Genomic DNA, 54,712 nt, shown 5'->3' with positions numbered 1-54,712 from the left:
TTCGATATAGCGTTACTGCGAGTCTCTAGTGACAGTATCAAGTGAGACATCACGACGAAGAGTGTACCAAATTAACCAACAAACCCGCTGCGTTCGACGGCTAATGTTGGTTAATAGCAAGGTACCCCCGTCATCAGATCAGCAACGCAGACGCCATTTCTAATATTAAAAACGTAAACAATGTATTAACCGTTGATCATATATCCATCATAGGAAGCATTTCTAACGTCAGAAATATAAGCGATAACGGCAATGAGGCAGGCGTTCAACTCGTTTCCAACATTAGAAACGTCTCTACCATTAGTGCCATCAGAAACGCCTACAATGGACTTCTTCAAGAACACAGAAATCGCTTGAATTGAGCAATAGCGTGGTGAAGACTCTATTTCTAACGTTAGAAACGCTGGCCTGTGTCTGACGTAGATTTTTAACGTTAGAAACACCAGTACTGTCTGAGGCGTTAGCAATGTCGGACACAAACCCAGAGGTTATCGCAGTCTCGTTTCAGAAAGGAGGGACCGGAAAGACGTTTACAGCGATGAACCTCGCAGGAGGACTCGCCGCAAGAGGGTTTGAAGTTCTCCTGATCGACATGGACCCCCAGGGGACGCTTACTGCAAACCTCGGACATCGAGAATTGTTCGACGATCACGACGAACTCTCACTCGACGAGGTGCTACTCGACGTAAACAAATGGGACCAGATCACCGACCTCGTAATCGAGCACGACGAGTTCGATGTGATCCCCGCGAACTCGACATATACAGGTAACAAGACCCCGCTGGATTCTGCTGACGCTGGAGAGAAGCGACTCGGGAAGATACTCACGCGACTGGAAACTGATTATCACTACGTAGTCTGTGACTGTCCACCCGATTTCTCCGCCTTTGCAAAGAATGCCGTCACTGCCGGTGAAAACGTGGTCGTCCCGATGGTGCCACGGTCGGAGATGGTTCACTCGACGAACCTCCTGTTCGACATGTACGACACTCTCGGGATGATGCACGATCTCGACATCGAGTACCTCGCCTTCACGATGACGTACACCTCGACAAAGGAAACGAAGCAAATGCGCGAGGTACTGGACTGGTTCGACGATACCTTCGGTGAGAACGGAGTTAAAATCGACGATCGCGCCGCGTTCGATCGCGCAAAATGGGAAGCTGGCTCCATCTATGTCCACGACGAATCACTCCAAAACGACCAGTTCCCTCAATTCGATACGGTGGTCAAGCGCGTGTTAGATCAAACGTCACCGCCTGATTTCAACGGCGACGTCGAGGCGATGCGTCAGAAATCCACCGAGGAAATCCGATCACGAGAGATCGAAGCATGAGTGACCTCGAAGACGAAATGGAGCGAACAAAAGAGCGAGCAGCTGCGTTCGGCGTGAGTGGCGAGACGGACGACCAGGACGAGGAAGACGTTGATATCGAGGAAGACGCGAGCGAAAGCGTCGCCGAGCTATCCACTACCGAAGAAGGGGATGAGAGATCAGAAGCAGAGGAAGCATTAGAAACGTCAGAAACATCCTCAACAGTAGAAGGAGACCGTACGCTAGAAATAGAAGAAAGAGACGGGTCAGCGGAACCAGAGCAGACTGACGAAGATGTACCATCAGATACTGAAGGGGAGTCCGAGTCAACTGATGGCAACGCTACCACGAGTAGCGAGGAATCGTCTCGTGGTCGTCTCGTCGACGAATACGACAATGTGAACATCTACATCCCGCCTGAGCTGAAGCGGGATCTCAATGATCTCTTCAAACTCATGGACCTCGAGTACTCCCGATCGAAAAGTGATGATTTAGAGAAGCACTGGGATTTCTATCCGGCGGTCGTTCGAATAGTGCTTGAGAATGAAGAGGACCTCCGAGCTGAACTCGGAATTGACGAGTGAGTTATATTCCGACGCCTGGACTTCTCAAAATCGAAAGTCCTACTCGCTCGATTAGACAGGTCCTTTATACTCCGATTTGATCGAATCTCCTTCGCGCCACTGCCAGTAATAGTAGCGGTTGTCGTTGATCTCCTTCACTGTGATCGTGGCCTTCGAGGGGACATCGTCTGGGAGGTCCTCAGGTCGCTCCTTGACCTGGTCTTCCTCGTCCTCGTGTTCAGCAAGGCGTGCTTCGCGCTCCCGATACGCGGCAAGTTCCTCGACGTAACGTCCGATGTGCCGGAGTAGGTCGGGTGAACACTCATCTAGCGTCTCGACGACGACGTCGGGGAGTTCCTCCGGCGGGGTCGGTGGAGAGTATGACATGGAATACGGCCGTATTAACCAACACCGACGTCAATTTCCATAGTGTTGTTGGTTAAGTCAGTTGAACGGAGTCACACTCATAGGAAATCCTGCGTAAAACGGAGAATTCCTCGGCCTACATCGTGGCGAACTCTTCACCAGAATCGGGAAGATAGTCGACAATGCTCCGGTGAGCACCGAATTCACTGATTGTAGTCTGGAGAGCGTCAACGACGGTCGCGATGTCGCGGTTGATCCCGTGTTCGCGGTACGTACCGCCGTCTTGGCCACGGTGTTCCTTGTGAGAGAGTGTAAGATTCAGTATCTCGAAGTCAGAAAGGAAGCTCCGCATCCTACGGGCTGTACGGGGATCCCGAGCTTGGAACTCGCAGAGTTCCTTGTATCGCTGGTAGACGATACGTGACCTCGCCGGAGTTTCGTCCTCGGCGGCGAGCGTTGTGAGCGCGTACAGTGTGAGTTGTTCGTGTTCGGTGAGATCACGCATGATATCCATGCTCTGCTGAGCCTCAAGTTTCTCTTGGGCGCGTTCGACGAGATGGGTCGTGACTGTGGATGCGTTCTCTGTTCGGGCGAGATCGCCGGCTTTCCGAAGAAGCGTGATTGCCCGTCGAGCATCACCGCCATCCTGTCGGCCGAGTGCAGCACAGAGTGGAATTACATCTTCCTCAAGTGCGTTTTGGTGGAACGCGATTTCGGCCCGCTGTTCGAGCACCTTCTGGAGTTCTTCTGTTCCATATGGCGGGAACGAAATCTCAGTTTCACAGAGCGATGACTGAACCTTCGCATCGAGCTGCTCTCGAAATGTCGAATCGTTGCTAATGCCGATGAGACCGAGCTGGATGTTGTCGATGTATCCGTTGTTGTCGGCACGCGTGATCTGGTAGAGGAACGTATCGTCAGAGATGTGGTCGATCTCGTCGAGGACGATGATGACTGTCCCGGAGAGTTTGTTGAGTTCGTCCCAGAGAAGACGATAGACTTTGGACTGCGGGTGCCCAGTCTCGGCGATGTGGTTTTCGGGGTCACGGAGATTGTTGACAAGATTGATTGCGGCTTGGTAACTCGTGCTAAGGCCGTCACAGTTGACGGTAACGAAGGCAGTGTCGACAGCAAAGTGTTCCGCGGAGTCCCGAAGTTCATTGAGAAGGAAGTTCGTGACGGCAGTTTTTCCGACACCAGTCTTCCCGTAGATGAAAATATTGTCAGGGTACTCCCCATTGATGATTGGCTGAAGGGCGGCTTCGTACTCTTCGATCTCGTTATCCCGTCCAACGATGTCATCCGGGACGTACTCTACCTTGAGCGTGTTGCGTCGTTTATAGAGCGTATCGTCGGGTTGGAACCGAGGACCCATGATGTCCTTGATGATTCATTGTGGCATGATAATGGTTACGACCGTCGTTTCCGCTATTTCCAGTATAACCACCATGGGGGACGCGTTCCGGTATCGGATGAAGACCCCGCTGTTTCCGATAAAGAGGGATATCACTGGGTTTGGTATTGAAGGGGGAGGAGCGAAATGATCCAGATTCTGTTCTCGTGAAGAGAGACACCCCGCCGTTTCCAGTAAAGGACGAGGTCGTACTGATGGCCGCCACACCCCACCGTTTCCAGTAAATCACAGCCCCCTTGAACCACGGAACAGATCAGAATAGAGTCCACCGGGTTCCAGTATTTCCAGTAAACGATTCTTTATAAAAGGACCCCACACCACCGTTTCCACTAATCGGTTGATAGAATGTAATCGGGGGAAGGCGGATAGCAATAATACAGAGGGTATCGGAACACCCCCTCCCCACTATTTCCAGTAATAGGCGTAGAGGTATTCGACAAGGCCAGAAAGAATGCTGAACTAGTGGAAAGTTTTATCACCCTTATCTTTCAATTGGTCCGTAGCCTCGAAAACACAATAATTTACTAGAGGAGGAATCTAGTGAAATCAGCTTTAGCGGGTACCGCTTCCGCTCTGATTCTAGATTTACTGGAAACGATGGGGGGAGAGTGTTGGGCCGTAACTCTTCATCCGAATCTTGTCAGTGGATTAGTGGAAACGATGGTGTCTGACGTGCGTCTAACTCAACTCCTAACTCCCAGAAGGATTAACCAAAGTTCCCCGGATGTCCTCGCTTTCGTTGGTTAACCGCATTTCTCCGTTCCTTAGTTCGAATACTCTTCGAGAACCAGCAGTGCTGTCTGGAGCTCTCGACGTTTCGCTTCCCGCTCTTCTATCTCTCGGTCAAGATTGTGAACTGCTTCTGCGAGTTGTTCCGTCACGCCTACTCTCGCCGGAAGCCGACCATCGGGGCGTGGGACGGTTCCATCTCGAATTTCGATGTCGACCCGCCGCAGATGCTTACAGCCACCGCTCGGCTGGCGTTTCGTGAAGTCTGGACACGTACACGTCTTGCTCGCGACGTCGACTTCGTAGGTGTTCTCCGACGCCGACTGCACCTCGTACACACCACCTTTCCTGAGCAACGAGACATCCATCTCCTCTGTTCGAGCACGCTCGGTACGGGGATCACTGTCTTCCTGGGGCGCTTCATCGCTAACCGACGGTTGCTGGATATCTCCTCCAGGAGTAGTGGCCGTCGAGGTGGTGGCGACAACGCCGCCATCGGGAGCGAACTCATCTCGTTCGTTTCCGTCTTGGTCCGTCTCTTCAGTCTCGTTTTGTTCGGACATGGATTGTTCGGGTTCTGTCCGACGTGACGAACTCGGTCACGCCGCCACCCTTTGCGGCGAGAAAAACAACTCCGGAAACGCACGACAGCGGAAACCTCTCCTACTTCGTCTTCTGGATAGATACAGACTCGTTACCCGTCGACGATTTCGATGAGTTCCTCAGCGGTCGAACCGATTCGACCAAGCCGATTCTGAATTGCATCTACATCGTCGTCCTGCCACGCGGCCAGGTAGAACGCTGAGCCGCTCGTATCGAGGTCGAAATACCGGCCGACGATGTACGCGACGGCTTCAGCTTCGACCTCACGTTTCGCCCTCTCGGTATCGTCGTCGACGTCGAAATGTAGCAGCGCGTGGGCGTACTCGTGAATCAACGTGACCGCGAGATCGGCCTGATTCGGGCGAGCTTTCGCTTCGATGACGGGCTGGCACTCGTGGAGGGTCCGGTGTTTGCAGACGCCTTTCGCGTCGCCATGGTCCCACTCGGCCGCATCGACGACACGAACCTCGACATCGAGTGCATCCGCTGCATCGAGGAGTACGGGCACCAGGTCGTCGGCATCCCCCGTCGCCTCGGTCTCCAGCTCGGGTAGTGGCTCGCCCTCAGTCTGGGATACATCGAACACAGCTGTGGGTTTGAAGCCGACGAGGCCTTTCGACCAGTCCTCGGGCGCTGTCTCGTCGTAGTCACAGTCGCTTTGCTCGTGGTAGCTGGGCGAGTTCTCACACTCCGGGCACTGCTTCGCGATGATCGGGGCCCAGATCCAGATCGCCTGTTCGCCTTTCTGGACGTGCCGGTCGAACTCGTTTCGCCAGGTGTTGTAGCCCGCGACGTTGGTCGCCTCGGGACACTGGAGTTTGATGAGGAGTGTGTTTCGATGCGAGTAGTCGTGGAACCGACTCTGGATGTCGAGCCATTCCTGGAACTGCTGGCTGGCTTTCGCCTCGTCGACGTCTGCGACGAGCTCGTCGATCCAGTCTTCGATGGTACTGTGCATCTCGTCGTGTCGGGTGTCGGTCTCATCGAACGAGACCGACAGCTCACTAGCTGTCATCATGGATTGCATCACGTCGAGTACGACGACGTCTCCGTCAGGTCGGGACGCGCCGCACCCCTCGGGGGCGCACAACAAACGACGGCGCGACTGCAGGGTTTATGACGGGGATGCTGTCAGGGGATGGAATTAACAACGGGTGCGTCACTACCGCCAAATAGATGGGTCTCGTCGAAACGCTTCGCGGGGTCGTTGGCACTCGCACATCCGCCACGTCCACCCTGTATGAGTGTCGCCACTGTGGCACGGCCCTCTCGGCAGATACCGAGACGTGTCCGACCTGTGGTGGAGAAGATGTCGCCTGCTACCAGCTCTAAGTGACTCTCACTCCGTCTGCACTACTCACTGCCGTCAGCGCTTCTATCGGGTATTGTCCGGTCGAATACCCCACGGTGTGAATGGGGGAGAACCGTTTATCGGAGCGATTCCGTTTCGTCAGCGAAGCCGACCGTAACGAGGTACTCGAGGAACGCGTCGAACCGGTCGACGTCACTGGGCGTGTCGGTCGCGAGGTGTCGCACCCACTCGATCGCCCACTGGAACGCGGGGTCGGTCCCGCCCTCGCCATGGATGTACCACCAGCGAGCCGCTTTCAGGACGACGAGCGGATTCGTCGGTGGCTGTTCACCGGCGAGCCCACGCGTGATCGATTCGATCTCTTCGGGCACCTCGACAGGATCGACCTCACCTGATTGGGTGTTCGCTACGTCGACTGGAATGTTGTCGATCGAGACGTCGTTCGGACGCTGTTGTTGACTCACGGATAATCACCTGAGGACTCTCTTTTGGAGCCCTCGCCCTCTCTGGAGGGCATGACAAACCGATCGCGGCGTCACGCAGGTGGGAGGGAGACGCTCTGCTCGCCGGCGATCTCCTCGAGGTTATTTCGATGGCGGTGGGCAAAGTAGCAGACGTAACTGCAGTAGCCACAGACTGCGCCGGTATCGTACTCGGCGACGAATGGACCGCGTCGGGTCGTCCAGACGTTCGCTTCGCATTCGGTACACGCAGCACCATCGAGATCGCCCGGTGACGGGCCCTCATACTCGACCTCGAGGGAGCCGTGCTGCGGTGTCGAGTCGGGCCAAACGCCGTGGGACTGCCAGAACGCCTTGAGGCGGGCGAGACTGTGACGGACCGTATTGCGAACCGTGACGTGGTCGGCGTCGCGACCGCTGTCGTCCCAGCCGTCGGGGGTCCAAAACTCACCGAACTGCGCCCCGCGATGCAAGCCATTCCAGTCGAGACCGACGATGTCGGCCGGTGGCTCGTCTGTGAGCGTTGGTCGGGTCAGTTGCTCGATGACGTCGAGCTGTTTGGGTGGGCTGCCACCGAGGATATGAACACGGTGGCCACGCCAGTCGGTCGGATCAGAGAATTCGTGAGCCAATCGATCGGCGTAGCCTCGCGAGTAGCCGAGCACGAGGTCGTCTGGAATCATGTCGATCACCTCGCGGCACTTCGGGACGATGACGAGGTTCGAATCGGGATAGCTCGCCTGGATCTCGCGCGCTGCGGCCACGTACTCGTCGACGTCGTCGGGTTCGTACACGTCTCCAATAACGCCGACCTGGGGCTCGTGCTGGAAAAACCGGGCGACGTACCGATCTAGGTCGGGATTCCGAAAATCGTTGTCGAGCATTCCAACGGGGATGTTGAGGTCCTGATACTGGGACTGCTGATAGCTACAGTCTTCACGAAATCCCGACAGGAAGCCGAGCTTGTACGCGTCGAGCGCGAACGGCGCTCGATGGAGGAACGCCACGCTGTCGGCTTGTCTGGCAGCCGCAATTACACGCGCACTGCTGCTACTGGGACTGATTTCGAGCGACATGAGTAAGGACCGTACGAGGGCGAATCCGGCCGCCCTGCACCCTCTCGGAGGGACGAAAAACAGAGCCGCAGTCAGAGATTAACCAACACCAGCTCCGAGAGTCCAGAATTGTTGGTTAATCGTCTGAACAGCCTCGATACCCGGCTTCAGCTCCCGATCTCACTCGTCGGCCTGACGTCGCCGGCGCACCTGCTCAGGATTCGGTACCCAGGGATGGGCGTCCCAGCAGTTGAGGGCATGGTCTCGTGCCGTGTCGAACAGCGCCTCGCAGGACCCACACTCGTAGGTCGTCTCGGGCCAGCGCTCCGTGACGAACATTGCCGTCACCGTCGATCTGATCGGGTCGGGTGCGGCTGACCGCCGGACGTAGTCGTACCCGATCACCGTCCGTCGACGAAGCGCCGACTGCGCCAGCCGTTCGGGCCGGTCTGCTGGGAGATACACCCAGCGGACGTACGCCTCTTCTGAGTCTTTCGCTGAGGGTTGGAGGATGAACCACCGGTCGTGCGCGTCGCGGAAGAGATACCGTTCCATCCCTCGATTCTGGAGGGAGAGCGGATCACCGCGGCCGGGAATCACCTGCAAACCGATGGACGGGGAGATCGGGCTGAGAAGTCGTTCTTCCAATGTGAGCGAGCGGGACTCACCGGACGATGTCTCGGCATCGAAGTCGTCGAGCGTCGCTTTGCCGGTCATGATTCGTTTGGATTCGTCTCATCTCTGGCTTCCTCCGTTGTTCGCTCGTGCCGGTCGTTGTATCGCTCGAGTTCTTGGCCGATGCGCTCCAGCGCCTCAACGGCGCGTTCGATGAGCCGGTACGTGGCTCGCGAGAATCGGAAGTTCTCCATCAGGTGTCCTCCTCTGGCTCGACGAGGTCGTTACTCTCAGCGACGAGCTCCTGAACGGCAGGAGCAGGGTCGTTCTCGACCGGCAGGGTTCGATGGTCGAGCGGGGCGGGATACGCCCGGTCGCCCTGCGCGCAGAGTATGATCAACCACTCCTCGCTCCCGTCGCCGAGGACGACGTAGTGGTCGATGTCCCGGCGCTGGAAGACCGTCTGATCTGCTCGGCCCACCGCACTCCAGTTCGCCGGCAGCGACGGCGACGGCTTCCCACCATCCGGCGTGAGGCCGTGGTGGTCCTCGAGCTCGGCGAGGGCGGCCTCGATGTCGTCACCGGTGAGATGCCAGCAGTCAGCCGGGCCATCACACACCAACTGACTGATCACCTTGTTTCGGAACTGGATGTAGTGTTGCTGGGCGACGCTCTCGTCGTGGGTGTAATCGAGCAGGAGGGCACAGGCGAGTTGCGCTGGCCCGCTCCCGGTGTAGCCCCAGTCGAATCCCGCTGGGCTATGTCGCACGAGCTCGAGGCTTCGATCCGGGGTGAGGCGCTCGTGATCGGTGAGGTTCAGCACCACTGGCGTTTCATCGACGCGCACTCCAACGTACTCGACGCGGTCTGCATTCGTCTGGCATCGTTCATTCGCATCCTGTACGACTGTTCGTGGGCCGGTAGTCGAGTTCGTCTCCATCGGTTGAACGCGGGCGTTCGGATTCCCCGCACCCCTGCTGGGGGTCGAAAAACCTCCCAGACGAGCACTCTCACGAGGGGTTTTTGTCGCCCGAATTATTTCCTATGGGCCACGAGCGGCTTACTGGGTCGTGAGGCGTTCGTAGAACGCTCTGGGCTCGACAATCTCGATCCCCCGGAACAAATCGAGATCGAGCAGGTGGCGGTCGCCGGAGACGATGTAATCGACATTCCCGGCCACGGCAGCTTCGAGAAACTTGTCGTCATCGGGATCGTCGTCGACCGCCGTGATCTCTTCGTCCGGGTCGACGAACTCCGCGAAGTAGCGGATCGTTTCGACCTCCTCCTGGACGTCTTCCTCGTCCATCTGGAACTTCTCTGGGTATTTGAGCAGTGTGTCTCGAAACTCTGTGAGCGTCGCGACGGAGACGACGATCTGATACTCGCTGCTAAACCCCTTGACGACGATTTCGTGGGGGACACCCGTGGAGATGACACTCGAAATGAGGACGTTCGTGTCGAGAACGGCTCTCATTCATCGGCGCCCCGCGCTTCGTGGACCAGCTCGTTGACCTCCTCCATCGACAGGTCGACCGTTTCAGCACGCTCCTCGACACGCTGCTGGAACTCCTTGACGGAGGGGAGCTCGAGTTTCTTCAGCACGAGGCCGTAGTCCGTCGGAACGACCATCAGTTTCGTCCCCTGTTCGAGGCCGAACTGTTTGCGTAGCCGACTTGGGATGGTTATCTGTCCCTTCGAGGTCACCGTCGTGACTTCCGGGTCGTCAGTACTCATGAGTGACTCTACGTAAGAATTCCTTACGCATCGTCTTGAACCCACCGGTCAGGTCGAGTCCACTGCGTCTTCCCCTCGTCGTCTGCTTCCCTGTTGAGAATCAGCGCTCGGGACCGTAGACAAGTGCTGAGCGGCTTTCGTAGTCACACTCCCGGCACTCGAACCACCGTTGGACCTTCGCACCGTCGGCACTCTTCTGGCCGCCGACGACCTCGTCGTTCGGGCATTCTGGGCAGCGGAGCGCAGGCTGGGGGCGCTTTTCGAGTTCGTCCCGAAGCGCCGTGGCGTCCTTCGTTGCGAAGCCGCGCGACCACACCGGGTAGCTCTCGACGAGAATCGCGGCCCGCCACGTGTGGATGTACGAATCTGGTGCTCGGTGCAGGACTGCTTGAGCGTCGGTCTCTGTATGTCGGTACGCTAGGGTCGGTGTACGGCTCTCTCGCGTCCAATTGGTGAGTCGTGTCATAGTTCTACTCCTCGAAGAGACAGCGAGCGGCCGCATCGTCGCCGGCGAGCGTCTGCTGGTCCTCGGCCGTATCAGCGAAGAGCGTGGCCTGATCGCCCTCGGACGACCGTTCGACTTCGGGCCGGTCGTCGACGCCGAACTCACTCGCCTCGGGTCGGTCAAGCCGTGAGTCACGGTCACGATGATCCACGTCAGCACCGAAGTCCTCAAGTGACGTTTCGACGCTTGTTTCGGTCACTTCGAGCTGGCCATCGTCACCGAACGCGGTCTGTCGCTGAATCTCGATCTCGGGTCGATCGCTCATCTCATTCGAGCCTCCACCCACTGAGGCTCCGATAAACAGCCCCCGGCTGTCGCGTCAGTCGTTCTGTGAACGGATTTCGCTGGCCCGGTATTCGAGCCGGCGGAGGATCTGAACGCGCTGCTGATTCGCGTTCTCGTAGGCGACACAGGCTCGCAGCGTCTCCATGTCGTGAATCGTCACGATACCAGCGTTGATAAGACGCGTATTCGGGGGTTCGAACCGTTGTTCTGGTGAAAGCTCGCTTGCGTCTGTCGATTGAACGTCAGAGTTGCTCACTGATGATCGCCTCCGCCACTCCTGAGGCGACGAAAAACAGCACTCGCCGCTACTCGTCTTCTTCCTCGGGTTGGATCTGGCGAGCGTCCTTAGCGAGATCGTGGATGTACTCCCGGAGGATTTCCATATCCTCACGGGCGTCTTCGAGGGTCTTGCCTTTCGCCTTCGCGATTACCTCGTCCTGATCACGGGTATCGGTTCCCCGTTTGAGTTTCACGGTGAGGGAGACGCCGACGTCACTGCGCTCGACGTACTCCGTTTGTTTCGGCTGCTCACTGGATTCGGCCGATTCGACATCCGCACGAGATGGCTGGGTGTGTTCTGACATGGATTGCTCTCGATGATTGGTGCTTAGATGGTCGGTGCGAGCGGCTCGTCAGGCGTTTCGTGAAGCGCTGCATCGATCTCACTGGCGGTGAGTCGCCAGTACTCGTCGGACCCAGCGCAGTCCAGTTGGCTCACGACCTCAGTTTTGAACTTCTGGTAGTGGTCGAGGGCGAACGTCTCATCTTCGGTGTAGTCGAGGAGGAGCGCGAGCGCGAGTTGCGCCGGCCCACTACCACCATATCCCCATTCGAAGCCCGAAGGACTGTGATTCACCAGCTCAAGGCTCCGCTCTGGCGTGAGCCGTTCCTGTCCGGGGCGTTTCTCCACGATGGCGTCTCCTCGACGTCGGTACCCGACGTAAACGATGTCGCGGTCGCCTGTTGGACGTGTCTGTTCGATCGAGTGTGTGTCGCTTGTTCTACTCATCGGTCTGTTCGGGAGCTGCTCGTTCGAGCACCCCCGCACCCCTCGGGGGGTGAAAAACGGCCACGGTGACTGCGTTCCCCCTACGCGAGGTGGGAGATCTCCGCAGGTTCGTCGATGTCGTCGAACTCGCCACGTTCGACCGGCTCCCAGTCGTCGCCGGGTTCGGGGCTCCACCAGTCGACCTCGTAGGCGCCCGGTGCGCCGAGAATCTTCACTCGCGCCGACCCGTCGGGCAGGTCGCGTCGGAGCTTCTCCTCGATGTGGAGGTTCCACGTTGAGTGGGTGTCGAAGCAGGCGAGGATGGCCTCTTCGTAGCCGCGTGTCTCTCGGGACTCTTGGAGTTCGACCTGCGTGTTGCAGTTCCTGCAGAACACGCCCTCGTACGGAATATGACTGAACACCTCGTATCCGAAGACGGGACACCAGAGGAACTCAAACAATGCTTCGCTGTGGCGGTCGATGATTTCCAAACTCATCTGAATCTGGCCCGATCGGGGTGGGCCACCCTTCCTGGCCCAAAAATAGACTCACCGCAGTCACGCTCTCTTCCTCACCGTTCAGCGCCGTAGACGATTTTCGAACGACCTTCGTAGCCACAGTCGGGACAGTCGAACCACCGCTGTACGTTCGCGCCATCAGCTGATTTCTGGCCGACGACAACGTCGTCGTTCGGACACTCCGGACAGCTCAGCTCGGGCGCTGTCCTCTTTCGGAGCATGTCCCGGAACCTGGTCGCCTCTTTCGTCTCGCATCCACGCGACCACACCGGATAGCCGTCGACGAGAATCGCGCCACGCCATTTGTATCGGTACGAGTCCGGTGCCCGATGCAAAACGGCTCGGGCTCCAGTCTCGGTATTCCGGTACGCAAGCGTCGGAGTGCGGCTCTCGCGCCGCCAGTTTGTGATTCGGGGCATCTGTTAGAAGTGGACGTCGGCGGGCACGATCCAGAGATCGTCACTCTCGTCGAGAATTCGGTCCAACTGGCCGCGATGCCGAATGCCACTCCCGTGTTCGTCGTACAGGAACACGGAAGGGCCGTCGTACGCGCCGACCTGGTGGAAGGCGTGCCGGGCGAGATCCTCGTCGCGCATAATCTCTTCATCGCTGAGGTCACCGAGTGCCTCCTTCACCCGGTCGAGATTCCGCTGGAACTCCGCTTCGGTTGCCTCCCAACCGCGTTCAAGCAGTTCTCCGCCTTCATCGGAGTCTACAGGTGCCGCGACCGGCAGGTCACCCCATCGGGCCGAGCCGGCGACCGATGTCCCTTCTTCATCGAACGCGACGTAGTAGTCGAAGACGGCGCCGGCGTGTGGCACGGCGCCGACGAGTCGATCGAACACCGTCTTGCCGGTGGCGAGTGCGTCGTTTTCTGTCGATGCCTCTACGAGCGTGTAAATGACTATATGCATCGGTTGTCACCTCGGGCTGCCGACGCCCCTGACTGCACGCTGCCTCATTCCTGGGTGCGCCGGCACCCATCGCCGGCGCTCGATAAACGCCGCCGGAAGCAGCGCTTGCTAGTAGTTGTCTCGCTCCGATTCACTCACTTTCTTGACGATGATCGTCAGATCGCCGGTTGCGTAGTCTGCCTCGAACGCAACCGTGAACGCATCCGACTTGTAGGCGGCGTGGTAGGCGCGGTGGCGTTGGAGCGATCCGGTCGCCTTGAAGTGGAAGAACGCGGCGGCGGTGTACGGTTTACTCGCAGTCTCGATCTGTGTTTCGACCGATGCCGACAGGGCGATCTGGGGTGTGTCGGTGTCGATACACGATGCGAAGGCTCGAGCTTCGTCGACGGTGGCTTGCGAATGCTCGGGTGTCTCACCGGTCAGGACGTTCACGGGCGTCTCGGTTTCCTCGGTGAACAGGACGTCTTCGTAGGTTCGTGTTCCGAGGATCGCCTCGGGGTCTAGCTCACAGTCTTCGAACGGGTCGTCGGTAGATTGTTCGGACATGGTTTCACGACCGGCCCCCGCGAGGGGGCTCACCCCCTTCGGCCCCCGATATACTCTTCTATGCACAAGCGGCGGCTGGCCAGCAGCTACTCGGTGATCGGCTCGAGGCCGCTGAGGTCCGCGTACAGAACCTCGCCGTCGCGAACGACGTACCGTTTGGCGAGCACCGGGAATCGGCACTTGGTAAACCCGGCTGTCTGGATGTCGAGTTCTTCGTCCGGTTCGAGATACTCCGCAAGCGACCGGAGGAACTCGTGGGTGACGATGCCGCCGTCGTAGTCGGGAAGCCCGTTCTCACGGGCTTCGTACACCTCGAAGCTGTCGTAGCCCCAGATGACGAGTTCGCTGTCGTCGTCCACCTCCCAGTTGAGCGTCCCGAAGCAGTGGTTCTCACAGAGATGGCGGACGGCCTGTGGGTCCGTTACGAGCGCGCCGGTCGATGTCGTCGCTGCTTGGAGTGTTGCCATGGGTTGTCCTCGGGAGCGTTCTCGTGCCCCCGCACCTCCTCAGGGGGTAAACAACTGCTCACGCTGGGGCGGCCACAGGACGCCGCATTGCCGACGCGTCGTGCGGTCAGGACTCTTCGTGGGCGTCACCGTCCGCTGTCGCATCCGGTCGGGTGAGGAGACTCACCTGATTGAGGAGCGTCGTTGCTGTGCTGATTCGCTCTCGGTCGGCGGGCTCCAATTGGTCGCTGTCGATACTAGTGAGGTTGCTGAGCGCGCGGTGTAGCCGGTAGCCGGGGGTATCTCGTGGATCCATGTGTGCGCCTCCGCCGATTCTCGGCGCGAAAAAACACCGACAGGAAGTCAGCAGGGCAGCCGGGGTGGTCGCGAGCTGGCTTTCCGTTACCCAACGGATTCGAACTGAGATCAAGGTCTGGTGGTTAATCTGATACCGTCTCTACGGTTCTGATGGGATGAAAGCCTGCTAAGTCCCCAGCGTGCGTGAAGAGGTACTGGGGTGGTCAAAGGCCGATGATTCAACAGCGTCATAGAACGCGTGGCTCTGATTGTCGTTTGTAATGCTGTTGAAACCGTCAGGTGGTGATTGTTCCTTCCGATCAAGCTGGATGGGGTCGGAGCTCAGTCAAAGTGCCGCTAGCTTTCGCAGGGGTCCTCCATCTTGACAGCTACTCCGCTTTCTGGAGTTCCTTCAATCACAATTGAAAGCGGCGCTTTGCACGTGGGACAGACGAAGGGGATGCGGATTGGGCTGTCGTCTTCGTCCGCTGGCTGCCGAGCCTCCCTCTTTGTTGGGACAACTTCCTCGGGTTCGTCCCTGAGAAGGTGGCCGCACTGGGGGCACGCAAGTTGCCCGGGCTCGCTGAGTTCCATGAGCTGTTTTTCACCTCGTCCGGATAGCCTGTACGGTCGATACTATCTCACCTACCTAATGTGTTCGGGGGATCTTCTGGTGTTTGTTTGGAGGTAGAATCCGGTCACTCCTTGAACTGTACTGGCCGGTGAGGGAACAAAACGTATCAGCTGGTGAGGATTCGATAGATCTGCCTCTACTGTCCTGCGTCAAGTTCTGGCCCGTAGCGGGGCGTCCCGCACCGCTGACAGTCCCACATGGGCTGGCCACTCCACTCGTCGTCAGGGACGGTCTCGAATTCGTGGAATCGATGCTCGGTCTCCCGATCGCACTCCCGACACTCGAGGGGCTCTCTATTCGGGCGCTCGCGTCGTGGATGTTCAGTATTGGTCTCTGCGATGGATCGATGGAGCGCAATCGCTGGCACCAGCCAGAGGTCATCGTCTGCGTCCTCACGAAGGCTTGCAAGACGATCTTCGCCGCGAATCCCACTTCCGGTTTCGTCGTAGAGGAACGTCGCGTGCTCGTCGACGTGGCGCGACTGCGTTGTTTCTGTCCATGGTGTTCGGTTACGAGCGGTCGCGAGCAGCTGGGAACCACAGTCGGACGTGACCCGTACCGCTGAGGGGAGCGAGGGCCACTGGTCGGCAAGCTGTCGGGCAGGCGCCTCATCGAGATCGTAGATGAGCTGGCAGTCATCGACCGCGGGATCGGAATCCGAGTTCGCGAGGAGAGAGGTCGCAGCCGATCCCTTTGCAACGGCGCCGTAGAATGTTGTTGCCTCGACGAGCACCTGGACGATGTGGAGGAGTGTCTGTTCGGCATCTGATGATTCCTGGTCGTCGTCGACATCAAGATGATTCGTGAGACAGAACCGGCACTTCGACTGGCCGGCGGGGATCGACGCCTCACAAGACTCGCACTCGGCCTCCGAAGGTGTCGGGTCGTCTGGATAGCCCGCGTCACCGCTCCCAGATCGCTGCCGCCGGGGCTCGCCACCATTGGCGATCTGGTCGTCGGGAACGTGGGTCGCTTCGCCAATGGGCCGGAGGGCTTCGTAGTCGGCGTATTGGTCGCTCATAGAGTGGTCTGGCCGTATCATGCTTCGCCTTCAGGTTTAAATGGTAGTTCTCACATCAATCAGCCCACATGCATACAACCGAAAATCAACAGCGTGGGCTCTACACAGCCAGTTCGTCCAGCGCGTCGCGGTGGGTTCGCACGGTGACCGGTGAGACATCTGCGGCCTCCGCGACGTCCGACTGGGTGAGCCACCGTCCCTGTTCGCGCCCGGCTTTGTACAGGCAGGCTGCGGCAAATCCAGACGGCCGAACCCCCGTGGTGGCTCCGGTTGATTCGGACGCTTCGGCCAACCGCCGGGCCCGCTGCCGGATCTGATCGGAGACCTCGAGCTCCGATGCCAATCGCGGGACGAATGCACTGGGCGTCACGGGCTGGGCCGGCAGGGCAAGCTCCGTGTTCAGCGTCGTGTAGGCATTTGTGACTCGCGACTGCTCGAGGCGTGCCGACTCGCTAACCTCGTCCAGCGTTCGCGGCCGCCCGTTGCACCGACAGGCCCCGTAGACGCTCGCGGCGGCCATCGCCTCAATCGACCGCCCGCGGAGGAGGTCCTCGTTCTGGGCGCTCCGGAAGAGCCGACACGCCTGGTCACGGATCGTCTCGGATAGCTCGAGCGCACTACTGATCCGGCGGACTTCACCGAGTCCGTGTGCGAGGTTGCGTTCAGCTTTGGACTGAAACCGCCCACGTGTCTGTTCACGTCGCATCCGGGCGAGTCGGCGTCGCTTCTGGCTGGGGAGTTCGTTCCCGTTTGCATCGGTTCCGCGGCCGATCTCCGTCGACAACCCCCGATCGTGCCGCGCTGCCGTCAACGGAGCGCCCGTGCGCTCCCGCTCGTCGTCGAATCCTCGCCACTCTGGTCCGTGGTCGATCCGCTGCTCTTCGACGACGAGCCCACACTCCTCGCAGACGGTTTCGACTGCATTTGTGGTGACCCGACCCTCGCACTCGGGACACTGATTCGACTTCGTGTCGGTCTGGATGTCTTCGTCGAACGTCGTCTCGTAGATGTCTCTTGTTGCCATGGATACGCACGAGGGGACTCTCGTGGATCGCGTCTCTCGGAGTGCCCCTCACCCATCAGGGGGCACATACACACCCCCGCGGGACGGCGCTGACACCGATGGATTGCGGTGGCGAAAGCCCGGCCGCGCAACGGCGCCTTGGCGCCGTGAGCAGCCCGGACCGTGGAGGTGGTGGGAGGTGGCGGTGACCGCGTACACACCAGCAAAAAAGGGGCGCGTCGCCCCGGCTATTCCCACCAGCGGCCGCGCTCTGGGAATTCGATCCGACTCCAGCCCGTGATTGCGAGACTGCACCGACCCTGGTACCAATTCTTCTTCACAGCCCTGAATCTGACCGTCTGCCCTTCTCGAACTATCGTCTTCCGACTCTTCTCCCAGACCGTGAATTTCGTTCGGCCGCTCTCATCCTCGATGAGCCCGACTTGCTGAATGGCGCTACTGCTCGGCTCCCAAAGGGTCTGCACAGTTCCTTCGACCGTCACCTCCCCGACTGGGACGTCCGGCACATCCGCGATGGGCACGATTGCACCGGGGACCGCCTTCTGCTCGTCCAACGTCTCCAGCACCGCCTTTGTCACGTCCTGGCCGCGTTGCACCTTCTCGGCCAGCTGCTTGGCGACGACCGCTCTTGACCAGCCGCCCTGCACTTCGTCGCTGATCCGCATCGCCTGCTTGTTCACTTCCGCGAGTTCCTCCTGTGTCAGTTTCTCTCGGGGATCCGTGCGCTCCACCGGTTCGGGCTCGTCCCGGCCACACTGATCGACGACGACCTCCCGCGTCCGCTTCGCGCGTCCTTCCTGCTGACTGAGTTCCGCTTGGGCACTGATGTGCTCCAGCTCGGCCTCCCGTGCCTCGATGCGCTCTTCCTGTTCGAGGGTCTTCCCGAACAGGTGATCCGGGCCTTCCTCGACCCGCGCGTCTGGGTGGTTGGAATCGACTTTCGCCTGCACTTCCATGTCGACCGTCGCCCGGAACTCCGGGGTCTCGTCGACGACCTCGAACCCATCCTCGTCGACTTCCGCGTCATCGTGTTTCTCGAAAGCCTGTTCATCGACCGAAACTACATCCGTGGTGACGTTCTTACTTGACATTGGAACTCACAGGTTCCTGAAGGCGCTCAGCGCCCGACACCGCGATGCTACAACATCGCGGATTTCTCATCGACGACACCGACCGACAGACTCGTCTGCGCGCTCTCGCTCGCGCCTTCGCGAGCGCCCTTGGGCGCGAGCGAGAGCGCGCCCGAGGCGGACGACCAGCCAGCACCGCGCGCCGACCCGCCCGGAGCGAGCGGCCAGCGGGATATGCCCGCTCGTGTCCGGCCCGATGTGCGGGTTCGTGTCCAGGGCGACTGTCGCCGCGAACGCGCGCCGCGGTGTGGCGCGCGACAGCGCAGGCGGCACCAAGCGCTGGAACGCGAAAGCCCGCAAGGGGCGCAACCGACGGGGATACCCGCTGGCGTCGAGGGCACATCCATTTTAGCCCGGAACGGGCGCGGGCGGTGCGGAGAGCGCCCGCACGCCCGGAATGGTCGGTCGCGAGCGACGCGGAGGGCGGCAGCGGCGAGCGGGGCGGGCCGTATCGAACCACCTGTTTATCCGCCCTCGACGCTCGGTGACCCAGCCGACGTCCTGGTGGACTCAGAAAGGGCGAGGCCGTCTCGGTCGTCCCCCCGACCCCGCTAGCACCGGAGGCACGAGGAGCGCAGCGTGGGGCGTGGGATGTCGAGCGGCCGAGGGCGTTCGCTGTATTCGGAGCGCACCCAACAGTGCCAGCCGTCACTTCAGCCCCGATTCGCAGGCTTTCGCTGTCAAGTCCCGAGCCGACAATCCCGTTTGGCTCTGACGGCGTCAGTCGTCAAGCACACCGGTGGATTCGAGGTAATCCCGGACGGCCTGCACGAAGGCTCGATAGCGCTCGAGGTCTTGGAGCGCATTGTAAACGACGTCGTGATCGATGATGTTCCCGTAGGTGTGGGACAACACGTTCCGGAACCGTGCGCCCTGTGCCATCTCTTCGGCTAGTGATCCAGAGAGCACTCCGATCTCACCGAGTGAACGCATCGATGCCGGATTACTCGCCGGTGGCTGCCCGCGCTCGTGTTTGACGAGTTCCTCGGCAATATCGATGGCTGCTTCAGTCATCTTCACGAATCGACGCTCGACGATATCACGCGTATCTGAGTCAGCTTTGTAGTCCTCGCGACCGATCTGCTGCTTCCGTGCGAGGACCCCCAAACTCTCGTCGATGGTTTCGACAGCGGTCAGAATCCGGTTGAGGCGATCCGCTGGCAATCCCTCGTCCGTCATCCGTCGTCCTCTGCCTCGCCCGCGGCTGGCACCCCAGCATCACCGTCGCCGAGATGGTCGTCGATTCTGTCCAGCGCCGCATCGAGTCGGTCGCGAGGGGACTGCTGGTCGGACTCGCTTGGCGTGAGCTGGCGGCGAAGCTCGGCCGCGTGTTCTTCCTCACCGACGAGAAGGATCCCCTTCTCGAAGATCGCTGCCGCAAGTGCTGGCGAGACCGTGTGGAGATCCACGAGATCCACGTCATCCGTCTCGAGCGCGTGACTGAGGTCGGCACTCAACCCGAGGAAGACGTCGTTGTAGTTCCGATCAGATGGCCGATGGTCGTCGAACTCGACTGCGAGATCGATATCGCTCGTTGCGTGGGTCGTCTCGGTGGCGTGAGAGCCGAAGAGAATCGCGAGCCGGATCGGGTGCTCCCGGAGGACAGCTTGGAGGGCGTCGAGATCGAGGGCAGCATCCAGAGCGGTCGACTCAGCAGTTCTCATTGTCAGAAACCAGGCCCTCGGGTCATATAAAAACGTAGGTGGGATTCCACGGAGTCACTTATTCACGCCCCCTCTCGGACGAGATGCTGATCGAGATTGCGCGTCCAATACGTTGCGGGCCCGCCAGGACTACATCGCGCACACAGCTGGAGCGGCCCCTCGAGATGGCCGAATTCCACCCGGAAGCGGGTGAGTGCCGCGAGGACGTCGACGACGAGCCCACACCCATCGCAGGCGTGGTGATCGCGCTCCTCGGGAACCGGCCGCTCTTGGACGGCACAGTCGACACAGATCGGGTGCGTCACCCGTTCGTCTTTCCCCCACGTATACGCCACGCCCATCTCTGCGCCGGGGCGGGCCTCGCAAAACGCACACCCCGAGAGTGTCTGTTGCATCAGTCGTCCTCCGGGTCGGCGTCGGTGGCGGCCTGCCAGCCGCGATGGAATACAGCGAGTTGGATAATCGAGTCGAAGGCCTCGCCACTGGGGTCGTGAACGAGGACTCGCTGGTCAGGGATCGGCCTCACCATATCGTCCTCGATGAGATCATTCACGAGGTGGCGGGCACTCCGCTCGTCGATGTCCGCCGTCGAGACCCGGGCCGCATCCCGGTCCTGGGCAACGAGTTCGGTTTCGAGTCGTTCGTAGTCGTCTGTCGTGTCGTCGAGGATATCAGGTCCAGTCATAGAAGCTCACGCGCTGGACGCGTTTCGAGCGCGCCTCACGCCTTCTGGCGCAGACAAACCCGCAGGCTGGAGAGCTGACAGGCAGGTGAATGACTCAGGCTCTCACTATGATTAACCAACACTTTCCGAAGTCTCTCGCATTTGTTGGTTAACGCTCCTCGTATCCTGAATCCGGTCGCAGTTGCTGCGTGGGCTTCACACTGAACGTATCTGGTTTGGTGACTGGCTTGGCGTGGCTTCGATTCGTTGCCAGCGACCCGGAGCGTGAGAGCTGCCAGACCAGCTTGTCGCGGACCGCTTCACGCGTGATCTGCGTCTCGTCCCACCCGAGGCGCTCGTCGTACCGACGCTTGATGAACTGCTGGCCAGTCGCCTCGGCGGCGACGTACTGATCGATTGTTGTACCCCACGCGTTCGAGGACCGGTACTCGGCACCGACGTCCTCGTGGGTGAGCTCGACGAGGACACACTCGACGAACGCCACGATCGACTCGTCACGCCGGTCGTTGGGGACGTCGAGTCGAAGGTCGGCCCATGGCGCTGTCGCTGCGCCGGACTCGGCTGGGAGGGGGTCGATACGACGGTTTGGGTCGCGCTGTCGCTCAGAATGCATATGTTGTTCCGGGGCAGTTCGATACCCCGTCACCCCTGACCGGGGTGAAAAACGCTCCATCGCGGTCGCACCGTTACTCTGAACGCCCGCCGAATAATCGTCCCCACACGGATCGTGTCTCTGACTCGCTACTACTTTCCCTTGTGGTAGCGGCTTGCTCGCCCTGGGACTGCCCATCCTGCTGGTCACGGGTGGCAAGTTCGTCGGTGAGCCGCTCAATCTCTGCTTCGAGGGTGTCGATCCGCTCGGTTTTCTGTTCGAGCGTCGCCTCGAGTTCGTCGACGCGCTCGCTCAACAGCCGATTCTTCTCGGTCAGGTACGCGCGACTCCGCTCTGAATCGTCACGGGCGTCGGCAGACGATTCGGCAGAGCTGGTGTCGCGGTCTTCGGTATCATCGGCGGTGTCCGGGTCGTAGAACTCGGAGGTGGTCGCAATCGCTCGCTCGACGGTCTTCTCTCCGTACGTCGACCCATCGGCGTAATGGACCTCGTCCCACTTCTCTCGATGGAGCTCTGACTGACGGAACAGCTGCTCCATCTGCGTCCGGTCGCCGCCGGTCCAGAACGCCAGCAAACAGCACAGCGCCATGTCGGCCTCGGACTGGCTGTCGTAGCCAACCATATTCCCGTTCCAGAGCCGCTCGAACTTCTCGCCGTTCGACGCATTCGTTGCTTTCTCGAGGAGTTCCTCATCCTCGAGATCAACGTTGACGTCCGCTGTCCCGATCGTTGTTGATTGGTCGTCAGCGCCACCACGCTGTTCGGACTCGGATGCTGTGTCACTCTCGGTGTCTTGGACGTACTCGCGGTGAATCGCCACGAGCGCGTCCTGTCGACGTGCAACGCGTGTGGGTGTCCGCTCGACGTGGTCACCAGTGACGGTGAAAAACCGCGCCGTGTCGTACAGTTCGATGCTCCCGCGGCGATTCCGCCCCTCCGGGAGTTCGCCGGTGATCAGGACGTGATAGCCGGTGCCGGACGGCGATACCTCCGTATAGGAGTCGAGTCGTTCGATGATATCAAGCGCCGCGTCGTCGACGTCGCCGGTTTCAGGATCACGGCAGTCGTCCAGGTCGACGCCGACGATGGGATCGCCGTCGGTAAACACGAATCCGACGCCATCGGCGTGTGCCGTCTCGGTGTACTCAAGTGCTGCCTCGAAACTCGCCCAGGTCTCCGACTCTGTCGATGACGCGAACCCCCTAGCCCCCGGTGTCACCGGAATCTTCGACGGCTTGCCGTCTCGCTCCTCTTCGCGCCAGCACACCCACTGCTTGCGTTCGCGCAATGTCTCCGGAATTGCCTCCGGCTCGTCGACGATCGGGTCACTCATTCTCATACAGCACCTCGCATGGCTCTCACTGGCTCTGAGCCAGCACAGAATTCACGCTGCTCTACGTCTCGATCCAATCCCTTGGTCCCAACGGGGACCCCCCGTTCTATCCTAGTTGGCTTTCGCTCAGCGATTCCCCTGACCAGCTTCGCCGTCTGGTGATTTTTCCCCTGACCACTGATACGGTTGAGAGTATCTCTCTTTAGTTTCCCCTGACCAGCGGCGCCGTACTGCGATTTCGTATGGTCATCTGGGGGTAGATACTGTTGGCCTTCCCAGATGCCCTGACCGGCGGTTCTGTCTTGCGATTTCCTCGGTCGATACCCGGGAATCAACTCTAGGTTCACTTTTTCCCGTGCTGTCACTGGTTGTTTCCCCTGACCGGCCACGCCTTCGGTCGGTTTTGTGTTGAGTTGTCTCGAATTCAAGTGCCTCATAGATTTTTCCTCATTCGATCAACTGCTTTCCTGCTGGCGTGAGCGAAATACCTGTATAGCAGTTCACGCGGCTCCCGTTTTGACGAATCCGACTCGTGTCATAGGTCACGAAATCCCCGAGAGAACGGGAGAACCACGCTTTTGACTGAACGTCTTTGTCGTGTCTGATTGCCCAGATCCGATACGCATTATAGAGATCATCTTTCGGGAGTTTCGCGTCCTCGTCTTCGGTAACGTACACATCGACGAACGATTCGAAATCGTCCGCCTCGAGGTCGGGCTCACTCCCGCCAGTCTGGGGATTTCGCTCTGAGGAATCCTCCGCTTGGCCACTATCTTCGTCGTCGTTTTCGGAGTCTCCTTCAGCTTCATTCTGGACGGTTGAGTGATTAAGTAGGGTTGCGAGAGGTTTCGTTGTCCCGTCCGTGTAGACGACCGGTGACCCCTCATCACCAAGAATCACGATTCCGTAGCTGTCGCGGCTATACTCTGGGATAGAGAACTCGTTTTCCGGAACGAACGGCTTCTTGATGCGAATCCAGTCATCTTCGAACGCCGATTTTGTCTCGTAGATGTGTTGCTCACCGTGCTCGTATACGACGTACTCGTCGGCAGCGTGGTCGTAGCTGTAGATGGCTGGCACGCGATCCTTCGAGAGGGTCGAAAGCGACGGGACACGGATGTGTTCCGTCCCGCTAGCATCACGAAGGACGATCTCGTCGCCATCACGCTGCCAGATGTTCTGAGTCCCGTTCTCGTCGCCGTTCGCCGGTCGCACGGCCGTCACCCCACCTTCTTCGGTCGCTCCGCCGTTGAACGTGAGATTCGAGTCGGTCGTGTAGAACCGTGTCTCACCATTCTGGAGGGTGCGAACGGGTGGCGTGAGAATGCCGTCGACACGCTCGGCCCATTCAGATTCGTCGTTTCCTGGTCGAACGACAAACAGCGGGATATCCCCTGCCTCTTGGGCTTTCCGGAGGTTCGTGAGTACCTTTGCGGGATTCTCGGGTGTCGTCGTTTCGACTTCGATGGCGAATCGGTCGGCAACGTCGGGGTGGCTCGCCCTCGCGTCAGGTTTCTCGCTGCCATCCTGTGCGAGGATCGAGACCGTGAAGCCGAGTGCGGTGAGCTCTTCTTCGATCTGGCGGAGTGCTGCGTCGTGGTCACTCCCCCCAGCTGCCTGCACGCCACCAGTATCGGGCATCGCGACCTCCTCTCCGGCTTCAGTGAGCCGGATTCGGAGTTCGTCGGCGTCGATATCGACAGTCGTATCGAGGTATCGTGATCGTTCTCGAATGTCCGCGAGTGCATCATACGACGGCGGTTCGGCGTCGACGTCGTCGAAGTGTCGTCTAAGTTCGTCGTCGACTGCTTCGACGGCCACCCAGCCGTTCTCATCACGGCATCCTTCTCGAAGCTGGAGACTCCGGACAACCTTCGCAATCGCACCGTCCAGGTCATCGCTCGCAATATCGAGGACATCGTGTCCGTCGGCAGGTGTGCTCGTTGTTGCGGTGTCTAGCTCAGCTGGCACACCGTGTCTGTCACTGATGTGTTCGTGCATCGCGGAGAGCGTCTCAGTGAACTCCTCCTCTTCACGCGCTGTGAGAGGGAATTCGCTCTCGGGGTGGCCCGGTGGAATCGGGAGTGGTTCGACACTGAACGGATACGGCCCCGTTTCACCGAACGTCGGGCTCGGCAGGCTGGCGATCCACTCCCCTCGTGGTAACGAACGAATCCGATTAGCGAAATCCGTGGGGTCCATCTCTTCGTGGGCCATCGCTCGCGCCAGTTCCCGGTCGACGTTGATTTTCCCGATGAGCGAACTGCCGATGTTGTTCAGGGCGTTCAGGTAGATCTTCCGCCCACCTTCAGCCTCCATCTGTTCGGGGAACTGCATCGACAAGCCGACTGAGAGCCGGAATCCCCGCCCTTTCTCGAGGAGATCGTTCATGATGTCGGAGACTACGACCGATGCTGCCTCGTCGACGAGCAGGTTCACGACGTAGTCGTCCGAGTGCTGGGAGAGCGCCTGTTTGCGGTCCTTGAGGGCTGCATCGAGATTGGTCAGGATCACCCCGGTCATTATCCGGGCGGCGTCATCACGGAGGTCCCCGAGGTCGAAGAGGATGACCGTATCCTCGTCGAGGACATCCCGAAAGTCGAACTGGTTCTCGGTATTATTGAAGATCTGCCGCAGGTGCGTATCTTGCGAGATGTAGGCCAGTCGGTTTCCGACGCCGCCCATCACGTTCGCGAAGGTGTTCGAATCTAACTGGAGCTGCCGTCGAATCGTTCGCGTGACTTCCTCGTCGCTCGACCGTGGAGCGTCGCCGATGTTTTCGTTCGGTGGTCCGGCCTCCCAAAGCTGGTCGACGACGTGTTCGAGCTGTCGGTGGGCGAAGTAGTCCGTCGACGCTCGGTACAGCCCGTTCTCACGTCCGTATTCCTCGTCGAACAGTGCCTTGATGAGTGTCTTGATGAGAGTCGGGGCCACAGTCGCCCGCTCGTAGCGGTCGGTCCCCATCACGAGCTTCAAAATCTCCTCGTAGTGGTCGGCCTTCCGTTGGACGGCGTCTTCGCGGCGCCGTCCGCTCTCCATCGACGGTTCGAGATCGAAAAACGAGAACCCGGGGAGGACGTCCGGGATCGGGAAGTGGACGACGTTTGCTTCGAGGTCGGTCATTCCGAACCGACGCGCGTGAGCCCGCATGTAATTCTGGGCCATGTCGTCGTTCTTCGGGATGATGAGGATCGTCGGCCCCTCGGTGTTGTCGTACAGCGACAGCATATCGTTGATGAGGGCTTTCGACTTCCCAGAACCGGTTGTTCCGAATCGGCCGTAATGAGTGGGCAGCAGTCCGGGTGGAATGTGTGTCGGCACGTCTTCGGCCTCGCCGGTGTCGTCGAGGGCATACCCGATTGCCATCCCGTCTCGAAACTCACTCATGAGGTCCTGATGCGGACGGGGCAACGGATTCCGACTCTGCTGTTCCGCACGCGTCCCACGTGCCCCCTCGACAGTCAGCTGTTCCGAGGAGGGGACGAGGACGAAGTGCGCAAGTTCTCGGCCACTCAGCACGAACTCCGGTCGGGTCTTTCCACGTCCAGTCGTGATCTCACGGCCTAAGAGCCGTTGTAGCGCGGTTTGTGCGTGCTGTTCTTTCTTGGCCTGCCGCAAGCCGTTGTCGCGCACCCGTTCGGCCTCCACCTCGTAGTACGGCCCGTCGAGTGGATCGAAAACGGACGCGAGTGACTGCAACCGCTCGTCGAGTATCTCCCGCCCGTCATCACTGGCTGGAACGCCAAGGGCGCGAATATTCGCGGTGAACGAGCGCTTCGGGTTTTTCGCCTCGATGGCTCCGACGCGTTTTGCTTGTGTGCCACGCAATTCCTCCCGGCTTCGGCTGTCGGAACCGTCGTCACTCTCCAAGATTGGTCCGAAAAACCGCTGCGGCCAGGTATCCCGGCCATCGATGATATCTTCCTTACGAAGTTCGGCATCGCCCTGCCAGCTCTCGTGTCGCTGGAAGACGACCTGGAACGCGATTGGCGCGCTTGCCTCCGTCAAGTCATCGACGAGTGACGCGAGCGCACTGCCGGGCTGGTCGACAGCGTCGGGACTCTCGTCGGCATCGTCGTCAGTGAACGGCGAAAGCGAAGACATCCAGTCCTGTTTCCGGGTCGCTGAGCCCTGCCACCGGACGCCGAGCGGGGAGACGGTCTCGGTCGCTGGCCGGGCGAGTACCGTTCCCTCCGATGTCATCGTTGGTTTCGTAAGCGTCGTGACCGGCTCATCCCTGGGAATCGTATCTGGTGGGGCGAGTTTGAGGGCGGTGTCTCCGAACTCGATGATGCGGTGGGCAGACGGATCGGCGTCCGTTCCTCCATCCGCGGCTGAGTCGGCGTCTGCTAGCTCGGTTTGATTCTCGTCGTCAGTAGCCAGTTCGTATTGCTCGTCAGGTCCGAATTCGTACTGGAGTCCGCCTGACTCATACTGATCGACAAAGGTCTCTCGGTCGAATTCGACAGGCTGCACGAGTCGGGATTCAACGTCGACCTCGACGTGTTCGATGTCGAACGTCGCGGGATAGATCGACCGGAGACGCTTCTTGAGAGTGTCCAAGTGGTCGTCGGCCCCGTAGTAGAACTCAACGGGCTCATCCGCACCTTCGCTGAGCGCGAGAAATTCGAATCGGGGCGGGGTCTCGCTATGTAGCGGGTTCAGTTTGTCGGCTAGCCCTGGGGAGTCCGTTGCGGTCAGTTTGTGGAGGCTCTCCAGTGCCTGTGGCAGCCGCTCCGAATCGAGCTGTTCGGATGTTGGCGTCACGCGGAGGTACTCACGCATCGTCACCACCTCCCGCTGCGCCACCATCAGTCTCTGTTGGCGTCCGCTCAGGTGTGTGTTGTCCGTTGTCGGTCGCTCGGCTTTCAATATCGTCTTGGAACGCCTGCACCTCCGCGTCCACAGCATTCTCACCAGTCCCGGGGAGTGAGTCTCGCCGTTGCTCGGTTGGCTCGAAGTCGATTACCTGTTTCTCCTTGGGCATCGCTTTGACCTGGATCCCACGCCACTCGCCGTCGACGCCCACTAGGGCCTCGGAGAAGCCGGCGTCCTCGTTACCAGGAACGGCATCCTGGACGAACCGCATCTGTGCGTAGTTCAGACCGAACTCGTCGGCCCACTCCTTGTCCATCCCGTCGAGACGGTGGAACTGCTTGACGGCACACTGATCGAGGATCGCCTCGGATTCGGCGTGCTCGAAGAACTCGTCGACGGTCTGGGTGACCAGCCGAATCGAAAGGTCGTGGTGTCGGTGGTGGCGGAAGACCGTCTCGAGAAACGCCAGACTCGCCGCGTCCTGCATGATGTAGCGGGCCTCGTCGATGTAGAACACGACCTCCTTGTCTGAGACCTTCGCTCGCTCGTACACCAGCGAGATGAGTAGCTGCATCGTCAGCGCGGTGCTGCTGTCGACGCTGCCTTCCTGCTGGGCGAGATCGAGGTAGATGACCTTCTCGTCCCGGATGTCGAAATCTGATTCCTGACCGAGATTGGCGTGGCGACCGTCGTCCTCGAAGGGCCGAAGCTGATCGAGCAACCACGTCGCGTCCTCTTTGATCTTCCCTGCCTCCTCGTCGGACCGCACGACGAACTCCTCAGGGTCGTCGACCATATCCTCGAAGACATCCATCATGTCGCGGATGGTCGGACTCGGATTGCTGTGCGTCGAGATGTCGTCGGTGATGCCCTGACGCTTGTAGGCACGTTTGAGGGCGAGTTCGAGCGTCGTCCGCCGGTCGCCCAGTGAGATGCCGCGGAGCGCGAAGAAGTTCGTGAGGAAGCTCATCGCGTCGTCGAGCTTCTCATTGAACGGGCTGGCGTCCTCGCCCATCGCCCGCTGGACGTGTTCGGGTGTCTCCCGAATCTCTAGGGGGTTGAGGCCGAGCGTCCCGCCGACGGTGATTCGCTTGGCGTCGAGCGCCTCTGAGACCCCCGCCCAGTTGTTCAACGGCTCGAGGATGATGCCGATACGGTCCTTGCTCTGCTCGATGGAGCGGATGAAGTTCTGCTTGGAACTGAACGACTTCCCCGAGCCGGTATCGCCCACGGTGAACATCGCGTACCCGTTGTCCCGGGCGAACGGGTCGATGACCACGGGGCTTTGATTGTCTTTGTGAATCCCGAACTCGACGCCGCCCTCCTCGAGAATCGTCGCGTTGTGCGGCGAGGAGAGTAACGCCCCGACGGCGCCGCCGAGCGCGATTGATGTCCGGCCGAACTCGTTGTCGCCGATGGGCGCGGCGGACTGGAGGGCGAGGTCCTGCCGGCAGATGGCGGTCTTCGGCGTGAGGTTCGCCGGGTCGTCACGGAGTGCACTCTTGACCGTCTGGACGGCGTCTCTGAGCTCGTCTTTCTCGTCGGCCCGCACGGTGATGAACATCCCCTGGTCGAAGACGTTCGCGCCGTTCTCGACGGCCTTGTACGTCGCTGCGGCCTCGTTGGCGCGCTCTTGGAGATAGGCACTCCGGATACTCTGTTCGAGGTCAGCATCGACCTGAAGGTCGTCAGCGATGTCCTGCAGTTCGTTGCGGGCTCGCTCTTGATTCTTCGGCGTAATGTGAGCCGTAAGGTCGAACTGCACGTCGGTCAGCTCGAAGAGGTCGCTCAGATACCCGTCGTTGGGATAGTCGGCATAGTTAGCGATGTACAGCGTCGTCGTCCACTGCTCGCCGACCCGTGCGGCTCGCGTTTCCCACTCGACAGCTCCGGGCGCGGTGACCGTCTTGTGCGACTCGGAGATGTCGTCGAGGAGCTTGCGTTCGGCCTCACCTTCTGTAAGTGTCTCCTCATCGAGGACATCGGTGAAGTCCACATCTGGTTCATCATCCGCTGTGAAGCGGTCCCAGAGGTACTTACTGCCGACGCCAAGGCCGAGACCCACCACAAGGGCAAGTACTGCACTCTCTGCTGGTGTGAGATTCTGGAGCCACCCAGCGACGGAGCCAAGCGCGCCACCACCAGTCTGGAGGATCAAGTTACGCATCGTGTGGGTCCTCCCGGCGCGAGTGGCCGATGATCGATTGGTCGCGAACGACACGTTCCGCCTCGTCGTAGTCGTGTTCGCGGCCGTTCCAGAAGTCCATATTCAGGACGAACAGCTCGACCGTGCTGAGCCGGCGGGCAGACCATCCCGACGCCTGCTGGATGAGTTCGGAGCGCACGTCGTTGACGCGACTGTCGAGTTTCTCGAACATCTGGACACGGCGCTCGACGTCGGTGAGGTCCTCGCGGCGGGTGACGAATGGGTTGAACAGGAAGCCGATGACCGGGAACTGGGTCAGCTTCTCGGCGGGGGTGCCCTCGTCGCGGAAGCGGTCGTACACTTCTATCGGGCTGACTTCAACGCCGATGTAGTACCGGACCTGCTGAATGCCCCGGTCGCGCATCTCCTTCGGTCGGGTCTCCCGGTACTCCTCGAGGAGTTCCCGGAAGATCGGGTTTTCTGTGACGTCTTCGTCAGTGAGGCGCTCCTCGATGGTCTCGGTGATCTGCTCGACGGGGAAGGAACGGGTTGTGGCGTGGAGTTTGAGCTTCGAGTCCAGCTCTTTGTTTGCGAACTCTTCGCCAGCATCCTGGAGTTGCGCCCAGTCGTCGGACATCGCGAAGTCCATGTTCGCTGGATCGATCTCGATGAACGCCTCCATCGCGCCGTCTTCACGCTGGATGGCACCAGCGCCCGGCCACGCCCGCTTGATGTTTGTGAGATCTTGCGTTCGCTCGTCCGGCTTGAACGGCGTGTAGTTCGCGAGTCCGCCCTCGTTACGCTCTGACTCGTTGGTACTGGTGTCGGCGTCGGCGGGCGCACTGAAGGTGACCTGGGGCCGTTTGAGGTACCGATAGACGTCTTTGGTCCACGTCCAGGCGTTCAGGTGGGTTGGTGAGACGTAGATGACGGCGACGCCAAAGCCGAGCCCGCCAGCGACGAACGGGAGGGCGAGCGATTCGATCCCGGTGAGGCCCGCGAGAAACAGCCCAATAATGGGGAAGGCGATGAGCATGCCGACGTCACCTTCCTCGATATTGAGATACGGGATGCGGCTCTCCTCGCCGAACTGATCCATGATGCGCCGTGCGGCTGCGTCTTGATCTGCTGACATTGTTAGTGGATTCCTCGATCAAAGTCCATCCCGCGGTCGTCACTCGTCGATTCCGCTGTCGCTCCACCTGGGTCATTCTCTGTTCGACGGTACGATGGCGTCCCGCTATCGTCCGTTCCATGTCCACCGCGGGCAGCTGCTTTTTGTGCGACGGCGTGGCCAGCGGCGGCTTTCGGCCCCCACCGAGCGGCGGTCGTCGCGACGCCGGCGCCACCGACGTAGGCCCCGGCGGCGACACCGCCGACGAGTGCTGCGCCTTTCGTCGCACCGCCGACGACTTTGGCCGTCAACGGGGTCGCGTATTTGAACGTCTTCCAAGTCAGGTAGAGTGCGATCAGGGGGAGTGACGCGGCAACCAGATACCGCAAGAATGGGCTACTTGGGGAGATTGCGTTCTGAGAGTACAGAAGATCGTATCCTTTGAAAACTACCGCTGCCGGGAGAGGCAGGACGGCTAATGGCACGAATCGCTTACTGAACCCCATGGCGATATCGGAGAGGACGGGAATGTTCCCATATGCAAGAGCGAACGCAATCGGCATCCCATATACGTAGACGTACAGCAAGACCTCACGGATGTAGTAGAGCGCCTCTAACGCCCACATCGAGAGCCCTCCAATGAGAGCAAAGACGAATGAAAGCCCCGGATTGGTGAGGGAGACCTCCAAGAAGTTGAGCATCGCATCACCCAGAGAGCTCAAACTCGGCATCAGGGCAATCGTGAACCCGTCCACGATGTAGAGTGCAAGGATACTCACCCAGTACCAGGTGATGATGAGGAATGCACCGACCCAAGCGGTTTTCTTGGTGCGTCTGGACTCGTAAGCACTCCCGATATTGAAGATCCGTACTGTGTGACGACCTTGGACGCACATCACGAGCAGAAGTAGCGAGATCAGCATTATCTCGCCACCGACCAGTGCATCCTGAATTGCTGGCCAAGGAGCGTTATTGGGATTGCCAAACACAAATGCACCATCTGTCTCTGGTGTAGGCGTCCCGAACATCTCCTCAGAGAGAGTCTCATATCCGGACCGCAGGCCGTCCATGAAGAGGCCAATTACCCAATCGACGACCTCTTTGAAGCCCTCCAGAACGATGTCGATAAGATCAACCATGGTTAGCCCTCGCTGATGGTAATTTCGCAGTTATCGGACTCTTGGGACGCTGAATACTGGATACTGTACGTTTTGGTGATTGAATCTCCTCCAACTCGGGTTTCGAGGATGAGGTCGAACTCACCAGTCTTCGCCTCCTCTGAACAGGACGTACCTGCTCCGGGAACGAATGCGAATGGTGAACGCGAACTGTATATCGTGACTCGTTCTCCGGGGGCGATTATGACCTGTTCAACTTCTGAATCTGATTTGGGGTCATAGATCCCGCTTACATCTTCATCATCCGCATAGTTCGTCCCCTCCTCGTCGGACGGATAGGGAACATCACCGATGAAGAGCAGTTTTGTAACCGCATCGGGACCAGTCCCCTGATTTTCGAGAGTTACGAACGCTTCCTCCTTGATCTCGTTTTCCGAACCGTTCCACATCTTCTCAGGTTGGTTTCTGCCAGTCCCCATCTCCACGATCTTGAGGTCCGGCTGGATTGTCACCGAGCTCTTCCCAACCTCTTCCTCATCTCTGAGAGCGAACACCTCGTACTCGCCTGGCTCGTAGGATGTTCCAAGGTCGAAGGACACTTGCTGTGAGCCTGCAGCCACTTCCCGCTGACCGAACAACTCCCCATTCGGTTGTATGAGGTTGATCTGGTCGAACTCTGAATCTGATGTGAATTCGACCACGAGTGCTGTCCCGTCGACGGTCACCTGCTGGAACACACCCGATCCACTCGATGGGCTTTCGCTACCATCTGGGGGCGTGCTTCCGTTATCATCCAGACACCCGGCCACGCTCGCCAGAGCGGCACCGGCGACTGTTTGGAGGGCGATCCGTCTGCTGATGTGGGGATTGTCTTGAGTCATTGGTTTTGTCCGAAAATATCTTCTGCGCCAAACATCCGCAGGAGTCGCTTGCCGGCGTAGAACATCACGAAGAACGGCAGGAGCTGCCAGCCAACCTCAAAGATGAGGGCGAACCAGCCCTCAATAGTCCCGAGGGGATGCCAGCGCGCCGTCGCGGAATCGCTCACGTACGCGGGATTATGGCCGATCCACGAACCTGGATGGTAGCGGGCCGTGTAGATCCCTGGCTCGTCGATCGTCATGACTGCCACGCCGGATTCGTTGGTCTCGACACGCTGGTCTGCGACAGTAATGTAACCACTTCGGGTGGTTCCGCCAATCGGGTACTGGCGGCTATCATCAAGCGTGATCGGGGCGCCAGTCTGATTGTCCCGTAGTTCGATCCGCAGTGTCGCCTGTGACTGGTTTTGCTGGAGAACCTCAACAGTCAGATTACTGCGCCGGAGCTGCCGCTCGGAGCCAGCGTCAGGTGCCACAATCGAGGCATTCACTCCCCGCACAATACCTGCTACCTGGAGCGCGTCGCGGTCGACGCTCTCGGCGCGAACCGCAACACCGTATGTCGTCGTGTACGACTGGTTGACGATGTCGATGTTGATGTTCTCACCGAGAGTCCCGACCGGAGACGGTCGGTCAGTTCCCCAAGTGTCGATAATCTCTGGGCCATCGCGAACTGGTTCAGCACGCGGGCCGATTCGCGAAGGGTACGCGTGGACGTACACGGGGATCGCGTCAGACTCGACGGTGGCGCTGTCGGTCCGGTTCGACCTGACGAGCGTATCCCAGTTGGTGTTCCGAGCGGTGTAGAACCGCCAGACGCCACGAACTCTCGCATCACCGTCTTCGGTCAGGGTATACCCCTGCCACGGCCGGGACTGGAAGATGGCAACGCCAGCGTCACCGTTGGGATACTCGGCGTAGTAGGGATACGCCGAGAGGTCGTAGATCTCGACGTCGATTGAGTCCGAGACGTTGCGTGACTCCGTCCGGTAGGTGACGTCGACGTCCGTCCGGTTGCCTTGGTCGATCCGGGTAGTCTTTTTGAGCCGGACGCTGATCTCCGCTTCGAGCGTGAGATTCGCGCTCCAGTCATCCTCGAGCTGGTAGTCGAGGGCTGGCGTATGGGACCCGTCCTGGGTCGCGATGGTCTCACCGTCTTTCTTCAGCCGGACTTCTTCGATTTCGTGCTCCGTGAGCGACCACTGGATGGTCGTGTTCCTGGACGAACTGCCGTTCGGGACACGAACCCGATAGTCGACGAAGCCCCGCATCGTCCCGTTCGGCGCGATGTAGAGTGGGGTCTCTCCGGACTCGAGATGCCCGCGCGTGGAGGGCTGGACCGCGAAGATTGTGGCGTGGGCATCCTCGATGAAGACACCGTCCTCGAGGTCCGCGTGCGACGGGTGCACGGACGTGTCTGCCCCACCGGCGTCGAGGTCCTCGAAGTCGTTCCGGGTCCACGTTGCCGCGGTCGCCGGCGGGCGTTTGAACGTGATGTCTGTCCCGTTCGCAACTTGGTGGATGGCGGAGCGATTCTCGCCGTACCGCTGGCGGTACGTTTCTTGGCTGATGTAGTTGTCCGCATCGCGAGACCACAGCGTCGCTGATTCATTCTCAGTGAGCCCGTTTCCCTCCGTGCCCGGCCGTGGCGGGCTTGCAGTGACGAGACCCGTGACTAAACTCGTCACGAACAGGGCGGCCATCAGCACGGAGAGCTCTCGTTGTTTCATGGGGGCTCGCGACGGGGGCGGGGCTTGGTTACCAGGGGGCGAGATCGACGCACTGCGCCAGCGGAAGGCCCATCATCGATCCGGCAACGGTGTAGAGTGGCCCGAGAGCGACGAGGACGACCGTAGACTTCATCGCCGACCGCTTGTGGCGCTTGAGTCCCTTCTTCTGCTCGGGCGTGATCGTGAACATCTCGATAAGGGAGTCGGCCTGCCACACGACCGCGAGGCCGACAATGCCCAGCGCCGTGGTAAGCTGGAAGAAGCCCTCGATCATGCTGGGGAGGTTGTCCGCGCTACAGACGGCGTTCGTCTGTGCGGCGGCGGGTTCCACAGCGAACAGGCTCAGGACGACGACGATGAACACAGCTTGCCTGGGAAGCCGACTCGATGCCGTCGGCTGGCTGTCGGCGCGATTCGAAGCCGTCTCGGAGGGCGTATTGTCCTGTGACATAGCGGGTTACTCCTCTGCGTCGTCGACGAGTGCTTTCAGATCAGCGTAGCGGTTGGTCTCGTCGACGATCTCGTCTTTCGTGTAGCCCTGTTCGCGAGCCCGTTCGAAGAGATCTCGAAGCTCGTCGGGGTCGACGTCGCGAAGCTCCATCTCGTCTCGGAGGGCGCGGCGGTAGAGGGCGGACCCGTTGATATGGCTGTTCCACGTCAGGTACAGATCATCGATGTCTTCGATGGTGACTGCCCGTGTGATCATATGTGCGGGGTGGGTATGCACCGGTTGAGCCCCGGTCCATGGTGGTGGGATAGCTAGAAGATCGGTAAATGCTTTCTGGCCACCAACTGGCGCAAAAATCTAAAGTAAATTATAACCGGAGAGCTTGTTCACCAAGCAGAGGTATCATTAACCAACAATGGGATTACATGCGGTTTCTACGATAGTGAATAACCGATGGTTATGAGTTCAGATATAGGAATGCGCTGAGTCAGTCGCGGTGTATAGTTACGGATTGCTGGAAAAGCTAAGGAATGCTGTCTATTTAAAAATCAGCTAACCATAGTAACAAACCCACAGTCGATCACCGGTTTGTTTATCCATCGGTACTGAGTGCGAACCAATAATGGATACTAACGTACTCACCGCAGGTAGGGATACCCGTTTTCAGCCGTTGTGTGAGGATGAGCCGAAAGCCCTCCCTGAGGTGAACTGGGGTCTAAACTGATGAGTGGGATCTCCGTATTACTGCCTGTAGCTGCCACAAGCGATACCGGTGGCTTGCGTCGTGCACATCAAAGCATCGTCGAGCAAACGGTCTCGCCATCGGAGATCGTCCTCGTGACGAACCAATCGCTCACAGAGGATATTGAAACAGCTATTGAGGACCTTGTCAGCACTCATTCAGGTAGTCGCCACGAACACATTCCTGACGCCCCAGGGTTGGGAGGTGTGCTTCAAGCTGGTCTAAAGAAGTGTTCAGAGCCGCTTGTCGCACGAATGGATGCAGACGATATTTCTGAGCCCGAGCGGTTCGTCGATCAGCAAACTGTCCTCACGGACACCAGAGCAGATGTCGTTGGATCACACCTCGCGGAATTTCGTGATGACCCCGGAAATCCGGATCGGATACGGGAAGTGCCGACGACACATGATGAAATCGCCGAGTGGATGCCATGGCGGTGCCCGCTTAATCATCCGACTACGATGTTCGACCGCGAGGCTGTTCTCGATGTAGGTGGATATCGTGATTTTTCGATGATGGAGGACTGGGACCTGTGGGCACGGTGTCTCACCGCTGGACTCCGATTCCGAAATCTAGATCAAACACTTGTCCGGGCACAGATCAACGATCTCGTTGATCGTCGAGGTGGTCTAAATTACGCGCGTGCGGAGATGCAAATGGCACGAGAACTTCGGCAACTCGGTATTGCCTCACGACGTGATACGTTGCAACACCTCTGCCTCCGTGTTCCGCCGAGGCTTCTCCCGCCACAGGTTCGCGAAGTAATCTACAGTATATTTGCTCGGTGACACTAAGATATGATCTTTATTGAGTATTACTCAGCTTTGAACGTTGAGGAGCTGACATACCAGGTTCGCGAACGGGCGCGAGAGGGGTTCTTCCGGCGGATTGTAGCATTCGGCGAGACAGCACGTCGGCCTCTACTAAGGCGCCTGACCGACCGTTCGGCGTCAATCAGGACTCCAACAGAGGAGTTGCCGTCCAACCGGTCTTCCGAATACCCGTTCTATAGCCGCTTCTCCTGTTGTTTCGACCGCAGACATATAAGATATCCAATATTCAAAGCTGAGGAGTATAGTGTCCAAGTGATACCCGATATAATGAGTTTTTACTGCTCCCGAGATCACCTATTCAGTATACTATGATACGAAGCAATCATTTGGAAAGATATGCTACCAATACATCCACAGAATTCATTAGAGAATTATGAATCTACAAAAGATCAAGAAAGGGTTGGCAGACCCTACAGCCCTGCTCCGAGAGGTAAATAAACTCTATCATACTAGAGGACGTCAACGTTCCTCCTACCCTCACGGAACAGATATTTTCACCCAGGAGGATTGGGATAACCTGATTATTTTGGATGCGTGTCGGTACGATTCATTCGAGCGTCAAATCTCGATGTCGGGACATCTGGAAAAGAGACGGTCTAAAGGGGGAATGTCTCCAGAATTCATCCGTGGCAACTTTTCGAACAAACAGCTATATGACACTGTGTATATCTCTGCCAACGAGTGGTTCGCACAACTTCGAGATGAGATCAATGCCGAAGTACACCGGTTCGTGAACCTACAGATCGATCATCTCGACCTCGCGGGGATCTCGGTACGCCCCGAAACCGTAACCGAGCAGGCGTTACGGGTCGCAGAGGAATACCCGGACAAGCGGCTCATTGTTCACTATATGCAGCCGCACCAACCGTATATTGGACCGACCGGGCAAGAGCACTTCGAACTTAGCTCTGGACTGATCGAAACGCTCCGCAAGAGTGATGACATCACCGACGGACTTCTCTGGAAGGCATACCGGGAGAACCTCGATATTGTCCTTGACTATGTCGAGGAACTCGTCTCGGAACTGACGGGGAAGACAGTCATCACTTCGGATCATGGCGAACTCCTTGGCGAGCGCGTGTTTCCCATTCCAGTGAAGACGTACGGCCATTTCGACGGCCTGTATGTCGACGAACTCATCGACGTGCCATGGTTCGTCTGTGAGTATTCGAACCGGAAGACGATCCGGCCGGATGTCCCCGTTGCGAATGAGGACGATGTGGACGCAGACGCCGTCGAGGATCGCCTTCGTCAACTGGGATACAAGGTCTAACCTGTCATGCAAGACAGAGAACTAATCATCGCACGTCGTTATTTCAATGGAGTCATTTCAAGATGAGCGAGGCGCCGAAGCTCACGTATCTCATCAGTGGCTTGGAAATTGGCGGTGCCGAGATTGGTATGGTAAGATTGCTCGACGGGATTCCTGAGGACGAACTCGACGTGACGGTCGTTGCGCTCGATGGGGGCGAACGGACCGTGGTTCCTGATATCCCCGAGCACGTTGATCTCGTCGATCTCCGAATCGAGAACAAACTCTTCGTTCACAAGCTGGCACCTCTAATTTCGATCCTTCGCGAGACGGATATCCTCCTGGGTTCGATTTATCATGCGGAGATTGTGGCTCGTCTCTTCGATTTGGTGATCCCTGTGAATACGCTACTGACTTGGGCACACAACACAGAATTCAAGACGCTGATGCGCCGCTGGGTCGACAAGCTCACCATCAGTCGGTGCGATGCGGTTCTTGCTGATTCGGAAGCGGTCGCGACGATGCTAGTCGAACGACAAGGGGTCGATCCAGAGAAAATCTGGACCGTTCCGATCGCTGGACTCTCGATGGACGAGTACGAGCGGCCGTCTGTTCTGCTCCAATCGCTTGACTACTCGGTTGTCGGTGGTGAACCCCTTGATCACATCGGAGAAGGTACGATCGTCATCGGGACTGTCGGAACGCTCTCGGCGGCGAAAAACCACGACGCGATTTTTGAGGCGGCATCACGGCTGACCGATCGCAAGGTCCACTTTGCCATCGCTGGTGATGGACCTCGACGAGAGGAATTGGTTGACGAAACTGCCGAGCGAGGACTCGCTAACGTCTCGTTTCTCGGACGTGTCGATTCCGTCCCCGAGTTCCTTTCGGCCGTCGACATCTACTTTCAGCCATCCCATTACGAGGGGCTGTGTATCACCGTGCTAGAAGCGATGGCCGCGAGGAAGCCTATCGTTGCTAGTACGGCCGGTGAGATTCCTCGGAACGTTCGGGATGGGAAAGAGGGTTTCATCGCCGATCCCGCGGATATTGAGGCACATGTAGAGGCAATCGAAACTTTGCTTGATGATTCGAAGCTACGCTCTCGATTCGGTGAATCGAGCCGACAACGGGTCGTAGAACGATACTCTCAAGAAACTCTTGTCGAGCGGTTTTGGGACGTTATCGAGAAGACTTATTTCAGCGATGCTAGACCTTCGCCTTCAGCCACCACTGAGTGAGAAAATCAGAACAATAGTAGGAACCGATAGTAGACAAACTTGTACATCAACTGGCCCCCTACGCCTGCTTACGGCACCTCTGGAATAAGTTCGTGCGTTCATCTCCTCTCCGATCAGCAACAGTGGTTCTCTGGACATATATTGTCTTCATAAAACCTAACTCCGTTCCCTCCAGATACCCGGTAATGAGCCGACCAAATATTTTGCTCGTTTCCTTAGATAGTCTTCGAGCAGACCATCTCTCTATGTACGGGCACTCTCGAACTACATCACCCAATCTTCAGCAACTTTGTACGCAGAGACAGACAACTCTCTTTAAGAACGCATACGCAACAACGACTTGGACGTTACCGTCACATGCTTCCGTGTTCACCGGACGTGAACCAGCAGAACACGGAATCTTCGACAAAGGTACAAAAATTGATCCAAGCCAGACCCTTCCCCAGATATTAGGTAGAAAGGGGTATCAGACAGCAGCGTTCATAAATAATGGTTGGCTGACTCAGGCAGGTATCACAGATGGATTCGACTCAAGATTCGATATCTTTGAGATGGAAATGCCTTCTAACGAATTAACAAAACAACTTAATCGATTAAAAATAGTTCTTTCACTGAAAGATAATGGAGCAAAGACTACAATAAATCAGTTCAAGAAATGGATGGAATCAACTAATGACTGGTTTACTTTCTTGCACTTCAATGAACCACACTACCTATACAATCCACCCCGGTCCTATCAAAATCCCTATTTAAGTGGGTCTACGATCTCGTCTATTCTCAAACAACGGCGAGTGTTCACGAAACAGGGTGATTTCTATGCTGACAACACGTCGGTCTCTACGTCTGAAATGAATACATTTACCAATCTATATGATGGCGAGATCAATTACATAGATGAACAGTTAGGAAAATTATTTGAATATCTGAAGAAAACGGGGGAGTGGGAGAATACTCTCCTTATTGTGTTCGCAGACCATGGCGAATTGTTTGGTGAACGTGGGCTTGTTGGCCATCACTTCTGTCTCGACAATGCATTGTTGCACGTTCCTTTAATAATCAAATGGCCGACCACCAGCGGTTCCTACCCTTCCATAAACGAATCTATAATTAGCCTGAAATATATATTCGGCACAGTACTCGAAGCAGTGGGGTGTGATCATCCACGATCAAATGCACTTCAACAGTATGACCAGGAATCAGAGAGAGACACTTGTGTATTTGCTGACTACCGGACGCCACCCTCTCTACTAAACCAATATCGAGAACAGTCCCCAGAATTTGACTTCTCGGAGTATGACGTATCGTTGCAAGCAGTACAGACCCAGGACTACAAGCTGATAGAAGATGGAGACGACGAGGTACTCTATGAGATCACCGGAGTAAATCAAGAGCTGGAGATTCCAAAGGGAGACAACGAAGAGATCTACATTCGTCTCAAGGAGAAGTTGGACAGTCGATCTCAAAATCTCTCCCTAATGGATCAAGAAGACCAGAACGGATTAAATCCGAAAGTGGAAGATAATCTAAAGGATATGGGATATCTATAAATGCCGTCAGTTAGCGTCATAATTCCGACAATTGATCGGGTTGACCGCCTTAACAGAGCGCTTCAAAGCGTTGTCTCACAATCTAGGACTCCGGAAGAAGTTGTCGTCGTCAGTAAGTCCGACAAAAAAGAACTAACAGATATAATTCAATCATTTGATATTTCAATTACGCTAATCGAACAATCCGGTAACGGTCTCTCAAACGCTCGAAACGAGGGTATCAATGCCAGTTCTGGAAGTCTAATTTCATTTCTAGATGATGACGACTGGTGGAAACAAAAAAAAATTGAGCAGCAGATCCAAGCTATCCGCAATACGGATGCCGCATTCATATTTACGGGTATACAACACGTTGATTCGGATGGGAACACGATTAATTTCCGAATTCCAACGAGTAAGCCAGACAAGCAGGAGATCCTGACGTGGAACGCTGTTGGAGCACCATCTACCGTTCTTGTGAAGCGCTCATGCCTAAACGCAGTTGGAGGGTTTGATGAGACACTCCCATCTCGGGAAGAGTGGGATCTTTATATTCGGTTACTTGAAAAGTTCGACTGCGAGTTTATTCCATACCCCCTGATGGTAAAAGAGTCACACGACAATACGATTTCTCGCAATATCGATCTCATAGAACGAGACTGGATGACTCTGTTCGAGAAACACAAGTCAAAATACGATGAACACACCAAGCGACAATTCCTCTCAAACTATCACTTCGACCTTGGGCGAATGAGCTGCAAGAACGGCAACTTGATAAATGGACGCAATCATTTTAAAAAAAGTGTCGTATATTCCAATAGCCCTGCTCATATACCACATTATATTGCTACGTTCTTCGGTAACCGGAGCTATGCCTTCTTCACAGACATTTACCGGACTCTCCGTAAGACGAAGCTACATCTTCAGCATTACGGAAAGTTAGATCCATCATGACACCTGATTGGATTACTGAATTAGAATACCGCCCTGATCTAAATATGTATCAAACTCAAAATTTAGGAAACAGAATCGTCTCTAACTTACCATGAACCGGTGGAGGTACGTCGGATTCGTGCTCATTTTGGTTGGAAGTCTGAGCACCTACACGGTATTTTTTCGGGGGACGTTTTTGCCGACGGTTCTTGTTCTCGGCTCCTATGGTCTCTTTGCAGCATCATATCTTCTCACTGATAATGACAACGTGGTACGCATTCCCCGATACTTACTCGGGCCTGGGATCATGCTATTCGTGGGATACGCTCTCACAATACCACTTCAACCCACAGTGTTCTATCGGCCGCTTGTTGATCTTATAATCATATGTATTAGTATGTTATTAATACCACAGACGATAGATCGGTCAATCTTCTTCGTCATAGTACGAGGTTTGGCAACAGGGCTAGTAATAATTGGACTTCCAGCCGTGTTTGTAGGTCCGTATTCACTCCTCGGAACCACATTCGGATATCCCGGGTATGCCGATCTACCAGTTTTCCCAGGCCAGGTATTTGCTCTTGAGTCGATCTACACGAACCCAAACTTCCTTAGTGTCTTCATCCTTTGCGGAATGTTAATTTCACTTTATTTTTATGATATCAACCGGACCAACTATTCGCTTTTTATATTCTTTGTAAACGCGGTTGGTCTGTTGCTTACACAGTCTCGTTCAGCTATCGGTGTCGGAATCATCGCTGTTCTCGGATATATCTTCTATAAAATAGGGGAAACACCATTATTTCGTCTAGCAGTTTTTACGAGTACTCTTGTCGGTATGGGGGCGCTAATTCTTACCGTGACTGGCGTAGACCCTCTTTCGCAGATCAGCCTCTCAGGCAGACGCGATATCTGGCAAGCGGGTATTAGTATACTACTAGAGAAGCCTCTTACTGGATATGGTCAAATACCGCTGGGACCTATTCTCGAGACGGAAACAGGACTCTTCGCATCCCCACATAATTCTTATCTCCGAGTATTTCTAGAGACTGGCATTATCAGTGGTATTGGTTATACTTGGATAGTTTTCTCAATCTTGTTTCACCATATACGCCTTCCACTTAATCAAGAATTGGTTATTACCTTCCTACTTGGTATTTCGATAGCGGTAGTTATGATTTTCGAGACGTTCGTGCTTGGCGGTATTGGATCAAGTTCAATCTTTGCCGCGATAATCCTTGGATATCTTATAAAAGATAGTGTTGATTATAGCACGATCAATGGCAATTAATGGCAAGAACAGTGACTGATCTTTTGTGGAATACCCTGTTGCGCGTTCAAAATTAATTCGTCGGACGGAGCAGTCGGAGCTGATTAGAACCACCGGGGAATTTCCGCAGAACTGCTCAAACATAATATTAATTCCCCAATAAAATTTCAAAGCTGATAGGTGAAAAAGGATGAGATTCACTCGAAAGGGCGCTAAATCTGGGTTGTACGATGACCTCTATCTGTCCGATGAAATCGCACATCGTTAGAGAGACTATTATTATGCTATTAGACACTTGGTCGCATCCGGAATCAGAAATCTAAAGCGGAGTCAAATCAATTCTCTGACCGATGAGTTCGACTCCGAAAACACGCTCACACCAACCCTTCATTTCGGTCATCATCCCGGTCTATAACGACCCAACGGGAGTACGAGCGACTCTCCAGTCGGTCGTGGACCAGACTTATTCTGAGGCGTCCTACGAGGTGCTGGTCGTCGATAACGGGTCGGACGATGGAACGAAATCAGTGATTCGGTCCTTCGAGGAGCGCTACCCCGAACAGGTCTCACTATTAGTCGAAACGGACACACAAAGCCCAGCAGCGGCCCGAAACAAAGGCATCGAACACGCAGAAGGGTCGATATTTGCGTTCGTGGACGCGGATATGACTGTCAAGAAGACGTGGTTGGAACTGGCGACGGAGTCGCTGTTGGAATCGGGATGCGATTACATTGGCTGTGCAATAGAACCCCGTATTCCGGAGGGCGAGGAGACCTACACCGCAAAACACGACAAAATCTTTGCGTTCGACAGACGGAAATCCATCGAAAACGCTCACTTTGTGGGGACTGGCAGCTTAGTTGTGCATAAACGGATATTTGATGCGGTCGGTCCTTTCGACGACGCACTCGTCTTCGGAGCGGACAAAGAATTCGGCAACCGGGTGTACGATGCAGGATTTGAGCAACACTTCGAACCGAAGATCACGATGTATCACCCCGCGCGCAGGTCGCTCCGCGCACTAATCGAAAAGCGTTTTCGCTACGGCCGCGGACAGGCACACCTACACCGCCACTATCCTGAACGGTTCGAAACGCGTAACCCTCTGAACCCACGTAATTACTTGCCACTCAGACCATCGGTGTTTCGGTCTCGACTCCGGAACGCCGAGATTTCCCTTTCGCCCAGCGAATCTGTGATCGTATATCTGATCACCTATCTCAGCAAACTCGCAAGCAGCGCTGGGTCCGTATACGAGCTCTTCGGTGAAGTTACCGAAACGCGGTCGTGAGACTGTCTTTGCAGGACTGGTTCACGTCCCACTATATCTTGTTTCGGTGCTGTTTTATCGGTTTGGGATGTCGACAACTGCCATGACAACTGTTGGCCTGTTCGAACCCTCTTGGCACCGAGCCCTCATTCCTTCGATGGCAACAATCGCTCACGAGGCTACCGGCGACGTGACTGTGTTCACGAGTAAAAAGAACTGGGATCACGCGGTCGCCGCGCTTGACGACACGTTGGTCGAAGCCTGTGAGTGGGTGCTCAAGGGTGAAGACGAGAGCCATCGATCGTTTTTCGCGCGGGTTGAGCGAGCTACAACGGAACTCGACATGCTGTGGACGATCACCCCGTACGGTGATCCCAAGGTCGTTCAGGCGATGTTATCGTTTACACCACAGTGCGCGTCGATGACATTCGTTCACGCCTCGTCTCGATACGTTTCGCCGCGTCGTTCGTTCTTCGACAACACGTTTGTCCCACTTTTCGAACGCTTCGGTCATCACTTTCCAGGACCGATCCAAGATCGAGTGACGAACCGACTGAGTCCCTATCTCGCACCCCGTCTCCTACGCCAGTACGACAGCGTATTCGCGCTCTACCCATCCATCGTGCCCTTTCTCGAACAGTGTGTTAACCCCGACACCGTCGTGGACTGGTTTCTCCCCGAGTATCATCACCCAAGCAGTACTACCAACCACGAAGGACTCCAGATCACGATTCCGGGCCGAGTATCGAACTCCTTCCGGAACTACGACCTCCTCTTTGACATTCTGGACGAAATCGACAACACGCGGGATCGACTCACCGTCTGTCTCCTCGGCAGACCGGTCGATGACTCGGGCGAGCGAATCATCAATCGATGCGAGCGCTACGAAGAGCATGGGTACGACATTCAGTACTACCCAAGTGGCGAGTGGGTCCCCGAAGAGGAGTTCGCTCATCAACTAACTCACACGGATTTGATTTTTGCACCGATCAACATTCGCGGAGAGACTGGAGACCGAGGTCAAGATCGAGTTCGAGGCCGAACGATAACATCCGGTGTGATTGGTGACGCCGTTCGTATCGGCAAACCGTTGGTGATGCCTGATGAGTTTCCTGTCACACCTGAGTTCAAGGACCTCATCACGACATACGACGACGGAGACGACGCTACGGCGTTCATCGAATCATGGCTTTCTTCTGAAGAGACCAGACAAGAGTTGCAACTACGGGCGGAACGAGCGGTTCAGCGGTTCAGTCTGGAAAATCAGGCCGACCGATTCGAAGCCGTCTGTCAGCACGCAATCGAGGCGAGCAGGTGGGGTCAGCGACGAGTTTCAGCGAAATGATCGTCGATATACTACTGGTTTCGTGAAGCTGACACTGATCAGTTCAAACGTTGTCGCTACGGCCGGGGAGGTGCTCGCCGAGTCAGTTTCCGTCCTATAGTAGTGATTAGAAATAGTGGGGCTTCAGTCGTGATTTGCTAGGTACCAGCTATATCCCGTCTATCGGTCGTATCTAGCAGTTCAGTGTTGAAGGAGCAATAGTAACTCACCTTTGGGATAGAGAGTTGGTCGAGGGCTGTATCAATCACGGTTGTCAGCTCGTCAAGCGAGTCAAAGAAGCGATTGCTTAGAGACCCTTGAAGCTGTCTCCAGCACTCCTCGACAGGATTCAGCTCTGGAGAATACGACGGTAACGTCACGAAGGTGAGGTCGTCACGGGCCGCCAGGTCCGTGACGACCGATGCCTGGAAATACGGCGCTCCATCTAGCACAACGCCGATCAGTATGTTTTGAAATGCGAGAAAGCTAACTGAGTGAAAAGTGACCGATAGAGCAGAAGGATATATTTATTGGTAGCACAGCTCTTCGAGCAAATATATGATAAGCGGAGTTCCATCGGCTGGACGTGTTGCGAAGGGGATCAAGAATCCACGTATGGCGATGCGATACCTCCGCCAGAACTATCCTATTACTAAGTGGCTCGGTATCCAAGCGTCATCACGCGGTTTTCTTGGAACACATGTTCTCTCTAAAGAATGGGATGTACTGATTTTACTCGACACTTGTCGAGTTGATGCACTGCGAATGGTGTCCGATGAGTACTCATTCCTGAATGATGTTGGCCGTCTATGTTCAGTTGGTGGGTCCTCACCTGAGTGGATGGCAGCCACATTTAACAAATCGTGGCGGTCCGAACTCCAGGACACAGCTTATCTCTGCGGCAATGGATTCGCTGAATTCATTTTCGAACAAGAGAGTTGGGCAGAACGGCGTGCGTGGGCACCACCCCCAGGGTGGCATTTCTTCGATGGTCGATGGGACCTCATTGAGAAAACGGGTCTTGGACGACTCGAACATCTTCATAGATATACATCCGACGAAGAAGAGCGGGTGGCCGGAGAGCACATTGCATCAACACCGCCACAGTACATTACCGATCGAGCAGTTGCGGTCAACCGGGATTTTGATTTCGACCGCCTGATGTTACACTATATCCAACCCCACCATCGATACACGGCAAGTGCGATTAGGGAGGAACGCGAATTCTATAAATATGAAACTGAGCCGTGGGAGTATCTCCGACAAGGTGGTGATCGAGAAGTTGTGTTTGAGGCGTATCTTGACGAACTCCGGTATGTACTCGACAGTATTGAACTACTACTCAAAAACATCGACGCCGAAACTGTAGTTATCTCCGCGGACCATGGGGAAGCTTTTGGGGAGTACGGTGCTTATGGTCATGGCCCTGGTAGCATCCATCCACATGTCCGTTTTGTTCCATGGGCAACGACTACAGCGGACGATTCGGGATCCTACACACCGGACTTCGCACCGGAAGACGTAACCGAGCAGAACGTTGATGAGACCTTACGAGCGCTCGGTTATATCGAATAAGCCATCCCAATAGTCGTTTCTAGCATAGCCTATAGGCGAGCAATGACCCATCACTGGTATGCTGGCCGCGATCAGCTAAGATATTAGTATTCACGTTGTATTTCCTGTACCATGACAACCGATACACTTTCAATTGGCATTCCTACTGCAGGGCGACCAGACGCTATCCAACGCTGTCTCAAGCACATTGATAGAGTGGTGGAATATCCTCACGAAATCATCATTCTGGATAATACGCCGGATGTGAATTCACATGTCTCCTACCAAAATGCTACAACCGTTTTGCGTCCAGAGGAACAAATTGGTCCGGGAGAGTCACGGAAGCGGATCGCCAACGTAGCCGACACTGATCTCCTTCTTTTCCTAGATGACGATACGTTCCCGAAACCAGACTCAGTGAGTAAACTTGTTAGCGAGATGGGAGATGATTGTAAACTGGCGTCCGGCGTCTGGACGGTTGATGGAGTACCGGAAGAAGGACGCGAATGCGGGCGTATTTTCCGGTGGGGAGTCCGGGACGGCAAGCGTACGCTCGTTGAGATTGCTGTTTACCCCGATCCGATTCAGCAACGCAGTTTCGAGAGTTGGGAGGTAGACGCGGGATTGCCAACACTGCTTGTCCATACGGACCTCCTCAATTCCGTCGCTTTCGATCCAAGATACGACTGGTACTTCGAATGGCTCGACTTCTTCTTACAGACTCACGAACAAGACGAGCAAGTCCAAGTGCGCCTGGATGCTCCATTTCAACACGCAGCAATTCCTTACTCGTCCCCAACTATCAAATCCGAACAAGAGCGAAACCGAGATCAACAGCGGTTCTTGGACAAGTGGGAAATCGAACTTTGCCGTGGTGCTACGCTCGGATCGAGTAGCTGGGAACAGTCACGATCACTTGATCGGAAAGCAGCACAAATCTATGCATCTGAGGGGTTAACTGAGTTGTCAAAGCGAACGAAAAGAAAACTAATGAACCTACGATAACTCCCCCCAATTAGCCACCAAATGAAGCCGAGAACACCTAATCCGAATGAGAACAATTATTATCCGCCAATAGGGAGTCAAAATTGATTTCTATGTCCAGATACTCGCTAAAGTCATTATACAAATTGTTCCAAGATCCGTCAAATATATCAAAGGCTGTGAGGCTCTTCGGACAAGATATACTGTCATTAGCGAGAAACCCATCCGATATACCAAAAGTAGTACGATCTGGGTGTGTCAACATAGATAAATGGTGGTATGCACTGAGATACGGCGATGCCGGCGAAGACTTCCTCGAACACGACTGGGACACACTCATCATCCTAGATGCCTGCCACCCGGAACTCCTCTGCCGAGCGACCCCGTATCTCGACGACGACATCCAGACGAAAACCTCGCCAGGTACTGCCAGTCCTGGATTTATGGAGGCGACCTACCACGGACGGACGCTTCACGACACGGTCTACGTAACCGCGAATCCGTATGCGGCGCGGATTCCCGATGGAACTTTCCACGCGGTCGAGAATCTCCTTGATTCGGAATGGGACGCCGAAGCCGGCACTGTCTATCCCGAGGCAGTGGTGCACCGTGCGCTCGAAGCCCACGAGACATATCCGAACAAGCGCCTCATCGTCCATTTCATGCAGCCACATTTCCCGTTTCTCGGTAAGACGGGGACGGAGATTCCGGGGGGGTTCGGATGCGACATGGAGAATATCGACTCCGATGAACCTCATCCGTGGTTCGACAAACTGTGGGGGGACGGCCCGGACAGGGATCTTCTCCTCAGAGCATACTACGAGAATCACGAGTATGTCGTCCCCTACGTCGAAGAGTTACACGACGAACTCGACGGCAAGAGCGTCATCACGTCCGATCACGCGAACCTCGTCGGCGAACGGGGCTTTCCGATTCCGATTCGGCTGTACGGCCATCCAGGTGGACTCTACCACCCGAATCTGACAACCGTTCCGTGGGTTGTACTCGACAGCGACGGCCCGCGGCGAACTGTTCGCTCCGACCCGCCCGTAGCACGCGACGAACTCGACGACGAAACGGTGAATCGGCGACTCGAATCGCTCGGTTACGCTTGATTCGTTCCGCTGCCGAAATTCCCCGACACGATTCATCAGTCTACGTCCAAATTAGCTGGTTTAGTGCCGAAGAGACGGCCGAGCCTATCACCGTTCGGAACCTTGAAACAGCCTTACTCCTGAAGGCTTCGAATCATGGTAGGGCTGGCGCTCACCCATTCGCCTGAATCGAGTACAACTCTGCGTACTTCCCACCGTTGTCCATCAGTGCGTCGTGCTCGCCGACCTCTGTAATTTTTCCGTTGTCGACCGTATAGATACGGTCGGCGTTTTTCACCGTCGAGAGTCGGTGCGCAATCGTTACGATAGCGTACTCTCGTTCCATTTCCTCGATAGCCGATTGGACCTGTTTCTCCAGATCCGAGTCCAGATCGCTCGTCGCTTCGTCCAGTAGGAGCAACTCTGCGTCTTCGATCAACGCCCGAGCCAATGCAACCCGCTGCTTCTGTCCACCGGACAACCGAACTCCATCGTCACCCAGCTGCGTATCGAATCCGTTTGGTAGATCGCCCAAGAACTCGTCGACTTTCGCAATCTTACAAACTCGTTTGAGTTCGTCGTCACCGACATCTCGATTCCCGATCGTGAGGTTGTACCGCAGCGTGTCGTTGAAGATGAACGGATCTTGCCGGACGATGGAGATCTTCGAGCGCCACTGGTCGACGTCCATCTTCTGAATTGGTCGCCCGTTCGCCCGTATCTCACCCGAATCGGGTTCGTACATTCGAGCGAGCATCGACACGATCGTCGACTTCCCGGCACCGGACTGGCCGACGAAGCCGACGAACTCTCCTTTCTCGAACTCGAACGAAATACCAGAGAGGGCCTTGTCGTCCTGGGACTCATAGGAGAATTGAACGTCGTCGAACTCGATGGTTTCCACCCCCTCGGGGATGGGCTCCGACGCTTCGGACGGTTCCCGCTGTCGTTCCAGTTCGTCGATGAACCCATGGGTTCGGACGAGATGGGGGAGGTTGTTCTCGATGCGATAGAATATCGAGTTCAAGCTACTCGCTTTGGGTCCGAGACGGAACATCGCGAAGAGAAACACGCCCATCGCTCCGAGCGAGAGGTTCGCGAACGCGATCGCGACGTAGATGAGCACGAACACCGAGACGGCTGTCAGAAGGTTGTAGAAGGTCTCAATCATCTGCTCGTTCCGCCGAATTCTGATGCTTGCACCGGCATACTGGTTCACTGCCCCGAGAAAGTCGTCGTAGAGTTCCTCCTTGAGGCCGAACATTTTCGTGTCCCGGATTCCCTGTGTCCCGGCCTGTGCCGCTTGCTGCACGCCTTCGTTCGCGTCGGCGACCTCGTCACCCAGGTCGTAGCCCGATTCGATGCCGTACCGGAAGATGGCAGCAAGTCCACCGAGAAAGACGAGCGCGAAGAACGTGAGGGCAGGTGCGATGACGAACGCGACAAGGAGGTACATCGCCGCGAGAAAGCCCTGCTCTATGAGATTGACGACCTGCTTGATCGTTCGCCCCGCATACTCCGCTTGCGTGACGATCGCGTTGAGAATGTCGTCGGAGCCCTCCTGGTCGAAGTACTCAGTTCGTGCGTCGAGCGCCCGATCGAACGCGCGCTTCTGGAGGTCCCGCGTGTAATCGATCGCGAGCGCGCTCCGGAGCCACCGCACGAGGAAGGTCGTCGTCCATCGGACCGTCAACACGAGACTCACGCCGACGACGACGGTGCTGAGCTGGAAGGGGATCCCCAGGAACTGGTAAATAGAGACGAACGCCCCCTGTAGTCCGGACGCCTCCGCTGCTGGATCGCCCGAGGACTGGACGATCTCCACGATCGGAAGGATGAATCCGAGTCCGACGCCCTCGAGCAGTGCTGCAAACACACCGCCGACGATGATCGCGATCGTGAGGCGTGGCTGGAACCGAGCAACTCGAATCAGCGCATCGAGTTGCTCTTGTCGGCTGATATCCTCGTCCTGACTCATTGCTGGTAAATAGACCTTTTTGAGACTTTATATTCGTCGTTCCGACCTCGCGATATCTCATATCGATCGCAGGTCACGGCTGGAGAGTAATATTCCACAGTGGAATGGAAGATAACATTCTTGCCGATGGATTCTTGCGGAGCGAAGATCTTCACGACGAGCATCTGATCCAGCAAGGAATGGACGCGATGCGGGCAGCAGCATCCGAAGACGACGAGTAGCTCCTGATTTCACGATGCTCTTCTCAGGGTTTCCCAGCGCCAGCTAACGGTCTGTCAGCAGTCTAGTGGTTGGTAGAATTTGAGATCCCAGTGGAAGCCTCCACCGCTCGTGATTCATGTAGCGGCATACAGTTTATTCCTGTAGCATATATTCTACTGTGTTTTATCGGTGTTCACACAGACTCCAGCAGTCTGTTTGTCCCCAAAACCTATACACTATCTGTGAGAAACCCGCTACTACCCTAATATGTCGGACTTAGAATCGAAAACCCACTCAGCGAGGCCGCTACTTCGCTTCTCAGCAAAGCGAATACTGGAAACGGTGGTGTATCCCCTGTGAGTGACGCGACGAAGTCAACAACAAACTCCGAGTGGGAGGACGTCAACGACGTCTCGTGGACGCTGCTGGACCGCGAGGAACTCGTCGACGCCTACTGGGCGGTCGTCGCCCCCGCAATGGAAGCTGACGGTCTCGATCCCGACCAAGAGAAGCCAACGCATAGCTGGCTTCGCAATCATGACTTCCGGCCGCTTCTCTACGCACTCCGGGAGTACCACGGCATGACGTTCGGAGAGTTCTGGCACGAAGCGCTCGAGCTCGAATCTGAGGAGATAGGGTACGACTGGGCGACCAACCACGACCGGACCATCGAGGCACTCGAATCCTTCCTCACGTCACGGCGGGAGCGGAAGGGGCTTGCCGATTCGTCGATCAACACCCTTCGCTACCGATTGAACCGTTACGTCGCTGCCTACTACGACGAGAATAACACAGACGACCTCGTGACGCCCGTCGCTCGCGATAGCGATGTCCCGGCCTACAAGGCGGTCGACGCATGCTGGGCAGCGTTCGACCGTCTCCACGACGATCTCGATGGCGGCCAGACCAAACGTCGAATCCACCTCGTTGTCTCGAATTGGTACGCCCATCTGGTCCGACGCAAATGGGCCGCCGTCAACCCAGCTGACGGCCTCGACGAGGAATTCGACTGGTCGAACGACACCGATGACGATGCTGATACGCCGTGTCTCGCCACTGAGCACGTCCGCGCGCTCTACCAGGCGGCCGACGGTCCAGAAGACCGCCTCTTGGTCCTCGCACTGTGTGCCTGGGGGCTTCGCCCGAACGAAGTTGCTCGCCTCCACACCCACCAGTTCGTCCCCGACGTCTCCGATGATGAGGTTCCGTATATCGCGTTCGAAGAGCGCAAGAACGGTCCCGGCCAGGTGTCGTTGCTCTACGGCCGGGAGGTCCTCGAGGAGCGGCTCGCGGGGTTCGCCGATCACGACGACTGGGACGGCTACCTGTTTCCGTCACCACACACCTCGGGTGGCCCGATCTCCCGGTGGACTGTCTGGAACAGATTCACACAGCTGGCTGATCGAGCGGGCCTTCCCGACGAGATCGACGGGGTATCGCCGGCGCCGAAAATGGGGCGGCGGTACTGGTACGACGCCTACTCTGCGTCACTCGACGTCGTCCTCGGCAGTCTTGATGAGATCGCTGCCGAACAGGGAAGCGCCAGTGCCGACGTCGTCCTCCAGAACTATCTCTCAGATTCGCGGGCCCGGAATCTCCGTCGGGAGTACATGCGCGAACAGCTAGCTGCCGCGTTCGAACCGACCGACGAGTAGCACCTCTACACCCTGGCTCCGATTACAACCCAAGCGTTATTACCCAATACACGAATCATGTATTGTATGTCGAAAGCGACGGGGGACCCAGAACGCGCCATCAACGGCTTCATGTCGGTGGCACAGCTGCTCGAAGAGCCACGGCTTGCCCGCCTCTATACGTATATTCTCCGTGAAGGCGAAGTAACGATTGATGAAATCGTTGCCGACATCGAGATGCCCCGCACGACCGCGTACGCAGATACGGGATCGCTCGTCGACCTCGGAGTGCTCACGCGGGATGAAGAGCAGAAAACGCATACCTACACAGCCATCCCGATCACGCTCACTGCAAACCTTGATGACAACACGTACACGATTACCCCCACGCTCATCGAGGCAATCGGCCGGTCGCCCCAGGATCAGGATCTCGACCTACTGATCGAGAAATACGGCATCGGGAAACTCGCTGCAGCACTTACGTACGCGATTCCGTATGTCGAGGGAGGCATGACCGAACGCCTGGCAGCGCGCGAACTCGGCCTCCAACCCGCGTTCGGGATTGCGGTACTCCAAGCACTCCGGGAAGTGATTCTCGAAATGCGGGAGTACGATCCCTATTTCGATCAGATTCGGAATGCGCATGACAAGCCGGTCGACGAGGAAGCGTAGAAGTCCTCTCACACATGGACGGGACAAACGACTCGATACCTGAGAACGCTGTGTGGGTTGCTGATTCGGGCGTTTTTATTGCGTGTGGCCGCCAGCAGCGGAACAAGTACACAGCACTAGAACGGTTCGCCCAGCGGAACGAGATTACGTTCGTGATTCCACGGCGAGTGTACGAGGAACTTGGCGGTGCGCCAGATCGCAGTACGCCCGGCCAGACACCAATTAACAGCGCGATTGGCAATGAATGGGTAACCGTCGCTGATGAACTAGACTACACGAATCCGACGGTATCAAGTGTTATGGACGATGTGCGTAGCTTCATTGCACGTGAGTCGAACCGTTCCGAGGACAACATCGAGAAAGCGGATACCGCACTCGGTGGGGTCGCAGCCCACCTCTTAGATAGCGGGAATGCCTCCGCTATCTGTGTCCTCACGACGGACGACGATGCAGGGAATGGCGTCGTGGCTGCAATCGAAGCCCACGGATTTGATGGCCAAATTACGTTCAAAGACGGATTTGAACTGATCTCAGAAATTACGTAGTACCAACTTACCATGGTCACAGACGAACGCCGACAAGACCGAGACAATGAGGATGCCGATGAGGGGACGGTATTGTCCGACGGCGAGGCTCGGCTTCGGGACGAGTTCTTTGCGGGTCCGCGTATTGCCACGTTCGAGGACTACCTCGACCAGCTCGACGCGATCTCCAATTCGACCCGGTTCGTGATTTGCTATCTTCTCTACGAAGACGGCGACACGACGTACAATGAGCTGAGCGACGCAACTGACAAGGTTGGAAACGCGCTCAATCACCACCTTGATACGCTTCAGACCGCAGGCCTCATCACGCAGTCGAAGCAGAGAGCTGACGGGCAAGAGCGTTCCGTCTATACACTCTCAATCCTCGGCCAGAAGCTCATCGAACCCATGATCGAATTAATCGTCGGAGAAGGCGATCTCGCCGAACAGTACACGTAACCGCCCCACCAGTCTTCTACAGGGTTTCGGGCATCCTGTTTTCTTGCGGTAATCTTCGATATAGCGTTACTGCGAGTCTCTAGTGACAGTATCAAGTGAGACATCACGACGAAGAGTGTACCAAATTAACCAACAAACCCGCTGCGTTCGACGGCTAATGTTGGTTAATAGCAAGGTACCCCCGTCATCAGATCA

Annotated in this window: 58 protein-coding genes and 1 pseudogene; 17 read left to right on the top strand and 42 right to left on the bottom strand. The window is 56.9% G+C overall.

Annotation, left to right across the window (positions count from 1 at the left end):
- Positions 1 to 466: 466 nt before the first annotated feature.
- Both AB2U09_RS01560 and AB2U09_RS01555 read left to right on the top strand, forming a co-directional pair.
- Positions 467 to 1,336, top strand: a complete 870-nt coding sequence (locus AB2U09_RS01560; RefSeq protein WP_459190934.1) for a ParA family protein — start codon at positions 467 to 469, stop codon at positions 1,334 to 1,336.
- Entirely contained in the window at positions 1,333 to 1,899 is a 567-nt protein-coding gene (locus AB2U09_RS01555) for a DUF8160 family protein (protein WP_459190933.1), read from the top strand. Before AB2U09_RS01560 ends, AB2U09_RS01555 begins: the two co-directional genes overlap by 4 nt.
- A gap of 51 nt (positions 1,900 to 1,950) precedes the next feature.
- Here AB2U09_RS01555 and AB2U09_RS01550 read toward each other — a convergent pair whose 3' ends face one another.
- The 40 genes from AB2U09_RS01550 to AB2U09_RS01355 form a co-directional block, all read right to left on the bottom strand.
- Positions 1,951 to 2,265, bottom strand: a complete 315-nt coding sequence (locus AB2U09_RS01550; protein WP_459190932.1) for a DUF6788 family protein — start codon at positions 2,263 to 2,265, stop codon at positions 1,951 to 1,953.
- Positions 2,266 to 2,380: 115 nt separating this feature from the next.
- Positions 2,381 to 3,619 carry an orc1/cdc6 family replication initiation protein gene (locus AB2U09_RS01545; RefSeq protein ID WP_459190931.1) on the bottom strand — a complete coding sequence of 413 codons (1,239 nt, stop codon included), beginning with the start codon at positions 3,617 to 3,619 and terminating at the stop codon, positions 2,381 to 2,383.
- A gap of 803 nt (positions 3,620 to 4,422) precedes the next feature.
- Entirely contained in the window at positions 4,423 to 4,950 is a 528-nt protein-coding gene (locus AB2U09_RS01540) for a hypothetical protein (protein ID WP_459190930.1), read from the bottom strand.
- A 131-nt stretch (positions 4,951 to 5,081) separates the two neighbouring features.
- Positions 5,082 to 6,008 (bottom strand): ArdC-like ssDNA-binding domain-containing protein, encoded by a 927-nt coding sequence (locus tag AB2U09_RS01535; RefSeq protein WP_459190929.1) that lies wholly within the window; start codon positions 6,006 to 6,008, stop codon positions 5,082 to 5,084.
- A 410-nt stretch (positions 6,009 to 6,418) separates the two neighbouring features.
- The gene (locus AB2U09_RS01530; protein ID WP_459190928.1) at positions 6,419 to 6,766 is read right to left on the bottom strand and encodes a DUF8013 domain-containing protein; all 348 of its coding nucleotides are present in this window, start codon (positions 6,764 to 6,766) and stop codon (positions 6,419 to 6,421) included.
- A 71-nt stretch (positions 6,767 to 6,837) separates the two neighbouring features.
- Positions 6,838 to 7,839 (bottom strand): DUF6610 family protein, encoded by a 1,002-nt coding sequence (locus AB2U09_RS01525; protein ID WP_459190927.1) that lies wholly within the window; start codon positions 7,837 to 7,839, stop codon positions 6,838 to 6,840.
- A 159-nt stretch (positions 7,840 to 7,998) separates the two neighbouring features.
- Positions 7,999 to 8,535 (bottom strand): hypothetical protein, encoded by a 537-nt coding sequence (locus tag AB2U09_RS01520; RefSeq protein WP_459190926.1) that lies wholly within the window; start codon positions 8,533 to 8,535, stop codon positions 7,999 to 8,001.
- Positions 8,532 to 8,687: a hypothetical protein gene (locus AB2U09_RS01515; RefSeq protein WP_459190925.1), complete on the bottom strand. Its 156-nt coding sequence runs from the start codon at positions 8,685 to 8,687 to the stop codon at positions 8,532 to 8,534. The genes AB2U09_RS01520 and AB2U09_RS01515 overlap by 4 nt, the downstream gene beginning before the upstream one ends.
- Positions 8,687 to 9,373 (bottom strand): DUF6166 domain-containing protein, encoded by a 687-nt coding sequence (locus tag AB2U09_RS01510; protein ID WP_459190924.1) that lies wholly within the window; start codon positions 9,371 to 9,373, stop codon positions 8,687 to 8,689. Before AB2U09_RS01510 ends, AB2U09_RS01515 begins: the two co-directional genes overlap by 1 nt.
- Before the next feature lie 120 nt (positions 9,374 to 9,493).
- On the bottom strand, positions 9,494 to 9,907 hold the full coding sequence (locus AB2U09_RS01505) for a putative toxin-antitoxin system toxin component, PIN family (RefSeq protein ID WP_459190923.1): 414 nt from the start codon (positions 9,905 to 9,907) through the stop codon (positions 9,494 to 9,496).
- Positions 9,904 to 10,167 (bottom strand): AbrB/MazE/SpoVT family DNA-binding domain-containing protein, encoded by a 264-nt coding sequence (locus AB2U09_RS01500; protein WP_459190922.1) that lies wholly within the window; start codon positions 10,165 to 10,167, stop codon positions 9,904 to 9,906. Before AB2U09_RS01500 ends, AB2U09_RS01505 begins: the two co-directional genes overlap by 4 nt.
- A 100-nt stretch (positions 10,168 to 10,267) precedes the next feature.
- Positions 10,268 to 10,633, bottom strand: coding sequence for a DUF7568 family protein (locus AB2U09_RS01495; RefSeq protein WP_459190921.1), 366 nt, complete (start codon positions 10,631 to 10,633; stop codon positions 10,268 to 10,270).
- A 4-nt stretch (positions 10,634 to 10,637) separates the two neighbouring features.
- Positions 10,638 to 10,937, bottom strand: coding sequence for a hypothetical protein (locus AB2U09_RS01490; RefSeq protein ID WP_459190920.1), 300 nt, complete (start codon positions 10,935 to 10,937; stop codon positions 10,638 to 10,640).
- Positions 10,938 to 10,991: 54 nt separating this feature from the next.
- Positions 10,992 to 11,213 carry a DUF8129 domain-containing protein gene (locus AB2U09_RS01485; protein WP_459190919.1) on the bottom strand — a complete coding sequence of 74 codons (222 nt, stop codon included), beginning with the start codon at positions 11,211 to 11,213 and terminating at the stop codon, positions 10,992 to 10,994.
- Between the two features lie 49 nt (positions 11,214 to 11,262).
- On the bottom strand, positions 11,263 to 11,541 hold the full coding sequence (locus AB2U09_RS01480; protein ID WP_459190918.1) for a DUF7389 domain-containing protein: 279 nt from the start codon (positions 11,539 to 11,541) through the stop codon (positions 11,263 to 11,265).
- A 23-nt stretch (positions 11,542 to 11,564) separates the two neighbouring features.
- The gene (locus AB2U09_RS01475; RefSeq protein WP_459190917.1) at positions 11,565 to 11,966 is read right to left on the bottom strand and encodes a DUF6166 domain-containing protein; all 402 of its coding nucleotides are present in this window, start codon (positions 11,964 to 11,966) and stop codon (positions 11,565 to 11,567) included.
- A gap of 80 nt (positions 11,967 to 12,046) precedes the next feature.
- Positions 12,047 to 12,442 (bottom strand): DUF7567 family protein, encoded by a 396-nt coding sequence (locus AB2U09_RS01470; RefSeq protein WP_459190916.1) that lies wholly within the window; start codon positions 12,440 to 12,442, stop codon positions 12,047 to 12,049.
- 74 nt (positions 12,443 to 12,516) lie between these two features.
- On the bottom strand, positions 12,517 to 12,882 hold the full coding sequence (locus AB2U09_RS01465) for a DUF7568 family protein (protein WP_459190915.1): 366 nt from the start codon (positions 12,880 to 12,882) through the stop codon (positions 12,517 to 12,519).
- A gap of 3 nt (positions 12,883 to 12,885) precedes the next feature.
- The gene (locus AB2U09_RS01460) at positions 12,886 to 13,377 is read right to left on the bottom strand and encodes a DUF7995 family protein (protein WP_459190914.1); all 492 of its coding nucleotides are present in this window, start codon (positions 13,375 to 13,377) and stop codon (positions 12,886 to 12,888) included.
- Between the two features lie 108 nt (positions 13,378 to 13,485).
- Positions 13,486 to 13,923, bottom strand: coding sequence for a DUF8025 family protein (locus tag AB2U09_RS01455; RefSeq protein WP_459190913.1), 438 nt, complete (start codon positions 13,921 to 13,923; stop codon positions 13,486 to 13,488).
- 86 nt (positions 13,924 to 14,009) lie between these two features.
- Complete coding sequence (locus AB2U09_RS01450) at positions 14,010 to 14,390, bottom strand: hypothetical protein (protein ID WP_459190912.1); 381 nt, start codon at positions 14,388 to 14,390, stop codon at positions 14,010 to 14,012.
- 106 nt (positions 14,391 to 14,496) lie between these two features.
- Positions 14,497 to 14,685: a DUF8012 family protein gene (locus tag AB2U09_RS01445; RefSeq protein ID WP_459190911.1), complete on the bottom strand. Its 189-nt coding sequence runs from the start codon at positions 14,683 to 14,685 to the stop codon at positions 14,497 to 14,499.
- Between the two features lie 338 nt (positions 14,686 to 15,023).
- Positions 15,024 to 15,260 (bottom strand): hypothetical protein, encoded by a 237-nt coding sequence (locus tag AB2U09_RS01440; protein WP_459190910.1) that lies wholly within the window; start codon positions 15,258 to 15,260, stop codon positions 15,024 to 15,026.
- A 176-nt stretch (positions 15,261 to 15,436) separates the two neighbouring features.
- Positions 15,437 to 16,321, bottom strand: coding sequence for a biosurfactant protein 1 (locus tag AB2U09_RS01435; RefSeq protein ID WP_459190909.1), 885 nt, complete (start codon positions 16,319 to 16,321; stop codon positions 15,437 to 15,439).
- Positions 16,322 to 16,421: 100 nt separating this feature from the next.
- Positions 16,422 to 17,345 carry a transcription initiation factor IIB gene (locus AB2U09_RS01430; RefSeq protein ID WP_459190908.1) on the bottom strand — a complete coding sequence of 308 codons (924 nt, stop codon included), beginning with the start codon at positions 17,343 to 17,345 and terminating at the stop codon, positions 16,422 to 16,424.
- A 227-nt stretch (positions 17,346 to 17,572) separates the two neighbouring features.
- The gene (locus tag AB2U09_RS01425) at positions 17,573 to 18,436 is read right to left on the bottom strand and encodes a DNA-binding protein (RefSeq protein WP_459190907.1); all 864 of its coding nucleotides are present in this window, start codon (positions 18,434 to 18,436) and stop codon (positions 17,573 to 17,575) included.
- Positions 18,437 to 19,195: 759 nt separating this feature from the next.
- Positions 19,196 to 19,654 carry a type VII toxin-antitoxin system HepT family RNase toxin gene (gene hepT, locus AB2U09_RS01420; RefSeq protein WP_459190906.1) on the bottom strand — a complete coding sequence of 153 codons (459 nt, stop codon included), beginning with the start codon at positions 19,652 to 19,654 and terminating at the stop codon, positions 19,196 to 19,198.
- Positions 19,651 to 20,139, bottom strand: a complete 489-nt coding sequence (mntA, locus tag AB2U09_RS01415) for a type VII toxin-antitoxin system MntA family adenylyltransferase antitoxin (RefSeq protein WP_459190905.1) — start codon at positions 20,137 to 20,139, stop codon at positions 19,651 to 19,653. The genes hepT and mntA overlap by 4 nt, the downstream gene beginning before the upstream one ends.
- 62 nt (positions 20,140 to 20,201) lie before the next feature.
- Positions 20,202 to 20,534, bottom strand: coding sequence for a DUF7558 family protein (locus AB2U09_RS01410; protein WP_459190904.1), 333 nt, complete (start codon positions 20,532 to 20,534; stop codon positions 20,202 to 20,204).
- Positions 20,534 to 20,824 carry a DUF8069 family protein gene (locus AB2U09_RS01405; RefSeq protein ID WP_459190903.1) on the bottom strand — a complete coding sequence of 97 codons (291 nt, stop codon included), beginning with the start codon at positions 20,822 to 20,824 and terminating at the stop codon, positions 20,534 to 20,536. The genes AB2U09_RS01410 and AB2U09_RS01405 overlap by 1 nt, the downstream gene beginning before the upstream one ends.
- A 148-nt stretch (positions 20,825 to 20,972) precedes the next feature.
- Entirely contained in the window at positions 20,973 to 21,308 is a 336-nt protein-coding gene (locus AB2U09_RS01400) for a DUF8030 family protein (protein ID WP_459190902.1), read from the bottom strand.
- A gap of 202 nt (positions 21,309 to 21,510) precedes the next feature.
- Complete coding sequence (locus AB2U09_RS01395) at positions 21,511 to 22,770, bottom strand: phage NrS-1 polymerase family protein (protein ID WP_459190901.1); 1,260 nt, start codon at positions 22,768 to 22,770, stop codon at positions 21,511 to 21,513.
- 447 nt (positions 22,771 to 23,217) lie between these two features.
- Entirely contained in the window at positions 23,218 to 27,555 is a 4,338-nt protein-coding gene (locus tag AB2U09_RS01390; RefSeq protein ID WP_459190900.1) for a type IV secretory system conjugative DNA transfer family protein, read from the bottom strand.
- Positions 27,548 to 29,755, bottom strand: coding sequence for a VirB4 family type IV secretion system protein (locus AB2U09_RS01385; RefSeq protein WP_459190899.1), 2,208 nt, complete (start codon positions 29,753 to 29,755; stop codon positions 27,548 to 27,550). The genes AB2U09_RS01390 and AB2U09_RS01385 overlap by 8 nt, the downstream gene beginning before the upstream one ends.
- A complete protein-coding gene (locus AB2U09_RS01380; RefSeq protein WP_459190898.1) occupies positions 29,748 to 30,869 on the bottom strand; it encodes a TraC-like domain-containing protein in 1,122 nt (373 codons plus the stop codon). Before AB2U09_RS01380 ends, AB2U09_RS01385 begins: the two co-directional genes overlap by 8 nt.
- Positions 30,870 to 30,871: 2 nt before the next feature.
- Positions 30,872 to 31,987, bottom strand: a complete 1,116-nt coding sequence (locus AB2U09_RS01375) for a TrbL/VirB6 family protein (protein WP_459190897.1) — start codon at positions 31,985 to 31,987, stop codon at positions 30,872 to 30,874.
- A 2-nt stretch (positions 31,988 to 31,989) separates the two neighbouring features.
- On the bottom strand, positions 31,990 to 32,847 hold the full coding sequence (locus tag AB2U09_RS01370; RefSeq protein ID WP_459190896.1) for a hypothetical protein: 858 nt from the start codon (positions 32,845 to 32,847) through the stop codon (positions 31,990 to 31,992).
- On the bottom strand, positions 32,844 to 34,577 hold the full coding sequence (locus AB2U09_RS01365; protein ID WP_459190895.1) for a DUF8186 domain-containing protein: 1,734 nt from the start codon (positions 34,575 to 34,577) through the stop codon (positions 32,844 to 32,846). Before AB2U09_RS01365 ends, AB2U09_RS01370 begins: the two co-directional genes overlap by 4 nt.
- A gap of 28 nt (positions 34,578 to 34,605) precedes the next feature.
- Entirely contained in the window at positions 34,606 to 35,028 is a 423-nt protein-coding gene (locus AB2U09_RS01360; protein WP_459190894.1) for a DUF7985 family protein, read from the bottom strand.
- 6 nt (positions 35,029 to 35,034) lie between these two features.
- Complete coding sequence (locus tag AB2U09_RS01355) at positions 35,035 to 35,283, bottom strand: hypothetical protein (protein WP_049987855.1); 249 nt, start codon at positions 35,281 to 35,283, stop codon at positions 35,035 to 35,037.
- Positions 35,284 to 35,748: 465 nt separating this feature from the next.
- Between AB2U09_RS01355 and AB2U09_RS01350 the strand changes: the two genes are divergently transcribed.
- The 8 genes from AB2U09_RS01350 to AB2U09_RS01315 all read left to right on the top strand — a co-directional run bounded on the left by AB2U09_RS01350 (position 35,749) and on the right by AB2U09_RS01315 (position 45,438).
- The gene (locus AB2U09_RS01350) at positions 35,749 to 36,555 is read left to right on the top strand and encodes a glycosyltransferase (protein WP_459190893.1); all 807 of its coding nucleotides are present in this window, start codon (positions 35,749 to 35,751) and stop codon (positions 36,553 to 36,555) included.
- 652 nt (positions 36,556 to 37,207) lie between these two features.
- Positions 37,208 to 37,873: an alkaline phosphatase family protein gene (locus AB2U09_RS01345; RefSeq protein WP_459190892.1), complete on the top strand. Its 666-nt coding sequence runs from the start codon at positions 37,208 to 37,210 to the stop codon at positions 37,871 to 37,873.
- Between the two features lie 62 nt (positions 37,874 to 37,935).
- Positions 37,936 to 39,093 (top strand): glycosyltransferase family 4 protein, encoded by a 1,158-nt coding sequence (locus AB2U09_RS01340; protein ID WP_459190891.1) that lies wholly within the window; start codon positions 37,936 to 37,938, stop codon positions 39,091 to 39,093.
- 185 nt (positions 39,094 to 39,278) lie between these two features.
- Positions 39,279 to 40,640: a sulfatase gene (locus tag AB2U09_RS01335; protein ID WP_459190890.1), complete on the top strand. Its 1,362-nt coding sequence runs from the start codon at positions 39,279 to 39,281 to the stop codon at positions 40,638 to 40,640.
- A complete protein-coding gene (locus tag AB2U09_RS01330) occupies positions 40,641 to 41,573 on the top strand; it encodes a glycosyltransferase family 2 protein (protein ID WP_459190889.1) in 933 nt (310 codons plus the stop codon).
- Between the two features lie 91 nt (positions 41,574 to 41,664).
- Complete coding sequence (locus tag AB2U09_RS01325; RefSeq protein ID WP_459190888.1) at positions 41,665 to 42,843, top strand: O-antigen ligase family protein; 1,179 nt, start codon at positions 41,665 to 41,667, stop codon at positions 42,841 to 42,843.
- A gap of 329 nt (positions 42,844 to 43,172) precedes the next feature.
- Positions 43,173 to 44,114 (top strand): glycosyltransferase family 2 protein, encoded by a 942-nt coding sequence (locus AB2U09_RS01320; protein ID WP_459190887.1) that lies wholly within the window; start codon positions 43,173 to 43,175, stop codon positions 44,112 to 44,114.
- A gap of 82 nt (positions 44,115 to 44,196) precedes the next feature.
- Positions 44,197 to 45,438 (top strand): glycosyltransferase, encoded by a 1,242-nt coding sequence (locus AB2U09_RS01315; protein WP_459190886.1) that lies wholly within the window; start codon positions 44,197 to 44,199, stop codon positions 45,436 to 45,438.
- Positions 45,439 to 45,575: 137 nt separating this feature from the next.
- Here the strand turns inward: AB2U09_RS01315 and AB2U09_RS01310 are convergent.
- A pseudogene (locus AB2U09_RS01310) lies at positions 45,576 to 45,893 on the bottom strand (transposase); the annotation flags it as partial.
- Positions 45,894 to 46,032: 139 nt separating this feature from the next.
- On the opposite strand from AB2U09_RS01310, the gene AB2U09_RS01305 reads away from it, so the two are divergent.
- The 3 genes from AB2U09_RS01305 (at position 46,033) to AB2U09_RS01295 (ending at position 49,070) form a co-directional block, all read left to right on the top strand.
- Positions 46,033 to 46,992 carry an alkaline phosphatase family protein gene (locus tag AB2U09_RS01305; protein WP_459190885.1) on the top strand — a complete coding sequence of 320 codons (960 nt, stop codon included), beginning with the start codon at positions 46,033 to 46,035 and terminating at the stop codon, positions 46,990 to 46,992.
- A 111-nt stretch (positions 46,993 to 47,103) separates the two neighbouring features.
- Positions 47,104 to 47,976: a glycosyltransferase gene (locus tag AB2U09_RS01300; RefSeq protein WP_459190884.1), complete on the top strand. Its 873-nt coding sequence runs from the start codon at positions 47,104 to 47,106 to the stop codon at positions 47,974 to 47,976.
- Between the two features lie 92 nt (positions 47,977 to 48,068).
- Positions 48,069 to 49,070 (top strand): hypothetical protein, encoded by a 1,002-nt coding sequence (locus AB2U09_RS01295; protein WP_459190883.1) that lies wholly within the window; start codon positions 48,069 to 48,071, stop codon positions 49,068 to 49,070.
- A 151-nt stretch (positions 49,071 to 49,221) separates the two neighbouring features.
- Here AB2U09_RS01295 and AB2U09_RS01290 read toward each other — a convergent pair whose 3' ends face one another.
- Positions 49,222 to 51,027, bottom strand: coding sequence for an ABC transporter ATP-binding protein (locus tag AB2U09_RS01290; protein WP_459190882.1), 1,806 nt, complete (start codon positions 51,025 to 51,027; stop codon positions 49,222 to 49,224).
- A gap of 557 nt (positions 51,028 to 51,584) precedes the next feature.
- Here AB2U09_RS01290 and AB2U09_RS01285 point away from each other — a divergent pair.
- The 4 genes from AB2U09_RS01285 (at position 51,585) to AB2U09_RS01270 (ending at position 54,517) form a co-directional block, all read left to right on the top strand.
- Entirely contained in the window at positions 51,585 to 52,883 is a 1,299-nt protein-coding gene (locus AB2U09_RS01285; RefSeq protein WP_459190881.1) for a tyrosine-type recombinase/integrase, read from the top strand.
- A gap of 66 nt (positions 52,884 to 52,949) precedes the next feature.
- Positions 52,950 to 53,534, top strand: a complete 585-nt coding sequence (locus AB2U09_RS01280; protein ID WP_459190880.1) for a DUF7437 domain-containing protein — start codon at positions 52,950 to 52,952, stop codon at positions 53,532 to 53,534.
- A 14-nt stretch (positions 53,535 to 53,548) separates the two neighbouring features.
- Entirely contained in the window at positions 53,549 to 54,079 is a 531-nt protein-coding gene (locus AB2U09_RS01275; RefSeq protein WP_459190879.1) for a PIN domain-containing protein, read from the top strand.
- 12 nt (positions 54,080 to 54,091) lie between these two features.
- Entirely contained in the window at positions 54,092 to 54,517 is a 426-nt protein-coding gene (locus tag AB2U09_RS01270) for a winged helix-turn-helix transcriptional regulator (RefSeq protein ID WP_459190878.1), read from the top strand.
- Positions 54,518 to 54,712 lie beyond the last annotated feature (195 nt).

Source organism: Halosimplex yunnanense (assembly GCF_054504345.1).
The sequence above is the reverse complement of the archived record's forward strand: the minus strand, read 5'-3'. Positions and strand labels throughout refer to the sequence as shown.

Bases quoted from the DNA above. Each gene is read 5' to 3' on its own strand.
- AB2U09_RS01560 (WP_459190934.1), top strand. From the start codon at position 467: ATGTCGGACACAAACCCAGAGGTTATCGCAGTCTCGTTTCAGAAAGGA.
- AB2U09_RS01555 (WP_459190933.1), top strand. From the start codon at position 1,333: ATGAGTGACCTCGAAGACGAAATGGAGCGAACAAAAGAGCGAGCAGCT.
- AB2U09_RS01550 (WP_459190932.1), bottom strand. From the start codon at position 2,265: ATGTCATACTCTCCACCGACCCCGCCGGAGGAACTCCCCGACGTCGTC.
- AB2U09_RS01545 (WP_459190931.1), bottom strand. From the start codon at position 3,619: ATGGGTCCTCGGTTCCAACCCGACGATACGCTCTATAAACGACGCAAC.
- AB2U09_RS01540 (WP_459190930.1), bottom strand. From the start codon at position 4,950: ATGTCCGAACAAAACGAGACTGAAGAGACGGACCAAGACGGAAACGAA.
- AB2U09_RS01535 (WP_459190929.1), bottom strand. From the start codon at position 6,008: ATGATGACAGCTAGTGAGCTGTCGGTCTCGTTCGATGAGACCGACACC.
- AB2U09_RS01525 (WP_459190927.1), bottom strand. From the start codon at position 7,839: ATGTCGCTCGAAATCAGTCCCAGTAGCAGCAGTGCGCGTGTAATTGCG.
- AB2U09_RS01520 (WP_459190926.1), bottom strand. From the start codon at position 8,535: ATGACCGGCAAAGCGACGCTCGACGACTTCGATGCCGAGACATCGTCC.
- AB2U09_RS01515 (WP_459190925.1), bottom strand. From the start codon at position 8,687: ATGGAGAACTTCCGATTCTCGCGAGCCACGTACCGGCTCATCGAACGC.
- AB2U09_RS01510 (WP_459190924.1), bottom strand. From the start codon at position 9,373: ATGGAGACGAACTCGACTACCGGCCCACGAACAGTCGTACAGGATGCG.
- AB2U09_RS01505 (WP_459190923.1), bottom strand. From the start codon at position 9,907: ATGAGAGCCGTTCTCGACACGAACGTCCTCATTTCGAGTGTCATCTCC.
- AB2U09_RS01500 (WP_459190922.1), bottom strand. From the start codon at position 10,167: ATGAGTACTGACGACCCGGAAGTCACGACGGTGACCTCGAAGGGACAG.
- AB2U09_RS01495 (WP_459190921.1), bottom strand. From the start codon at position 10,633: ATGACACGACTCACCAATTGGACGCGAGAGAGCCGTACACCGACCCTA.
- AB2U09_RS01490 (WP_459190920.1), bottom strand. From the start codon at position 10,937: ATGAGCGATCGACCCGAGATCGAGATTCAGCGACAGACCGCGTTCGGT.
- AB2U09_RS01480 (WP_459190918.1), bottom strand. From the start codon at position 11,541: ATGTCAGAACACACCCAGCCATCTCGTGCGGATGTCGAATCGGCCGAA.
- AB2U09_RS01475 (WP_459190917.1), bottom strand. From the start codon at position 11,966: ATGAGTAGAACAAGCGACACACACTCGATCGAACAGACACGTCCAACA.
- AB2U09_RS01470 (WP_459190916.1), bottom strand. From the start codon at position 12,442: ATGAGTTTGGAAATCATCGACCGCCACAGCGAAGCATTGTTTGAGTTC.
- AB2U09_RS01465 (WP_459190915.1), bottom strand. From the start codon at position 12,882: ATGCCCCGAATCACAAACTGGCGGCGCGAGAGCCGCACTCCGACGCTT.
- AB2U09_RS01460 (WP_459190914.1), bottom strand. From the start codon at position 13,377: ATGCATATAGTCATTTACACGCTCGTAGAGGCATCGACAGAAAACGAC.
- AB2U09_RS01455 (WP_459190913.1), bottom strand. From the start codon at position 13,923: ATGTCCGAACAATCTACCGACGACCCGTTCGAAGACTGTGAGCTAGAC.
- AB2U09_RS01450 (WP_459190912.1), bottom strand. From the start codon at position 14,390: ATGGCAACACTCCAAGCAGCGACGACATCGACCGGCGCGCTCGTAACG.
- AB2U09_RS01445 (WP_459190911.1), bottom strand. From the start codon at position 14,685: ATGGATCCACGAGATACCCCCGGCTACCGGCTACACCGCGCGCTCAGC.
- AB2U09_RS01440 (WP_459190910.1), bottom strand. From the start codon at position 15,260: ATGGAACTCAGCGAGCCCGGGCAACTTGCGTGCCCCCAGTGCGGCCAC.
- AB2U09_RS01435 (WP_459190909.1), bottom strand. From the start codon at position 16,321: ATGAGCGACCAATACGCCGACTACGAAGCCCTCCGGCCCATTGGCGAA.
- AB2U09_RS01430 (WP_459190908.1), bottom strand. From the start codon at position 17,345: ATGGCAACAAGAGACATCTACGAGACGACGTTCGACGAAGACATCCAG.
- AB2U09_RS01425 (WP_459190907.1), bottom strand. From the start codon at position 18,436: ATGTCAAGTAAGAACGTCACCACGGATGTAGTTTCGGTCGATGAACAG.
- hepT (WP_459190906.1), bottom strand. From the start codon at position 19,654: ATGACGGACGAGGGATTGCCAGCGGATCGCCTCAACCGGATTCTGACC.
- mntA (WP_459190905.1), bottom strand. From the start codon at position 20,139: ATGAGAACTGCTGAGTCGACCGCTCTGGATGCTGCCCTCGATCTCGAC.
- AB2U09_RS01410 (WP_459190904.1), bottom strand. From the start codon at position 20,534: ATGCAACAGACACTCTCGGGGTGTGCGTTTTGCGAGGCCCGCCCCGGC.
- AB2U09_RS01405 (WP_459190903.1), bottom strand. From the start codon at position 20,824: ATGACTGGACCTGATATCCTCGACGACACGACAGACGACTACGAACGA.
- AB2U09_RS01395 (WP_459190901.1), bottom strand. From the start codon at position 22,770: ATGAGTGACCCGATCGTCGACGAGCCGGAGGCAATTCCGGAGACATTG.
- AB2U09_RS01390 (WP_459190900.1), bottom strand. From the start codon at position 27,555: ATGCGTGAGTACCTCCGCGTGACGCCAACATCCGAACAGCTCGATTCG.
- AB2U09_RS01385 (WP_459190899.1), bottom strand. From the start codon at position 29,755: ATGCGTAACTTGATCCTCCAGACTGGTGGTGGCGCGCTTGGCTCCGTC.
- AB2U09_RS01380 (WP_459190898.1), bottom strand. From the start codon at position 30,869: ATGTCAGCAGATCAAGACGCAGCCGCACGGCGCATCATGGATCAGTTC.
- AB2U09_RS01375 (WP_459190897.1), bottom strand. From the start codon at position 31,987: ATGGTTGATCTTATCGACATCGTTCTGGAGGGCTTCAAAGAGGTCGTC.
- AB2U09_RS01370 (WP_459190896.1), bottom strand. From the start codon at position 32,847: ATGACTCAAGACAATCCCCACATCAGCAGACGGATCGCCCTCCAAACA.
- AB2U09_RS01365 (WP_459190895.1), bottom strand. From the start codon at position 34,577: ATGAAACAACGAGAGCTCTCCGTGCTGATGGCCGCCCTGTTCGTGACG.
- AB2U09_RS01360 (WP_459190894.1), bottom strand. From the start codon at position 35,028: ATGTCACAGGACAATACGCCCTCCGAGACGGCTTCGAATCGCGCCGAC.
- AB2U09_RS01355 (WP_049987855.1), bottom strand. From the start codon at position 35,283: ATGATCACACGGGCAGTCACCATCGAAGACATCGATGATCTGTACCTG.
- AB2U09_RS01350 (WP_459190893.1), top strand. From the start codon at position 35,749: ATGAGTGGGATCTCCGTATTACTGCCTGTAGCTGCCACAAGCGATACC.
- AB2U09_RS01345 (WP_459190892.1), top strand. From the start codon at position 37,208: ATGTCTCCAGAATTCATCCGTGGCAACTTTTCGAACAAACAGCTATAT.
- AB2U09_RS01340 (WP_459190891.1), top strand. From the start codon at position 37,936: ATGAGCGAGGCGCCGAAGCTCACGTATCTCATCAGTGGCTTGGAAATT.
- AB2U09_RS01335 (WP_459190890.1), top strand. From the start codon at position 39,279: ATGAGCCGACCAAATATTTTGCTCGTTTCCTTAGATAGTCTTCGAGCA.
- AB2U09_RS01330 (WP_459190889.1), top strand. From the start codon at position 40,641: ATGCCGTCAGTTAGCGTCATAATTCCGACAATTGATCGGGTTGACCGC.
- AB2U09_RS01325 (WP_459190888.1), top strand. From the start codon at position 41,665: ATGAACCGGTGGAGGTACGTCGGATTCGTGCTCATTTTGGTTGGAAGT.
- AB2U09_RS01320 (WP_459190887.1), top strand. From the start codon at position 43,173: ATGAGTTCGACTCCGAAAACACGCTCACACCAACCCTTCATTTCGGTC.
- AB2U09_RS01315 (WP_459190886.1), top strand. From the start codon at position 44,197: ATGACAACTGTTGGCCTGTTCGAACCCTCTTGGCACCGAGCCCTCATT.
- AB2U09_RS01305 (WP_459190885.1), top strand. From the start codon at position 46,033: ATGGCGATGCGATACCTCCGCCAGAACTATCCTATTACTAAGTGGCTC.
- AB2U09_RS01300 (WP_459190884.1), top strand. From the start codon at position 47,104: ATGACAACCGATACACTTTCAATTGGCATTCCTACTGCAGGGCGACCA.
- AB2U09_RS01295 (WP_459190883.1), top strand. From the start codon at position 48,069: ATGTCCAGATACTCGCTAAAGTCATTATACAAATTGTTCCAAGATCCG.
- AB2U09_RS01290 (WP_459190882.1), bottom strand. From the start codon at position 51,027: ATGAGTCAGGACGAGGATATCAGCCGACAAGAGCAACTCGATGCGCTG.
- AB2U09_RS01280 (WP_459190880.1), top strand. From the start codon at position 52,950: ATGTCGAAAGCGACGGGGGACCCAGAACGCGCCATCAACGGCTTCATG.
- AB2U09_RS01275 (WP_459190879.1), top strand. From the start codon at position 53,549: ATGGACGGGACAAACGACTCGATACCTGAGAACGCTGTGTGGGTTGCT.
- AB2U09_RS01270 (WP_459190878.1), top strand. From the start codon at position 54,092: ATGGTCACAGACGAACGCCGACAAGACCGAGACAATGAGGATGCCGAT.